Here is a 57,671-nt window from a genome sequence, read left to right as displayed (position 1 = left end):
TGAACTTTAAGGTAGGTAACAGCTTTGTTTTAAATGAGTCGTTAACGCTTACCGAAAATAAATATAAAGAGCTTTTAATACAAGGGTATAGTTGCTTTTCTGGCGATATTAATATGCTAGAAAACGCCACAAATTGGCCAGTTTACGCATGCAAAAGTGTATTTACATCAATACCTTCACTTCATGCACCTGCAGCCTTTTTCTTACAAGCAAATGGCAAAAATAAGTACGCAGTTTTAGGGGCTGAGCTAATTAATTTAGATTGAACACGATTTAAAAGAACAGGCACTGTTAAAAGTGCCTGTTAAATCTCCAAATACCTTAAATTTGTAACCTAAAATAATAGCTGTGCAGGCAAAACACCCTATTAGCTTAATCTAATAATAAAAACCAATATAAAAGATTTAGCTTTATGAGAATTAAAAGCACAAATTAGCTGCAAGAGTTTGCAAAAAATAAAAGTCGAGAGAAATTTAAGATTAACTAGCAAGTAATAACTTACAGCTTGCTAGGTTACTTCGTCGCTTACGCGCAGTTTTACTGCAATAACTTTCGATAGCCCCCACTCGACCTGCAGCTCCACGAAATAAGTTTTCAAATTGAGTTGTTAGTGTTAACCAGCTTTCAGCTTCGAAATTTAGCCTTTCAAGAATAGGAGGTAAATGATGCTCTATATATCCCGGCTTATCAGCGCTGATACAACGCCCAGTTTGCTCTACCAGTAACAAGTATGACTTTAACTCAAAAGGTATACCCTTTGATTTATACTTACTCATGCCACCAATAAAACGAGCTAGTACCTTAGGTTGCTTTGACTCCTTCGCGCTTTCGCATCGCTTTTTGAAACTGGTATAGTCCGATTGTTCCGGCGTGCTCGCAGCTTTAGCACGAACAGGGTTTAAATCAACATAGGCCATGCAGGCTAAAAGCGCTGATTCATCAAGGAGAGCTTGGCTTTTAAAGCGCCCTTCCCAAAAATGCCCTGTACACTCGTCTTCTTTATTTGCACGTCTGGCGATATACTCATTGAGCATTCGCATGAACCAACTAATGCTCGAAAGGAGCGTTCTGTATTCTGCAACCTCTTTATTTAAGAAGACTTGTTGACCATCACTTAACGGCTCACCATGAAGGGCTTTTTGACCTAAAGGCGTCATTTTACTGAGCTTATACCAGCGTAAAAGGATGGCCTTATCCGATAACCTATTTGCTTTTTTATCATCAATATAAAGCACAACATGTGTATGGTTACTCATCACCGCATAAGCACACACATCAATGCAAAATACCTTTGCAAGAGCAAGCAGACGCTGTTCAACCCACACTCGGCGGTGTTCATATGATTTACCTGTGAGTGCGTCTTCTCCACAAAGGTAAGCGCGTCTGACGCAACGAGATACACAATGATAATATTTGGTGTTTGACAAACAGATTTGCCGCTTCCTTGCTAAAGCCATCGTCCACTCCTTGAACTGATAATTTAAAATGCATTAAATGTAATTAAAGTTTAGGCAATATCTTTTTTACTGCAAAAATGAGTTCATGGATAAAAGTGACTGTCTTTGTAAATATTCAAAATAGTTTTAAAGTGACTGTCCTTGTAAAATTTAGGTATTAAAAAAGCGCCTTTGGGCGCTTTTTTGTAGTTAAAGAATTTGATTCTCTTTCCAGACTTGTTCTTTTGCCATGCGCTTTTTACGCTTGTCACATGGGTCGTCGCAGTCGCAAGCTTTGTCGATACCAACAGCGCCTAAGCCACCACAACTACTGGCCATAGATTTCTTTTGCACAATCATTCCGACAGCCATCGCCGCCACAATTAAAATAAGTAGACCAAATGTAAGAAGAAAAAGTGACATTGCTTTGCCCCTATCGTCAGCAATTAAATCGAGCCTAATTAATTAGGCTGCATGTATTATATACCTAAACCACCTCAAGGTGCGAGTTTCAGTTAGAATTAAAAGCGATTTAGGCAAGGCATTGATTGCAAGCAATAGTGGTTCTATTGTTAAAATCAATAACGCGGTATAAATCGCTTTTAAACCAACCGTTTGGGCGCTTCACAGGCGCTTACTCTCATCGTTGTTAGTTCTGGGACTGCCATTGTTGCCAAGTAACGCCTTGATATTAAGCCCTGTGGAACGCTGAATTCTGCATCTTGAGGCGGCTTGGGTATAAACTGCTTCTTGCCCTGCTACAAATATGGTTTAAATGCAGGGCTTGAATAAGTTACTAAACCATTGTCTGACTTACCAATTAAGTACACCGGCAAATCGTGCTCTTCGGCGTATTTCTGCGCCTTTTCCATGCCCATCACTGTAATTGCCGTCGCTAACCCATCTGCAGTCATCGCTGATGGGTGTAAAACAGTAACTGATACCAAATCATGACGGCTCGGCATGCCTGTTACAGGGTCAATTAAGTGGCTATAGGTAACACCATCCATTTCGTAAAAAATTCGGTAATCACCGGATGTCGCAATACCATTAGTACCCGGCTCTATTACTTTATGTACTTTACGCACGCCAGGCTCAGCATCAGGCTGCTCAATAGCTATTTTCCAAGTGATGTTGTTTGGCTTAATACCCGACACACGAAGCTCACCACCAATCTCAACCATATAATTAGTGAAACCATGGCTTTCTATCACTTGTGCTACTTTATCAATGCCGTAACCTTTGGCTGTAGCCGAAAACGAGAGCTCTAAACCATCAATCGTCTTCATAAGACCAGCATCTGTAAGTTCAAGCTTATCAACACCAATTTTGGCAACCATTGCGGCCAAGGCTTCATCGCTTGGGCGTTTAGTCGGCTTTTTATCTGGACCAAAGCCCCACAAGTCAATAAGTGGCCCCATGGTCACATCTAACGTTTTTGTTGATTCACCAAGGCGAATTGATTCAGCTACCACGTTTCTAAAATCAGCGCTTATTGGCATTACCTGCCCTGCTGGTAACTGATTGAACTGGTTAATTTCTGAATCAGGAATGTAAGTCGACATAGATTGATTTACATCTTTAAGCACTTGCTTAATTTCCGGGTGCAAATCAACACCTGCAACCTTTGAAGACTCTGCAAACACCTTAATGTGATAAGTGGTGCCCATTGTCTTACCTTCAAAATAAAGCTCTTCAGCCTTATCTGATTGACCGCAGCCAGCCATGAGTAAAGTCATAGTTAATAGGAAAAAGGCCATCAAGCCTTGGCGATAAAACACTCTATTCATAGCATTCACCTTGTAGATACCACGGAGTTCGGTATAGAAATAAAAAAGCCTCGTAACACTAAGTGCTACGAGGCCTGTATTCTAACCAAAACTAATTGTTTTGTGTATGGTGTTAGCCACCGAAGTCATCTAATAAGATGTTTTCGTCTTCTACACCAAGATCTTTAAGCATGTTGATAACAGCCGCGTTCATCATTGGAGGACCACACATATAGAACTCACAATCTTCTGGCGCTTCATGATCTTTCAAGTAGTTTTCATAAAGTACGTTATGGATGAAGCCTGTGTAACCTTCCCAGTTATCTTCTGGTTGTGGATCAGACAGTGCTGTATGCCATACAAAGTTATCATTTTCTGCTGCTAAGCCGTCGAAATCTTCTACGTAGAACATTTCACGCTTAGAACGCGCACCATACCAGAAGCTCATCTTACGCTTAGACTGTAAACGCTTAAGTTGGTCAAAAATATGTGAACGCATTGGCGCCATACCTGCACCACCACCTACGAATACCATTTCTGCATCAGTGTCTTTCGCGAAGAACTCACCGAATGGACCAGAGATAGTCACTTTATCACCTTCTTTTAATGACCAAATGTACGAAGACATTTTACCACATGGAAGGCTTAGGTCTCTTGGCGGCGGCGTAGCGATACGCACGTTAAGCATGATGATGCCTTCTTCTTCTGGGTAGTTAGCCATTGAGTATGCACGAATTGTTTCGTCGTCTACTTTAGACTCCAGATCGAAGAAACCGAAGTGGTTCCAGTCGCCACGATACTCTTCTGGAATATCGAAATCAGCGTATTTAACGTGGTGAGCTGGTGCTTCAATTTGAATATAACCACCGGCACGGAAAGGTACTGACTCGCCATCAGGAATTTGTAACTTAAGTTCCTTGATGAACGTTGCCTTGTTATCGTTAGAGATAACAGTACAGTCCCACTTCTTAACACCGAAAATTGACTCTTCAAGTTCAATTTCCATGTCGTTCTTAACATTTACCTGACACGCTAAACGGCAGCCTTCACGAGCTTCACCTTTAGAGATGTGATCAAGTTCTGTTGGTAAGATATCACCGCCACCTTCTTTGATGTGTACACGACACTGACCACAAGAGCCACCGCCACCACATGCAGATGAAACGAAGATACCTGAATCAGCTAGCGCGCCTAATAGCTTGCTACCTGCAGATGTTTTAATAGCTTTTTCTGGGTCGCCATTAATTCCGATGATGATATCGCCGCTTGCTACTAATTTAGATTTAGCACCAATGATAACTAAAACTAAAATAACAACGATAGCGATGAAAACACCAACGCCTAAGAAAATCTCATTCATGATTTATCCTCGCTACCTATTAAAGTGAAATACCAGAGAATGACATAAAGCCAAGACCCATAAGACCAACAGTGATGAAAGTAATACCTAAACCACGTAAGCCATCAGGAACGTCTGAGTACTTCATTTTTTCACGGATACCAGCAAGTAAAGTAATTGCTAGTGCCCAGCCCACACCTGAACCGATACCATAAACAACAGACTCGCCGAAGTTATAGTTACGCTCAACCATGAAAGATACCGCACCGAAGATCGCGCAGTTAACTGTGATCAGTGGTAAGAAGATACCTAACGCGTTGTAAAGTGCAGGGAAGAACTTATCTAATGCCATTTCAAGAATTTGTACAAGTGCTGCAATAACACCGATGAAAGTCAAGAAACGTAAGAAGCTAAGGTCTGCTTCTGGGTAGCCAAGCCACTCTAATGCACCTGGTGCAAGAACAGCGTGATAAACCAAGTTATTTACAGGTACTGAGATACCTAGTACCACGATAACTGCCACACCTAGGCCGATTGACGTTGTTACTTTCTTTGATACAGCAAGGAAAGTACACATACCTAGGAAGAAGGCTAAAGCTAAGTTTTCAATGAAAACCGCTTTTACAAATAAACTAATATAATGTTCCACTGCTCGCCCCTTACGCTTTTGCTTCTACTTGGTCTTTCTTGAAGGTACGAAGTACCCAGATGAATAAACCAATAATGAAGAATGCACTCGGTGGTAAAATCAATAGACCCATTGGTTGATACCAACCACCATTTTGTACTAGTGGGATAATATCAACACCGAATAGTGAACCTTTACCGAATAACTCACGGATGAAACCAACAGTTAGTAGAACTACTGAGTAGCCTAAACCGTTACCGATACCGTCTAAGAAAGACATTAACGGTGGTGACTTCATTGCGTATGCTTCAGCACGACCCATTACGATACAGTTTGTAATGATTAGACCAACGAATACTGAAAGCTCTTTAGCAGTTGCATAAGAGAATGCTTGCAGTACTTGGTCAACAACGATTACAAGTGATGCGATGATCGTCATTTGCACGATGATACGTACAGATGATGGGATGTGGTTACGAATTGACGAAATAAACAAGCTAGAAAACGCAGTTACTAGTGTCAATGCGATTGACATGATTAGTGCATTTTTTAAGCTTGATGTTACCGCTAGCGCAGAACAAATACCTAGTACTTGTAATGCGATCGGGTTATTTGCGAATACCGGGCCAAATAGGACCGACTTCATTTCTTTAGTATCAGCCATTATTTCAACGCTCCTTCACGTACTTTCGCAAGGAATGGACCAAAGCCATGCTCGCCAGTCCAGAAGTCAACTGTGTGATCAACACCGTTTGAAGTTAATGTTGCACCAGAAAGACCATCGATTTGATGTTCGTTCTTCGCACCGCTCTTCATGATATTGATTGGTAACTCTTTACCTTGCCATTTAGCAGTCCATTGTGGATTTTGGATTTCACCACCTAGACCTGGCGTTTCGTTGTGCTTGAAGAAGTTGATGTTTTTAACTGTTTCACCATCGCTTTCAAGCGCTAAGAAGCCGTACATTACACCCCAAAGGCCATAACCTTGGATTGGTAGAATGATTGCGTCTGTAGAACCATCAGGTTTCTTCGAAATATATACAGGTGAATTTTTTGTCATACGCTGAATACCAGCGATGTCTTTAATTCCTTCTGCTTTCAACGCAAAGCTACGAGCTTGGTCGAATTTTGTTTTCTCGAAGTCAAATGAGTTAGGATCAGCACCTTCAACAAACTCACCTGTGTTCATGTCTACAACACGTGCTTCAATTTTTGAGTTAAAGGTATCTGATACAGTACCTGATACTTCAATGCCTGCAGCCGCTAAGATATTGCGTTGAATATCTTGTGTTTTGTTAGCTTGCTGTAAAGGACGAAGCTGAACTGAAGCAAACGATACGATGATTGCACACACTAAACATAGTGCAACAACAACGGTTAGCGTTTTGCCGATTGATTCGTTATTACTAGACATTACGTGCCAACCTCCGCTTGATATTAGCTTGCACTACAAAGTGATCGAATAATGGTGCAAATAAGTTAGCAAATAAGATTGCTAGCATCATACCTTCTGGGAATGCCGGGTTAACAACACGGATCATTACAACCATAAAGCCGATTAACGCACCGTAAGCGAACTTACCTTTGTCTGTGAATGATGCAGATACTGGGTCTGTTGCCATGAAGAACATACCAAATGCAAAACCACCAAGAACTAAGTGCCAGTGCCAAGGCATAGCAAATACAGCGTTAGTTTCTGAACCAATTGTATTTAGTAAGAATGCCGTTGCAACCATACCTAGGAATACACCTAGTACGATACGCCATGAAGCGATACGCACATAGATTAGGAATAAACCACCGATTAATAGTGCTAGTGTTGACGTCTCACCCATAGAACCTTGAATGAAACCGTAGAACGCATTCCACCATAGCTCCATGTTGCTGTAATCAAGTGAACCAACCACTGCTTGGCCAAGCATAGTTGCACCAGAGAATGAATCTACTGCTGTCCATACTGTGTCACCTGAAATTTGCGCTGGGTATGCGAAGAATAAGAACGCACGACCGGCAAGAGCAGGGTTAAGGAAGTTACGACCTGTACCACCAAAGATTTCTTTAGCGATTACAACACCAAACGTAATACCTAGTGCAACTTGCCATAAAGGAATCGTTGCAGGCAGGATTAGTGCGAATAATACAGATGTTACAAAGAAACCTTCATTTACTTCGTGCTTACGCACTGAAGCAAATAGCACTTCCCAGAAACCACCCACAGCAAATGTTACTGCGTATATTGGTAGGAAGAAGCAGGCACCGTAAAACATTTTCGCGCCCCAACCAGAATCAGCAGTTAATTCACCACCGAATAATTGGAACAGACCAACTTGCCATGTGTTTGCTAGTTCAAAACCTTGCGCTAAAGCACCAGCGGCCTGATGACCGATGTTGAACATACCAAAGAACATTGCAGGGAACGTCGCCATCCACACTAAAATCATCATACGTTTTAGGTCGATGTTATCGCGAACGTGTGTTTTGCCTTTATTTACATAACCAGGCGTGTAGAAAATAGTCGCTGCAGCTTCGTAAAGCGCATACCATTTTTCGTGTTTACCACCCGGTTCAAAATGCGGCTCAATATCTTCTAGAAATTTCTTTAAACCCATCTCTCTAGCCTTCCTTCTCGATCGTAGTCAAGCAATCGCGTAGGATTGAACCGTACTCGTATTTACCTGGACAAACGAAGGTACATAATGCTAAATCTTCTTCATCAAGCTCTAGCGCACCTAACGAAATAGCACCATCAAGATCACGTGCGATTAAATCACGTAATAATAGTGTAGGTAGGATGTCTAAAGGCATAACACGCTCATAGCTACCAATTGGAACCATGGCACGCTTCGAACCACCTGTTGAAGTCGTCATGTTAAATAGACGGCTAGGAGCTAGGTGAGATAAGAAGGTACGTGTTACTGAGAACTTGTTAGCACCTGGTGCGATCCAACCGAATAGCTCTTTTTCGCGACCTTCAAGTAATACAGATACTTGAACATGATAACGACCTAAGAACGCGTGTGGACCTTGAGAGATAGCGCCTGATAATACAGAACCAGAAATTACACGGTTATCACCGTCTTCTAATTCACCAGCAACTAAATCATCTAAAGATGCACCTAGCTGAGTTTTCACTAAGCGTGGGTTTTTAACACGAGGACCAGCAAGCGAAACGACACGGTCTGTGAAGATTTCACCTGTTAGGAATAAATTACCAAACGCGATTACGTCTTGGTAACCTAAGTGCCAAACCTGCTTGCTAGCAGAAACTGGGTCTAAGTTATGAATGTGTGTACCAACAAGACCTGCCGGATGCTTGCCACCAAACTCATGTACTTCTACTTGAGGGATTGATGAACTAGGCACTTGGCTACCAGCTTGTTTACAAACAAATACTTTGCCGTCAGTTAAACGAGATACCACAGCTAAACCAGCTTCAAATGCTTGAGTGTTCTCAGCAATGATTACTGCAGGATCTGCAGCTAGCGGGTTAGTGTCGATAGCCGTTACAAAGATAGAGCTAGGATTTGCATCCAAAGCAGCTACTCTGCTGAATGGGCGAGCACGTAGTGCTGTCCATTGACCTGACTGAACTAGTACTTCTTTAACTTTTTCACGGTCTAAGCCCGAAAGCTCGTCGGCCTTGAAAGAGTCAAAGGTGATTTGCTCACTGCCATTAACTTCAATAACAACAGATTGCAGCACACGTTTAGCACCACGATTGATTTCTTTAACTACCCCAGAAGCTGGTGCAGTAAATAAGACGCCTGGGTTCTTTTTGTCTTCAAAAAGTACCTGGCCTTTTTTGACTTGGTCATCCACGCGAACATGCATGGTTGGACGCATACCAATATATTCTTCACCTAGCACAGCTACACGTTTGACGGCAGAACCATCGTGAATAACTTGCTGAGGTGCGCCCTCTATCGGTAAATCCAGACCTTTTTTTATGTTGATCATACGCACTTGCATTACATTAACGGAAAGAAACTGAAAAATCGTACCAACCACGTCGCCATTTGATATGCTCAAGTTAAACTCTAAGTATCAAAGAATAGCCTGTTTAACACCCCAAACAAGCAACGCAGTAAACTCCTCACATATATTGCCCGAATTTTAACATCAATCAGGGTGACTATGCGAGAGCAAATATGAAATTTATACGACAGATACGGTTATTTAGACTACAAAAACCTTTTGAATAAAATTCAATATAGACCAAAGTGCTATTGATGATGTTTTATTTTCATCCAGAAACAAAAAAGTCGCTTAAAAAAGCGACTTTACAAAATCAAGTTTGTTCAGCGATTAATCGATCAGCTGTGAAATCGCAACATCAGGATTCACATCTTGCTCGTAATCTACACTGTCGATACCAAAACCGAATAAACGTAAAAACTCATTATGGTAACCCACGTAATCCGTTAATTCGTCAATTGTATCTGTATCCACTGTATCCCAAACATGTTGTACACGAGCTTGAACATCATCTTCTAACTCTTTGTAGTTTTGGAATAAATGACCACCTTCGTCAAAACGTGGTATTTCACCGTAAAGGTTTTCAGTAAATAGTGAATGAATTTGCTCAATAGTACCTTCGTAAGTACCGTCTGCTTTCATTACTTTGAATAAAGCAGAGATATATAAAGGCATAATTGGAATTGCCGAGCTTGCTTGTGTCACAACCGCATTTAATGAAGAAACATACGCTTCGCCATTTAAGCCTTTTGTTGACTCTTTGATTGCTTGAGTTGCACGGTCAAGATCTTCTTTCGCTTTACCAATTGTCGCATGACCATAAATTGGCCACGTTAACTCTTTACCGATATAAGTGTAAGCAGTCGTTTTGAAGTTATCAGCAAGTACCTCCGCTTCTTTTAATGCGTCAATCCACATTTCCCAATCTTCACCGCCCATTACTTTAATTGTATTGTCGATGTCTTCTTGGCTTGCTGCTTCAACGGTTACTTCATCAATCACACGCTTTGAAGTGTTTAGGTTCTTCGTAGTGATATCTGAGCCAATAGGCTTAAGCGTAGATGAGTAAGTCTCACCTGTATTTGGATCAGTACGACGAGGTGAAGCAAGGCTGTAAATAACTAAATCAATTTTACCTAGATCAGCTTTGATAGTATCAATTGCTTTTTGCTTAATTTCGTTAGAAAACGCGTCGCCATTGATATTTTTAGACCATAAACCTGCTTCTTCAGCGGCTGCTTGGAATGCTGCTGTGTTGTACCAACCTGCAGAACCCGTTTTGCGTTCGCTACCTTCTTTTTCAAAGAAAATACCTAACGTTTTAGCACCGCCACCAAATGCAGCCGTGATACGTGATGCTAGGCCGTAACCTGTAGACGCACCTATCACTAATACATTCTTAGGTGCATTGCTCAGTGGTCCTTGCGCTTTCACATAATTAATTTGTTCTTGTACGTGCTCAGCACACCCTACTGGATGCGCGTTAGTGCAGATAAATCCACGAATTTTCGGCTTAATGACCATTGATCATCCTATATCTATCACAATAAAAATTAGCGCTAGTTTAAAGGCTAATAGTTAAAATACAGGTCTGATCAGTAAAACTTTTCAGACCCACGTAAATTTTTCGAGCTTAAAACACCCAAGTAACCAGCAGTCTAGAGTGACTGTCCTTCTAACTTTAGGTGACTGTCCTTCTAACTTTGAGTGACTGTCCTGCTAACTTTGAGTGACTGTCCTGCTAACTTTGAGTGACTGTCTTTCTAACTTTGAGTGACTGTCCTGCTAATTTAGTCGAACTTTGAGCCGCCTAAGCACTTTGGTGATTCAGGTGCCTGTCCATGTTGTTCACTGAACTCTTCGGGAGTAAATGTGTGAATCGCTAATGCATGAATGTGATTTGCTAATTCATCTTTTAATAGCTCATTAATTTGACGGTGACGGGCAAGTAAACGTTTACCTGCAAATTCTTCACTCACAACCACCACTTTAAAATGCGACTCAGTTCCACGACTATGCATATGGCTTTCATTGACAACATTCAGGTGTTTACATTCGATACCCGCAGCAAGCTTTTGCTCAATTTGTTGTTGCATTGACATGTGTCATAGACCTTTCATAAGAAAATAATTGCCAGCTACTATATCAAGGGCATGGCTCAATTTGCCAATGATTTTATATAATTGAACGAAAGGTAAGATTAATTCGAGGGTGTTTGAGTCTTTGCTGCTTCGGCAAACTATGCTGGTAATCGCGTTGGCTAAAACCATTCATGATTAAACAGCTACCACTTTGCAGCACAATGCTATGTTGTTCATTTTTATATTTGTGCTTTATTTTAAATACACGTTCGGCCCCTAGTGATACAGACGCGATTGTTGGTTGCTCACCAAGTTCTTTCTCATCGTCACTATGCCAGCCCATACAATCATGACCATCTCGATACAAATTAACTAAAAGCGCATTAAATGGTATCTGCAAAGTTCTTGATAAGCGTACACGCATAGCATCAAGTACCTCTGGCCAAGGCTCAACGATTAATTTTGAACCCGAGTAACCATAATTTACGCTCTGATCAGCAATAAAGCATTGCAAACGCGGGATCACATGGCTTTTTCCGTACACTTTTATAGCCGGTTGCTGCCAATTGAGCTGCTGCTGAAGAAAGTAAAATAATTCGAGGCTTTTTTGCGCACTCAATGTATTGGCTTGGTAAGAAAACCCATCAGGTAGATGATTAGGGTTGGCGTTTGGCTGTTGCATGTTAGAATTTACCTATACATTAATACTTTCGTAAAATCATGATGACCACCCAAGCACAGCTCGGTGATAACACCTATACCCTAGAACGCTTTCCGTTAGATCAAAAAAATCGCAGTCTTCAAGCATGGGACTCTGGCGATGAATATCTTGTCAATTATGTACAAGAGCACTACCCAGATGCAAATTCAATCCTGATACTCAATGACAGTTTTGGCGCCTTATCCTGTGCCTTTAATACGTTAACAGTTTATTCAGTTAACGACTCGTATATTGGTCATCAAGCTACCCGCTATAATTTACAAACCAATGAGTTATCAACAGATTCTTTAACGCAACTGGACTCATTAGCAGCATTACCTAATCAGGTTGACTTAGTGATATTAAAAGTGCCACGCAATTTAGGCTATCTTCAGCATCAACTTGCCGCAATCAGTGCAGCTTTACCTGCTGACATTGATGTTATTGCAGCTGGAAAAACGAAAGACATTCATAACTCAACTATAAAGACTTTTAGTCAGTATATCGGTGAAACATCAACCAGCTTAGCGGTTAAAAAGTCCCGTTTAATTATCAGTAAAACCAGTGGTCTTAATAAAGTAGCCCCCTTTCCTGTTAACTGGCCACTTGAAGGCAGTGAATTTGAAATTCAAAATCATGCCAATGTATTTTCTCGGGACTCATTAGATATCGGCGCGCGCTTTTTCTTTAACTATTTGCCACAAACAAGTAAAGCCCGCAGCATCATTGATTTAGGCTGTGGTAATGGTGTTGTTGGGTTAATGACTCTCAAACGTTGCCCTAAAGCCCATGTAACCTTCGTTGATGAGTCCTATATGGCCGTTGAATCAGCCAAATTGAACATAACTCACAATTTACCTGATCAATTAGACCTGTGTGAGTTTGTTCAAAACGACTGTTTAACCGATTTTCAACCTAACAGTGTTGACCTTGTTTTATGTAACCCACCATTCCACCAAGCGCAAGCGGTCACCGATCATATCGCTTGGCAAATGTTCAAACAGGCAAAACAAACATTAAAGCACGGTGGTGAATTAAGAATTATTGGTAATCGTCATCTAGACTATCATGAAAAGTTAAAACGCATGTTCGGCAATTGTAAGCTATTAGGATCTAATAAAAAGTTTGTCGTACTAAGTGCTACAAAGAATAACTAATGGAGCTAACTAAATGAAAAAAATACTTCCTTTGTGCTTGCTAGCCGCCCTATCTGCGTGTAGCAATCAGCCAAATCAGTTAATTTTGAACCCCGTTTATCAAGGCGGGAAAATTTCAACTATTAACAGTAATGTTAGCACCAGCGTAATTGACTTACGTGGTGACAATGTGACCCTTAAAATCATTGGTTCAGACAAAGTTAAAACGCTTGCAAGCCCTGGAATAGCTGATTCTGTGAAAAGTGCCTTAGACAGTGCTCTAAGCCGTAATGGTGCAAACATTTCAAACTTAGCAACTACACGTTTTGAATTAGATATTCATAAATTGCAAGCAACTGTCACCGAAAAGATGATGACGCACAGTAGTGCTGCAAATGTGGAGTTTGGTTTAAGAGTGATTAAAAGTACAAGTAACTTTAGTAAGATATACCGCGGCAACGCAAATCTTGAAGGACCACTCAGTCATGACCGTGCAAAAATAGAAGGTCAACTTAATAAGTTGACTGAACAGGTTATAACACGCATTGTATCTGACCCAGAATTAATCGCCTATTTAGAAGGTTAACCATGAAACGCATTTTATTACTTAGTTTTTTATTGTTTTTTGCTCACAGTTCATTCGCAGCGACTGAAGGTAAGTTTATTCAAAAAGACAATATGTTTCCGCGCGTAGAAATTGTTACTACGCTTGGCAGTATTGTGGTCGAAATGGATCGTTCACGGGCACCAATTACAGTAAATAACTTTCTAACTTACGTTGCCGATGGTAGCTATCAAGGTAGTGTATTTCACCGTGTTGAACGTGATGAAGACAACGAACGTGATTTTGTAATTCAAGGCGGTGGTTACGATAAAGACTACGATGGTCTGTACGAAGGTGACCCTATTTTCAATGAAAGTGGCAACGGGTTAAAAAACGATATGTATAGTATCGCAATGGCATATCAAGACCGTAAACCACACTCAGGTACGCGTCAATTCTTCTTTAATATGGACGACAACGACCATCTTAATCCAGGTCGTGATTGGGGCTTTGCTGTATTTGGTATGGTCATGGATGGCTACGAAACTCTAGACAAAATCATGCGTGTCGAAACTGCTTTCAATGAAAAAATTGGTTACAGCTTTGTACCCAAAGATCCTGTTGTTATCTTAAACGTAAAAGTGCTTGACGCTAATCAATAATAAATAGGGGCGCACGCCCCTTAAACTGGCAACACTATGACAAAAACCCTTTCTTTTTCAGAGTATTTCTCATACTTCAAAGATAAACGTTTAATTAATATTTTTATTTTTGGTATTAGCAGCGGCTTTCCGTGGGTATTGATTGGCTCTGTCATGTCGGCCTGGCTAAAAGATGAAGGCCTAAGCCGCAGCATGATTGGGTTGTTTGGCATCGTGTTTGGTGCATATAGCATTAACTTTTTATGGTCACCGCTCGTTGACCGTGTAAAGTTACCTTTTTTATTTAACTGGCTAGGCCAGCGCCGTAGCTGGATTTTACTCTGTCAGTCAGTCATTTTTATTGGTACCTTTTCGCTTGCAGGGCTCGATATCAAAGCCAACCTTTGGTTTGCTGCCGCACTGTGTTTAGTGATTGCAATAGCATCTGCAACTCAAGACATTGCTATTGATGCATTTCGTATCGACACTTTGGCAGAAAATGAGAGCCATAAAGCCACCGCAGCGGCAGCAATGGCAACCTCAGGTTGGTGGAGCGGCTATGCTCTATTAGGCGCCCTACCGTTTTATATGGCCGACATCCCTTCACTTGATTGGCCACAAGTTTACTTTTTCCTATCTGTCGTGATGCTGCTATTAATGAGCAGCGTATTTTGGGCGAAAGAACCAGAATCAAATCGCGATGCAGTTCAAGCAGAGCTTGAGCAAACCTATCAACAAAAGCTGGCTGGTAGTACGCAAACTCGCTTTGCTAAAGTTATTGCATGGCTTGCTGTAACCGTTTTTGATCCTTTTAGAACCTTCTTCGCCCGTAACGGGGTAAAAACAGCATTGGCTTTATTAGCTTTTATTTTCTTATTTAAAATCGGCGAGGCCTTCTTAGGGCGAATGTCTATCGTGTTTTATAAAGAAGTGGGCTTCTCGAATAGCGATATTGCTACCTTCTCAAAAGTAGGTACGGCAGTACTTACTATCGCTTTCACCTTTCTAGGTAGTTTGTTTAACCAACGATATGGCATTGTTAAAGGCTTATTTATTAGTGGTATTGCGATGGCAGCCTCAAATCTCGCCTTCGCTTGGATTGCTATAGCAGGCCCTAAATTGAGCCTTTACGCGTTTGCAATCATTATTGATGGTTTTACACAGGCTTGGTCTCTCGTTGCCATGGTGGCGTTTATATCTATGCTTTGCGACCGAGCATTTAGTGCCACTCACTATGCGCTACTTGCTTCATTAGGTAATTTAGGTAGAACTTTGCTTTCAAGTTATAGCGGCGTGGTCATTGATGACTGGTTAGGAGGAAATTGGGCGATGTTCTTTGTAGTGACAGCACTTATGGTTTTACCTTCATTAATTTTCTTATTTTTAATTAGGCATAAGCTTTATGCACTAGAAAACAACTATCATCAAAGGGATTTAACAAGTTAGATACGAAAGTAATTTTAGAGGAGAGATAAATGGTGAAATTTTAATAGCGCCTCCCTGCACTATTTGTATTACTTTAGTAGTGTTATTTCACCACAAAGCACTAAAAAATTATGCGTCTTTTAGCAAATTAAGACCTTCGTACGGGTCAACTTCTAAAGCATCACAATAACGTATGAATTCAATAACATCTAGTCGACGTTCTTGGTTTTCAATTTTACCGATAAAAGAATGCGGCGTACCTAAAACCTGCGCAAGGCTACGCATTGTGTGACCTTTCTCGTGGCGTTTAGTTTTAAGCCATTTCGTTAATTTCGAGTTTTCTTCAGAAGAAACTGTTTTACCCATCATAAAATACATCTCCTACTAGATGATTTAAATTAATAAACTTAAGAGTGAAATTTGCCCGTCTCACTCTTGGATACATTATATACTAATAATTTTCACTTTGAATTATTAATTATACAAATGTCCACCTTTCAGGTATGGACCTTATTAGTATACATGTCTTAGTGTAGCTAAAATTAAAGCATGTGCTCTATAGTTAACTGGTTAACTGTACCAAAAAATTGATCAATTGGAAGTCAAACAAGATGAAAGTATCGCTTTAAATTCTGCATATTTATGCTTAAAGTGTACGTAAATACTGAAAAAGGCTAAGAAATGTTTCGTATATTATTTTTGTTGCCAATTGTACTGTGTGTAGCATGGTACCTATTTTTAAAACACAATCGAGTACCAATTAAGCAAGGTAAAAATGGCTTTGTATACATTTTGGTCGCATCAGCGTTAGTTTTAGGCTTCTTTTTACTGATGATTAAAGTGACCCAACACTAGGGTCACTCATTTTTAATTAATCGGTAACGAATTTACCTATTACTATCTACGACGATCTCGCAGCATTAACAAACACGGTGTAAGCACAAGTGTCAACACCGTGGCAAATGTTAAGCCACCAGCGACAGCCGTTGCCAATTGCACCCACCATTGAGTAGATGGCGCACCAAAATCAATGTGACGGTTAAATAAATCAATATTCACTTGGAGTACCATTGGCATCAATCCCAAAATGGTGGTAACAGTCGTTAGCAATACCGGACGCAAACGCTGTGCACCGGTTCGCAAAATCGCATCTTTGGCAGCCAGACCTTGGCTTCGTAAAACATTATAGGTATCAATCAATACTATATTGTTATTAACCACAATACCTGCAAGCGAAATAACCCCAATACCTGACATCACAATACCAAACGGTTGCTGTAATACGATTAAACCTAAGAACACACCCACAGTTGAAAATAGCACAGCACTTAAAATCAAAAATGCTTGATAAAAGCTATTAAATTGCGTCACCAAAATGATACCCATCACAAATAGGGCAACCACAAAAGCCTGCTCAAGAAAGGCTTCTGATTCATCTTGATCTTCAGTTTCACCACGCACTTTAATTTTCACGCGAGGGTCTAATCCTTGCTCTTCTAATTGCGCTTGTAAGCGCGGCAATGCCTTGGCAAGTTGTTCACCTGGCTTCATGTCTGCATTAACGGTAACAACGCGCTGAGAATCAACACGACGGATAGTATCGACTTTAGGCGCTGCTTGACGCTCAACAAAGTGACTAATTGGCACTTGCCCGTGCATGGTTTTTACACGTAACGTTTCAAGACGTCCTAAATCACGTTTGTCATGGGGGAAACGTACGCGAATATCAATCTCGTCATCCACATCATCTGGACGGTATTCCCCTAATTTCAAGCCATTGGTAATAAGCTGAACATTTGCCCCTAACATACTGGCATCGGCACCAAAACGAGCGGCATCAGAACGATTCAATTTAAGTTGCCACTCAATGCCCGGCTTTGAAGCACTGTCATCAACATTTCGAAACGCGCCATCATTCTCGATAGCTTGCCTTACTCGTTTAGCTTCACTGTTAAGCACATCAACAAACCGAGAGCTCAGCTCAATGCTTAACGCTTTACCACCTCCTGGGCCGTTTTCATCTTTACGAAGTTCAATTTCTACACCGGCATAACTTGCCGTGATTTCGTTAACTTGGCTGATAATATCTTCTGCGGGCGGACGCTCATCCCAATCTTTTAGATTCATTCTAAACGTGCCTACTTGATCTTTACCACCAGTACGGGCATACAGAGTTTTTATACCTTCCACTTTTAGGATGCGCGATTCAATATCTTTCATGATCACGTCTTTTTCAAAGATGGATAAGTCACTGTAAGAACGTACTTTGATATTGACGCCATTTGGCTCAACATCAGGAAAGAACTCAACGCCAAGCTTAGAAATAGCAAAGGCAAAGAACACCATAATGGAAAACACAATTGCAGCAGCAAGGCTCCACCAAGGACGCTCTGTTGCATAATCAAGTACTCGAATATAACGCCCAAGCATTCCTTTAATTTGTGTTAAATCGCCAGACTCTGCTAACTCTAAATCATGTTTTTGCTGCTCAGAAAGCGGCCTTGATTTACCTATTAGTCCACCAATAGTTGGTACAAACACCAGTGCCATAAGTAATGACGCAGACAAGGTAGCAATAAGTGTAATCGGCAAGTATTTCATAAACTCGCCCATCATTCCCGGCCAAAATATCAGCGGGGCAAAGGCCGCTAATGTTGTTGCCGTAGAGGCGATAATTGGCCATGCCATTCGTTCTGCAGCCAGTTTATATGCAACCTTGCGCTGTTTGCCTTCACTCATTGCTCTGTCTGCAAACTCACTAACAACAATTGCGCCATCCACCAGCATACCGACAGCCATGATGAGCGCAAAGAGCACCACGATATTCACCGTTAAACCAAACACAGAGATCACTAAAATCCCCGTTAAGAATGAACCGGGAATGGCAATACCCACTAAAAATGCCGTGCGCGCACCAAGTACCGCCACAATAACGATAACCACCAATAATACGGCAGACAGCACATTATTTTGCAGATCAGAAAGCATCATCTTTACGTCTTTTGACATGTCGCCGGTGTAATCAACGCGTATATGATCAGGCCATATTTTCTTGGCCTCATTGACCACTTGCTTCACTTGTTCGACCGTATCAATAATATTTTCACCAGCACGTTTTTTTACTTCCAGCGAAACCGCATGGCGGCCATTAATACGTGCGATTGAGGTTGGGTCTTTATACGCTCGACGAATTTTTGCTACGTCCATAAAACGTACCACCCTATCGCCAACGACTTTCACGGGTTGCTCCATGACATCCTGAATCGTCTCAAATACCGACGGGATTTTTACAGCAAAGCGTCCTTTACCAGTATCAAGTGTACCGGCAGCAACTAAGCGGTTGTTATTTGATAGCAGTTGAATGATGTCACTCGGTTCAAGACCATAAGAAATCATCGCCAGTGGATCGACCTCAATTTCGACCATGTCCTCGCGATCACCACCTACATCAACTTCTAATACGCTAGAAATGCTTTCTAGTTCATCTTTAAGATTACGAGCAAGGGTTAACAAACCTCGTTCTGGCGCATCACCGGACAAAGTTAATGTAATAGTCGGTTGCTCGTCTTCCATCAAAATTTCATGAACTTCTGGTTCTTCTGATTCAGAAGGCAGTTTCGCCTTAGCTAAGCTGACTTTATCTCGTACATCCGCTAAGGCTTCTTTGGGATCCATACCCGCGATAAATTCAAGGGTCACAGAGGCATGCCCTTCACTTGCCACCGCTGACATTTCTTTTACGCCTTCAATCGAGCGGAGCTCAATCTCCATTGGCCTAACTAATAGCCGCTCAGCATCTTCAGGGGAAATACCGTCATGAATAATCGACACATAAATAAAAGGAATGGTGACATCAGGATTCGCTTCTTTAGGGATGGTTTGATATGTCACCCAGCCCGAGATCAGCAACAAGATGAAAATAGATAAAACTGTACGCGTGTGAGTCAACGACGCTTCGATTAAGTTTTTCATACTTAGTTGCTCGTAGCTTCAGTAAACACGGGCTCAACTTTATCACCGGCACGCACAAAACCTTGACCAAGGGTAATGACATTTGCTTGTTCGCCTAAACCCCAAAGCCAAACCCCCTGCTCGGTACTTTTAGCCAGATTCACCGATTTAAACTCAACAATATTATCGTCATTCACGACTTTTACGCCGATATTACCTTGCTCATCAAGGGCCATAAAAGCTGGGCTTAATAACATTGCAGGCTCAGTTGGCAACTCAATATTAAGCTGAGTCGAAAAACCTGCTTTATATTTCATTCCTGGGTTTTCAAACGCTGCTTCAATACGAAATGTATTCGTGCTGTCATCAGCAACAGATGCAATATAACGAATACGACCAGGATAGGTTTTGTCATTTAAAACATGAGCAAAAGTAGCTTGCCCGACTTCTAAGCCTTGCACTTCTTTTTGGGTTGCATCGGCTCTAACAATTAACGGGTCTAAATCAGCGAGCTGTAAAATAGGGTCGCCTATGCCAACATAATCACCAATTTCGACTAAACGTTTGTTAATAACGCCATCAAAAGCAGCGCGTACTTCAGTGCGCTCTAGTTTTAATTCAAGGCTAACTAAGGTTGCTTTAGCCTGTTGCAACATAGCTTGCGCTTGCATGGTTAATACTTTGTTCTGTAAACCTTGCTGATTTAGCTTAAGGGCGCCTTCGTATTCAGTTTGATACTGTGCCACTAAGGCTTCTGCTGATGTAATTTGGGCGGCTAAATCAGACTTATCGAGGCGTAAAATAACCTGTTCTTGTTTTACAAACTGACCTTCTTCAACCAAGATTTCGAGTACTTGTCCTGCTTGCCTAGCGCTAATATTTGCGATTTTGTCAGGCTCTGATTTACCGTAAAAGGTCAGGTTTTTATTTATTTTCTTAGCAACTAATGACATCACCTGCACTTTAGGCAAGCGCTCTTGGGCTTGTTCTTTACTTTGCTGCGCGTTTTGATCTGCTTTGCTATCGCCGGATAGCATCCACAATATAATCACCAAAACAATGGCGATAGCTAAAATATAGGGTTTCTTTTCTATTGTTGTAGTTATATTTGGCAACGCAAAATTCCTTCTAATAATGCGTAAAATTTAGCAGAGGCAGGATATTATGAGAAGTTAAAGCAATAAAAAAGCCACATCAAGTGGCTTTCATAAATAATTAAACGCTGAAGCTGGCTCCGCAACCACAGGTTGTAGTTGCGTTCGGGTTATTCACAAAAAAGCGAGCCCCTTCAAGGCCTTCTGTGTAATCAACGGTACCATCAACTAGGTATTGAATACTCATAGGGTCAACAACTAGCGTTACACCATTTTTAACAATTTCTAAATCGCCAGGGTTAGCTTTTTCATCAAAAGTAAAACCATATTGGAAACCTGAGCAACCACCACCTGTAACGTATACACGTAGCTTTAGATCAGGATTTTCTTCTTCCTCGATTAACTGTTTAACGCGAACAGCTGCTGCATCGCTGAACTTGATTGGCAACTCATCTGACATACCAAAACCCTCAAAACCTATAATGGTCGCAATTATCTAATACCCGAGTATTTTAATCAAGTATCGCCTCCCATTGAAAATATTTTAGTATAGGATTGGCTAACATATTCGCATTGAACTAACATTTAATTGTAGTACTTTTTACCCATGTAAAAGTTATGCGATGAGGGACCATCACAGTGATAGATCATTTAAAGCTGCATTTCATTAGTCCAAGCTTAACTAGCTCGCAAACAATCCCTGCGCAGTACGATAGTTTACTCGTTTGCTTATCCGTACTTACTGCGGTCTTTGCTTCTTACATTTCATTTTTACTATCAGCAAAAATTAAAAGCTCTCAATTAAGAAATGAAAGCCTTGTATGGACTTTGTTAGCATCGTGCTTTTTAGGTATTGGTATCTGGGGTATGCATTTTGTAGGTATGCTCGCCTATAAACTTCCTATCGCTGTTGAATACAACATCACGGTCACTTTGATCTCTATTTTGCCAAGCGTTTTTGCAAGTTATATTGTTCTTTCCCCCACTATTGGGCGTGGCAAAGGGCTAGTTTTTCGAAGTGTACTTATGGGGGCTGGTATTGGTTGTATGCACTTTATTGGCATGATGGCAATGATGATGCCAGCCCACATGGCCTATGAACCTTGGTTATTTTCATTATCGATTTTAGTCGCAATTGTTCTTTCTGGCATTGCACTATGGATTAATGATTTTAGAAATGAGCGTGAGGTAAACCAAACACGTATAAACATTCTCGTTGCAGTCATTATGGGGAGTGCTATTTCAAGCATGCACTACATTGGTATGATTTCAATGACTGTATTTGAGACTGATTATACCATTTATACATCTGGCCATGATAACGCTGCGCTTGCAAAATTAATTATATCCGTCTTATTAGCCCTAAGTCTGTTCGTATTAGGGATTGTCGAACTTAGAGCACGAAGTTTACTATCAGCCAAACTTGAAGCCGTGCTGAATACAGTTCAAGATGTCGTTATTAGCTTTAATAATGTAGGAGTAATTGAATTCGCTAACCCAGCAGTTCTTCCTGTTTTTGGCTATGAACCAACCCACCTAATCGGTAAACATATCCACACTTTAATCCCAAAACAATCATCGCAGTTAGATGAGATATTCTGCGACCCACAGCAAAAAAAAGAAAACGTGAGTACAAATAAGAGCCGCCTATTAAAGGGGTTACGTAAAGATAAATGCTACTTTCCTATCACTCTCACAATTAGCTCCATTGGCAAAAAAGAAGCGGGCTCTTACGTTGCAACTATTAAAGACCTAAGCGACATTCAAAACCAAGAAGCGTTTACACAAACAATTTTCGATAACTTACCTATTATGCTGTTCGTAAAAGAGGCCGAGCATCTAACATTTAGCCATGTCAATAAAGCAGGTGAGCAACTTTTAGGTAAAACTAAAGAGCAACTCATTGGCTTAAATGACTTTGATATTTTTAGCGATGAGGACGCCGTGAATTTTATTCAAACTGATAGGGATGTACTAAAAAGTAACGAAACACTTTTTGTAACTGAGAAGCCTATGACCATAAATGGTCGAACGCATTATCTTCGAACCAGAAAGCTCGCAATTAGAGACGCTCAAGGAAAAGCTCGCTACTTACTGGATGTATCTGAAGATGTTACTGAATTAAAACAAGCAAAAACAGATCTTGAGAACTTACATCAACGGATGTCAATGGCTGCAGATGCAGCACACATTGGAATTTGGGAGTGGAACTTTGAAACCAATGAATTAATCTGGGATGACTGGATGCATACCTTGTTCGAAATTCCAAAAACATCTTTTAAAGGCAATTACTCAACATGGGCGAGCACCTTACACCCAGATGATTATGAGGACGTTACAAATAAGCTCAAGCTTTCGATACTAAACAATGAAGAATTTCATGCTGAGTTTCGTATCGTTTTATCTTCTGGCAGAACTCGCTATATCAATGCCGACGGAAGAATCTACGGAAAACGGATGATCGGCGTCAATTTTGATATTACCAAGCGGGTTTTGGCTGAGCAACAGATACGAATGTTGGCACAAACAGATCATCTTACCGGTCTTGCAAATAGAAGCGCTTTAAGTAAGTTTATTAATCATGAGTTTGACCGTGTTGAACGCACAGGTGGTAAGGTTGGTTGTTTATACTTTGACCTTGACAAATTTAAGCCCATCAATGACACCCATGGTCATTTAGTTGGTGATTTCGTGCTTGTTGAAATTGCTAAACGGTTACTTGAAACAGCCCGAAAAACAGATTGTGTTGCACGCATTGGGGGTGATGAATTTGTCATCGTCATTACTGATATAGAAAATCAAAATCAGATTGAGCGAGCTCTAACACGTTTTATTAACTCAATATCAACGCCAATTGCATCTGAGGTGGGTTATTTAAATGTAGGCGCAAGTGTTGGTTATGCTTTATATCCTGATGATGCAAAATCACTTGATGACTTATTAAATAAAGCTGATGAGCGCATGTACAAGCAAAAACATAACTCTCCTATGACAGTGATAAGTATGCAACCATAACCTTGGCTCAGTCATTAAATATTATAATCAGCTCGATTTTCCCAAAAAGAAGATAAAAATATAAAATGCCAACGACTTAGTGAGTTTGATTTGGTAAACTGCGGCTCAAAAGTGCTGTGAGGAAATATGCGTGTGGCTTGAGAGACTAAGACGTCGACTAGCAAAGCCTAAAACATCTGTGCAATTGTGCTTACTTGGTGTGAGTGCAGGGTTAATTGCGGCAGTGCTGATCATATTCTTTCGCCTTACGATCATGTTTTTCCAGAGCTTATTCTTAGAAAAGCCTGATGACTTTTCTACGCTTCCTACTCTTGAACGTGTTTTATTACCAGTCGGCGCAGCCTTATTAATTGCCCTTTTTGCAGCTTCAACTGGATTTAAACATTATCGACTTGGTATTCCATTTGTCATTCATCGAATAAAAAAATACTACGGTCATATGCCACTCTATAACACGGTTAACCAATTTGTTGGTGGTGCTTTAGCCTTGATCAGTGGTTTTTCGGTGGGCCGAGAAGGCCCGTCGGTACATATGGGTGCAACAGGTGCCAGTTTACTGGCCGATAAACTACACCTTCCACACAATGCAATGCGTACCCTCACCGGTTGTGGCGTTGCAGCCGGAATTGCAGCCTCATTTAACACCCCACTTGCAGCCGTTATCTTTGTTATGGAGGTGGTGCTTAGGGAATATAAAGTGCATATTTTTGTGCCCATTATGCTCGCTGCGGTTACTGGTGCTTTAGCCACTCAGTTTGTATTTGGTGATGCTTCAGAGCTTGCGCTTATCACCATGAACCCATTGAGTGGCTGGCATTACCCATTTTTAATCATATTTGGTATGGCACTAGGGGCTGTTGCCTATGCGTTTAACCAAAACTTGATGCTTATAATCCGCACTTTTAAACCGCTTAGCATGTTTCCTCGCCTATTACTGGCAGGGTTAATTGCAGGGTTAATTGCTTATATGGTTCCTCATGCAATGGGTTCAGGTATGAGCGCCATCACTATTGCTATTGAATCACCAGATGATGTGCAGTTTTTAACAACCATCTTGATTGCCAAATTACTCGCCACCTTATTTGCCATTGGTTTAGGTATTCCAGGTGGGATCATCGGCCCTGTTATTGGGCTTGGGGTATTAATGGGCACCTTAATGGCCTTCTTTGCGCAGTTTATTAGCCCAGGAGTAGATATCACAGGTACCTACAGCATGCTTGGCATGGCAGGGTTATTGGCCGCTACATTACACGCACCACTTGCTGCACTCACTACGGTTATGGAGTTAACCTCAAGCCCCGAGATCATTGTGCCAGCCATGTTGGTGATCTCAACGGCTTATGTCACAGCATTACAGTTTTTTGGTAACCGCTCTATTTTTATGCAGCAACTTGACTTCCAAGGGCTTGAGTATCAAATATCGCCTGCCACAGAAGCATTACAAAAAGTAGGCGTTATGGATGAAATGGATGAGCAGTTCAAACTGCTTTACAGTGACGACAAACAACAAATTAAAGAATCGCTCGATGCCCTTGATAGCCAAACCCCGCTGATTGTTCATGATGAAGAGAATGGCTATCGTCTTGCTGAATATGATTTAAGTTTGATGTCTGACCAAGAAAGTAACATCAAATATGTCAGCCTTGCCGGCCTTAGTAGCCAAGCAACATTAGCCGATGCTTTTGACTTACTAAAAGATAAACGCAGCGGTGCGGTGTATATTTACAACCTACTTGATAACCAACAGATTATGGGCCTTTTGCGTTGGGACCAAATCAGACATATTCTTACCATACGCAATAGTTTGTTATAACAATTAAAATGGATGCTTAAATGACTGCGCTATTAGTTTATAAAACCTTCCACGTATTTTTTATGATTGCTTGGTTTGCCGGTATTTTTTACCTGCCACGTCTTTTTGTTTACCACGCAATGAGTGAAGAAAAAGCCTGTAACTCAATGCTGAAAGTAATGGAACGCCGCTTACTGTTTTTTGTGACGCCGTTTGCCGTTTTAACATTGGTATTTGGCTTACTGACCATTTTTGAATATGGTCGTGATTGGTTTAGATACAGCATGTGGCTGCACTACAAACTGGTGTTAGTAATTATCCTTTATATTTATCATGGCTATTGCTTTAAATTACTGGCTGACTTTAAGCATGATCGCAATACTCGTAGCGATCGCTTTTACCGTATTTTTAATGAAATTCCGGTACTCATCCTTTTAGCTATAGTGGCACTGGCAATTATTAAACCTAACTTATAATTTGCTGCTGTGAACGTTAAAAATTTGCTATAGTACTGCGCAAATTTATGCGGCCTCCCATACCGAGTGCCAGCGCCCTATAAATATGATTAGGAACAAACCCCATGCTAAGTTTCCAAGGTGAAAATATCCTGTCGGTCAATCAGCTTGATCGAGATTGTATTGAACGTATTTTTGCAGTTGCTAAGAAAATGGAGCCTTATGCTAAAAAGCAAAAGCGCACCAATGTTTTAGAGGGCGCAATTTTAGCGAACTTGTTCTTTGAACCAAGCACGCGTACTCGCGTAAGTTTTGGTACAGCATTTAACTTACTAGGTGGTTTGGTTCGTGAAACAACAGGTATGCAAAGCTCGGCGCTTGCAAAAGGTGAATCTTTGTATGATACCGCTCGCGTTATCTCAGCGTATGCAGATGCAGTCGCAATGCGCCACCCTGACGCAGGATCTGTTGCTGAGTTTGCCACTGGGTGTGACGTGCCAGTGATTAATGGCGGTGACGGCCCAAATGAGCACCCAACACAAGCCCTACTGGACTTACTAACAATTGAGCGTGAACTAGGTCGCTTCAACCAAAGCATCGACGGTATGCACATTGCCCTAGTAGGTGATTTAAAATATGGCCGTACTGTGCACTCTTTATCTAAATTACTTTGTCATTATAAAGACGTTAAGTTCTCTATGGTGGCACCTGATGGCTTACAAATGCCAGACTACATTTTAGATGCTGTAGATAACGCAGGTCATAAAATTCAAGTAGTCGATAAGATGGAAGGCAACTTGGCGGCCGATATTGTGTATCAAACCCGTATCCAAGAAGAACGCTTCCCTTCACAAGAAGAAGCTAACAAATACCGTGGTGGTTTCCGTATCAGCCAAGCAATTTACAACGCACACTGTAAGCCAAACTCAGTATTGATGCACCCACTCCCTCGTGACAGCCGTTTAGAGGCAAACGAGCTAGATAACGATTTAAATAGCAACGACAACCTAGCAATTTTCCGCCAAGTGCAAAATGGCGTGTTAATTCGCATGGCGTTGTTTGCTCTAACCTTAGATGTTGCCGACAAAGTTGAGCAATATGAAGTCGACGTGCCTTGGTTTAGCCGTAAACGTAATAGCTAACTTGCTTCGTTTTGGGCTCTTTGAGCCCTCGCAAACCAACTCATTTAACGTGACAACCCAATAGGACTATTCATGACAATTAGCCAAGATCTTTTTAATCGCGCGCAAGAATCAATCCCAGGCGGTGTTAACTCACCAGTTCGTGCCTTCAATGGCGTTGGCGGTACTCCTTTATTCATCACTAAAGCTGAAGGCCCTTTTACCTTTGATGCTGATGGTAACCGTTATATCGATTACGTTGGTTCATGGGGACCCATGATCATGGGCCATAACCACCCAGCTATTAAGCAAGCGGTATTAGAAGCCGTAGAAAATGGCTTAAGCTATGGTGCGCCAACCGAAACTGAAATCTTAATGGCCGAAAAAGTAAAAGAGCTAGTACCATCAATCGAAAAAGTACGTATGGTAAGCTCAGGTACTGAGGCAACAATGAGTGCAATTCGCTTAGCACGTGGTTTCACTGGCCGTGACAAAATCTTAAAGTTTGAAGGCTGTTACCACGGTCATGCAGACTCACTACTAGTAAAAGCAGGCTCAGGCGCACTGACTATGGGTGTACCAAACTCACCAGGTATTCCTGAAGACTTTGCTAAGCACACATTAACTGTGTCGTTTAATAACCTTGATGAAGTAAAAGCAATTTTCGCAAAATATGCTGACGACATCGCTTGTATCATCGTTGAGCCAGTTGCTGGCAACATGAACTGTATTCCACCTGTACCAGGCTTCTTAGAAGGTCTGCGTGAGGTGTGTGATGAATACAAATCTGTGCTTATTTTTGATGAAGTAATGACAGGTTTCCGTGTTGCTTTAGGTGGCGCACAAGCTTACTACAACATCAAACCAGACCTAACCTGTTTAGGTAAAGTGATCGGTGGCGGTATGCCTGTGGGTGCATTTGGCGGTAAGAAAGAAATCATGGATTACATCGCACCTGTTGGTCCAGTTTATCAAGCGGGCACATTATCAGGTAACCCAATTGCCATGGCTGCCGGTTTAAAATCTTTAGAACTTTTAAGTGCTGACGGCCTGCACGACGAGCTTGAAGCAAAGAGCAAAGCAATTTGTGAAGGCTTTGAAGCCGCTGCGAAAAAAGCAGGTATTGCACTTACAACAAACTACGCAGGTGGTATGTACGGTTTCTTCTTTACTGATAAAGAAAAAGTAACTAGCTACCAACAAGCGACTGAGTGTGATTTAGAACGCTTCAAAAAGTTCTTCCACTTAATGCTAGAAGAAGGTGTTTATCTCGCTCCTTCGGCGTTTGAAGCAGGCTTTGTGTGCGCTGAACACTCTGAAAAAGAGATCAACGACACCATTGCAGCCGCAGAGCGCGCATTCGCGAAGCTGTAAAAAGCTATTATTTTGAAAAAGCCCTCACATGAAAGTGTGAGGGCTTTTTTTATTTGAATGAAAATATCTTATTTTTCGGTCTATTCTTTTTATACTAGTATTGTTTAGCGAGAAAACTGTGAATAGACTCATAACACCTGCTGTTAATTTAATGGCACAACTTAAGTACAAACATAAAATTACTTTATTGTTTAGTTTATTAGTTTTTCCTCTGTGTCTGAGCTTATTTTTTCTAATAAGTCTGTTAAATGAAAATATCCAAGTTTCAAAACAACAATACAAAGGCATCAGTAGTTACCGCTTGCTGTTATCGTATCTTGTCGATAACAAGCAACAAGCCATGCTGAATTCCGCCCAAACTTTAGGTTATGCTCACAATGCATCGAGTGAAGAAAACATACTTGAAACAGTATCAATTGAGTCGCAATTAGCTGTTAGTCAAAACCTCACTATTAATTACTTAAATCGTACTTTAGTCACCCATTTGCCTAACTTGATTTACCATCTTAATAGCACCTACCAAAGTGCTGAAAAAGTATTAAATCAAGGTAAGTTTACGCCAGAAAGCTTTATTGCTTTATCAAACCAAATTAAAGCGATGCCCCAGTTATCTGGGCAATTTAAAGATGCGTTATCCATCGCCTTCCAACAAGACAATAAAATAAAAGAGCAACTATCTCCTAGTGCTGAAACATTACTAGAAAACATATCTCAGTTTTCGCAACAAGTTAACCAAAGGCTGTTGGAGCCTGATACGATAGAATTAAGCAAAGCACAATTTTTGAGCCTTAAAGCGAATTTAAACCAAAGTATAGATGAGTACATTGCTGACACTGAGCCTGCCCTTACGAGTATCATTAGTTATAAGCTAAACAATGAACAATTCATTTTGTACCTTGTTATCGCTGCGGCTCTATTATCTTTAATAATAGCCAGTTACTTGATGCTTGGATTTTATCGTTTAGTAGTTGATACCCTGAAGCTTTTTTCAGAAACCGCTAACAGTGCCGCGCAAGGTAATATCTCTGCGCGTTTAAAGTTAACAGGTAAAGATGAGTTAACCTCAATAGGAAAAGAGTTTAATCATGTATTGGCATCATTTTCTTTGATGGTAAATGAAGTCAAGCACACTACGAACAGTGTCATAACAACCACAGATACAGTGACGAGTCACTCTGAAAAAACCAGTCAAGATGTACAAGTTCAGCAACAAAGTGTGTCAACTATTAGCCAAGCTTTATCAGAAATGAGCCAAGCTGCCGAACATGTTGAGGTGTCTGCCTCTCAAGCCGTTGATTTAGCTTCATCTGCAGCCAAAAAAGTACAAAAAGGTGCTGATGAAAGCGCACATTTAGCCACGCACATGAGTCATTTACAACAAGAGTTCAACGAGGGTCTTGCTGCCTTAGAGTTACTTGCTAAAGACAGCCAAGCGATTAGTAGCGTGAGTAATGGTATAAATGAAATTGCCGAGCAAACCAACCTACTAGCTTTGAATGCTGCGATTGAAGCAGCTAGAGCTGGTGAACAAGGCCGAGGCTTTGCGGTTGTTGCAGATGAAGTAAGAACCCTTGCAAAACGCACTCAACAACAAACACATGAGATCCACCAAATTATTAATTCACTTCAATCCGCAACAAAGCTAACACAAGATAAAATGCAAGCAAGCGTAGAGAAGATGGAACAAGGTTCACAAAGTGCAGAGCACACTAAAAATAATTTATTAGCTGTCGCAGCATCAATGTCTGATATTGGCATGCAAGGAAAGCAAATAGCAGTTCAAGTCAGTCAGCAAGGCACTGCAATTCAAAACGCTTTACACCACGCTGAAGATGTCAGTGAACTTGCCAGAGACACAGAGAAAAGTGCACTTATGGCAATGAATAGCGTACAAAATTTAGCTCAACTGTGTGTTGAGCTAAATGATTCAATGGCCAAGTTTAGCGCTGACAATTAGGTCTAGGCTCAAACTCGCTTGCACGTATGGGTAGCTGCACCACTTTGCCGCAACCCGGAGGCGCTTGCAGACCGGTTTCTTCATTAATAAAGGCCCAACGGATTGATGCAGGACGAGTATCCGCTATGGCTTCAGGGTTGAGTGGTTTAAGGTAGCGAATGTAGGCCTCTAGTGCGCCAACACTGCCTGTCAGACCCGTGCTCTTATTATCGTCGCGACCAATCCATGCAACAGTAACGGTGTTTTGATCAAAACCAGCAAACCAGCTATCGCGTAAATCATTACTAGTGCCTGTTTTACCTGCAAGCTGAATTGATGGGAAGTGAGCATTTAGGCGTTTAGCCGTGCCATCTTTAGTCACGCGCTTCATTGCATACTTCGTCATGTAAATTGATGCATCATCAAAGCGTTTTTGTGAGCTGACATCATGCTTGTAAAGCACTTTACCTACTGAGTCTGTAAGGGCTGAGATAGACGTTAATTCACGGTACTGACCATCAGCAGCAAGCGTTGTATAAAGCTGCGCTACTTCAAAACTTGAAAGCTCAAGTGCACCTAAAAGTAACGACGGATATTGATCAATACGCCCTTCAACACCTAAACGCTTCAGGGTATCTGCTACTTTATCAACTCCAACATCAAGGCCCGTATTAACGGCGGGAATGTTTATACTGTTACTAAATGCTTTGTAGAGTGGCATTGCCCCTCTAAACTGTTTATCAAAGTTCTCTGGTTGCCACACTTTCCCCTGCTCATTAGTCACTTGCAGCGGTGAGTCATCCACCAATGTGGCAACATTAAACTGACCACTTTCAAATGCCGATAAATAAACTGCAGGCTTAACTAATGAGCCAATATTACGTTTGGTATCAAGCACACGGTTAAAACCAAAATAACGTACGTCACGGCCTGCAACTAGCGCCGACACTCCACCTTTTTCGACATTAACAGAAATCATCGCTGCCTCAAGCTCTTCTGTTTTAGGGCGTCTTTCTAGATAAGGTAGACTTGCCTCAACAGACTCTTCCATGGCCGTTTGCTTTTGTAAGTCAAAATAGGTGAATACACGCACCCCAGCATCTAACACCTGCTGATCAGGTAGTAGGCGCTTTAATTCTCGGTTAACTAATTCTAAGTAACCCGGATACGACTTTTGCAAGCTGTCTTTCATTGGTGCAATATCAATAGGGCGCTTTAATGCTGCGCGGTACTCACGGGTATCAATTAGCTTGTTTTCAACCATTAAGCGCAGCACTAAATCACGGCGCTCCATTGCGCGCTCACTATAACGGCGCGGATTATAGTACGATGGCCCTTTTACCATAGCGACTAATAGCGCGATTTGGTCGTATTCAAGCTCATCCACAGGCTTTGAAAAATAAAACTCAGCGGCAAGGCCCATACCATGCACGCCTTGATTATAAGACTGACCTAAATACACCTCATTCAGGTAGGCTTCTAATATTTCATCTTTGCTGTAGCGGTAATCTAATATCAAGGCAATAAGCGCTTCATTAAACTTACGCACCAGTGAACGCTCACGGGTAAGGTATATATTCTTTGCTAATTGCTGGGTTAAAGTACTGCCCCCTTGCACTGTACGTCCGGCTTTAATATTGCTGTATAAAGCGCGCATAATTGACCACACAGATACGCCATGGTGTTGATAGAAATTGCGATCTTCAACCACCAGCAAGGTATCTTTTAGCATCGGCGGAAATTTATCTAGCGGCACAAACTCGCGATCTTGTTTTGAATCATTACCAATGCGAGCTATTTGAACCGGCTCTAATCGAGCATTGTTTAAACGGCGGCCAAACTTATCTTTGATAGTTGCTAATTTCTGCCCTGAAAAACGCAGCTCAATAACGTGTGCATCTTCAAGGCCATCATAAAACTCAAACTCGCGACGGTACACTTTAATACTGTTTGCTGATTTAACATACTGACCTGTACGGCTTAGTTTATTCACAGATGAGTAATTTAAACGGTTTAACTCCCAAATAACCTCTTGCTGAGACAAATACTGCCCGGGATAAAAGCTCATTGCGCGGGCATATACTTGTGCAGGTAACTGCCATTTATTGCCTTCAAATTGGCGAGTGATTTTTGCATCTAAATAAATTAGATACAGCACCATGGCAACTATTACTGCGAGTGAAAGCTTCCAAAAAATTGACCAAAGTTTTCTAAATAAACTTGTTTTAGCAGGCACTTGAGATGTGCGTGAGCGCTTAGTAGTAGTTTTTTTTGATGCCGCCTTCGGTTTGCTAGACGACTTTTTTGCAGGAGTTTTTTTATCAGCCATTGAGTTCGCTATTGGTCAGTTAATTTTACAGGATTAAGCCCTAAACAGCGCAATATTAACACCTGTAAAATTAACAGTCACTTAAACTCGACTAGCGTGTACACAACCAAAGAGAGTGGATCACTGCAGGTATAAAAAAGATAAAACATAAAATAATGTTAATTACTAAGTCTTTACCAGCACCCGCTTTCAAAAATACCGCTACAGGCGGTAAAAACAGCGAAATAATTATAAGCAAGAGTTTGTTATCCATCGTTTTTCCTTATTAATTCGGAATTAAAAGCATAGTCAAAAAACGACTATTTCGCCTATCAGAAAAGACTTATTTAAACGCAAAAAAGCCCTACCTAAGTAGAGCTTCGATTTGAACACACAATGATATTTTTATGTGCGTGCTATTGCACGCACTAAGATTAGTTACTGCGAACTGAAACAAACTCAGGGTAAGCATCAATACCACAGTCATGTTGATCCATACCGTTTAGTTCTTCTTCTTCGGTAACACGGATACCCATGGTATTTTTCAGGATTGCCCATACGATTGATGACGCGATGAATACAAATCCTAAGATACATACTAAGCCAATTAATTGATTAACAAAGGTTGCATCAGAGTTTGAAAGTGGCACTAGCATAATACCTAATGCACCACACACACCGTGTACAGAGATAGCACCTACAGGGTCGTCGATTTTCGCTTTATCAAGTGCAACGATGCTAAATACAACCAGTGAGCCACCTAATAGACCAAGTAAACAAGCAAGTAATGGTGTTGGTGATGCTGGCTCAGCAGTAATAGTTACTAGACCTGCTAATGCACCATTTAGAACCATTGTTAAGTCAGCTTTACCCCATAACACTTTACATACAAATAGTGCTGCGATTGCGCCACACGCTGCTGCTGCGTTAGTGTTTAAAAAGATTTTGCCAACTGCTGTTGCGTTTTCAGCATCAGAAACAAGTAGTTGCGAACCACCGTTGAAGCCGAACCAACCCATCCAAAGAATTAATGTACCCAATGTTGCTAACGGTAAGTTAGAACCAGGAATTGGGTAGATTTCACCATTTTTACCGTATTTACCTTTACGCGCACCTAAGAAAAGCACACCTGCTAGCGCTGCCGCAGCACCTGCACCGTGAACGATTGCAGAACCAGCGAAGTCAACAAAGCCCATTTCTGATAAAAAGCCCGCGCCCCAAGTCCAGTAACCTTCGATTGGGTAGATGAAACCGGTTAAAATAACAGTAAAAATTAAGAATGCCCATAACTTCATACGCTCAGCAACCGCGCCAGATACGATTGACATAGCTGTTGCTACAAACACAACTTGGAAGAAGAAATCAGACTCTAAAGAGTGATCAGCATCAGCAGCTTGCGTGCCGATTAATGCGCCAAATGAAGGGATGAAACCACCTTCTGCGTTATCAACATACATGATGTTGTAACCCACTAATAAAAACATAGTGCAAGCAATAGAAAATAGTGCAACGTTTTTAGTTAGAATTTCTGTAGTATTTTTTGCACGAACTAAACCTGCTTCAAGCATAGCGAAACCAGCCGCCATCCACATTACTAAAACACCCGACATCAAAAAGTAAAAAGTGTCGAGTGAGAACTTCAACTCTACGATAGTGTTTTCCATAATTCCCCCTTAAATTGCTTCTTCATCAAGTTCGCCCGTACGGATACGAACGATTTGGTCTAAGTCGTAAACAAAAATTTTGCCGTCACCAATTTTGCCTGTTGAAGCAATTTTTGTGATGGTTTCAACAACGCGTTGACAATTTTCGCTACGAGTTGCAATTTCAAGTTTGATCTTTGGAATAAAATCGACTTGGTATTCAGCTCCACGATATAGCTCAGTATGACCACGTTGACGGCCAAAGCCTTTAACGTCGACAACTGTCATCCCCTCAATGCCTAAATCAGCCAATGCTTCACGCACATCATCAAGTTTGAATGGCTTTATTATTGCACTAATCATTTTCATAGTGGCCCCCTTCGGACGCTTATTGTTATCCTGTTGACTTATACAATCCAACCTTTATGCCACTATTTTTTATTTAATCCTTTCAACAAGTTAAAAACAAAACTGCGTTTTTGAACAAAAAAAATGCACCCTAATGGTGCATTTTTTTAACAATTAACCTGCGCTGGTGCAATTAACACAACTATAGTTGAACTAAGCAATTTCGCGATTGCTGCTTGGCTTGATAAAGGGCTTTATCTGCGGTGCGCATTGCAGCTGTGAGGGATACTTTATGGAATTTTGTTATACCAATACTCATCGTTAGTGAGTAAGGTTCACCATTAATTGAAAAGGCGTGCTCAGCTAACTGTTCACGAAACGTATTTAGCTTAGGCTGAGCCTTTTCGAGATCCATATTGTTTAATACTACAGCGAACTCTTCACCACCAATACGAGCAACTGTAAAATCATCAAACTTTCTTTTCAAAAATGAAGCTACTTGCTTTAATGCCTGATCACCCGCCTCGTGACCAAACTGATCATTGATATTCTTAAAAAAGTCGATATCAAGCAGGGCAAGCACGTTATCTTGCTCTACATTTTTTAATACTCTTTCAGCATATTGATAAAAATAACGTCGATTATGCAAACCAGTTAGATGATCGCGGTATGCACTTTCTTTTATATCGGCTATTAATGACAACTGCTCCATAGTTTGCATCACACGGCAATGAAACTCTTCGTTCATAAATGGCTTAGTTAAAAAGTCATTAGCTCCATATTTTATGAACCGCGCAGATAAACCATGCTTACCCGCACCTGATAGGCCAATTATTGCTAGGTCATCGCGGCCACGAAAGTTACGTACCGCTTTAACAAGCTCAAAGCCGTCCATTGTTGGCATCGCATAATCCGTTAGCAATAACTTAATTTCTGGGTCGTCTTTAAGCATTTGTAGTGCTTGCTCACCATCTTGCGCATCACTTACTTTGAAAAGCTGCTTTTCAAGCATTTGCTTCATCAAAGTACGACTTAACACCGAATCATCAGCCACTAACGCTTTACAACCATGATTTCTAAGCAATTGCGCAACAAGTTTAATCGCGTAGTGATATGAATCACGGTTGTCTTTAACTACGTAATCAACCACACCTAGTTCTAACATTTGCTGACGAATGTATTCATCAATTTTAGATGTTAGCACCACGGTAGGAATATCTTTTGAGAGGGTATATCTGGCCACTTCGCCGTTCATCGCATCAGGTAATGTTAAATCAACCAAAGCTAATGTGTAGTCATGCTTAGCGATATAGTTTACGCCCTCTTTTAAGGACCACGCAAAGTCAACAGCTACATCAAGGTAGTGAGCTGCTAAATGCCGTAACACTTGCTGTACTACTTTACTGTCTTCTACAACTAACACTCTTTGCATTGCAACTTCTCTTTCTTAAGCTCGTGTATATACCCAAACCACCTCAAGGTGCGAGTTTCAGTTGGAATTAAAAGCGATTTAAACAAGGCATTGATTGCAAGTAATAGTGGTTCTATTGTTAAAATCAATAACGCAGTATAAATCGCTTTTAAACCAACCCGTTGGGCGTTTCACAGGCACTTACTCTCATCGTTGTTACTTTTTAAAAGGGACTGCCATTGTTGCAAAGTAACGCCTTGATATTAAGCACCTGTGAAACGCTGAATTCTGCATCTTGAGGTGGTTTGGGTATACCATTTATAAACTTGCTCAATATACGCCATTTTTTAATCTAGCTAAATATTTAACCAAGCTATCTTTACTAAAAAGTGCACTTTTTTGTAACTCACCCTGCATTTCTTCTTTTATTTAACAGCTAATATTGGTGACTAGTCTCATTAGTTTGTCATCGAGTTGGCTTTACTTTTTAATAGCTGCAATTCGAATAATAAGGAATCAACATGAAACTTGTTAGTTTTATTGGCTTGTCAGTGACAGCATTAACACTGGCCTTCAGTACTCCAAGCTTTGCTGATAATGGACGTCGTATTGACATTGACAGTAAAGTGGTGACAGAACACAAAGCCCGCATTAATGGTGAGCGCTTTTCATATACCGCAACCACAGGCACACAACCAGTTTGGAATGAGCAAGGCGATGCGGTTGCAACGCTACAATATACTTATTATACCCGCGACAAAGTAGACGATAGAACAAAACGCCCATTAGTCTTTTCGTTCAATGGTGGCCCAGGTTCTGCGTCAGTATGGATGCACCTTGCCTATACTGGACCGCGTGTATTAAAAATTGATGACGAAGGCTACCCTGTTCAACCTTATGGCGTAAAAGATAATCCTTACTCAATTTTAGACGTGGCTGATATTGTTTATATCAACCCTGTTAACACCGGTTATTCACGTGTTCTTGAAAACGAAAAAGGTGAGCTACCAAGTAAATCAGATCAACAAAAAATGTTCTTTGGTGTTAACGCTGACATCAAATACTTAGCAGAGTGGCTAAATACCTTTGTTTCTCGCAACGAGCGCTGGCGCTCTCCTAAATTTTTAATTGGTGAGAGCTATGGTACGACTCGTGTATCTGGCCTTGCTCACGAATTACAAAATCGCCAATGGATGTACATCAACGGTGTTATTTTAGTATCACCAACTGAGATTGGTATTAAGCGCGAAGGCCCTGTAGAAGCTGCTAACCGCCTACCTTACTTTGCTGCAACCGCTTGGTACCACAAAGCACTTAGCGCAGACTTACAAGCAAAAGACTTAGACGAGTTACTCCCTGAAGTTGAACAGTTCACCGTGAATAAGTTCTTACCTGCAATTGCTAAAGGTGGTTTCTTACCTGCTGATGAAAAGCGTGCCATTATCAAGCAAGCGGCAAAATACGCAGGTTTATCTGAAAAGTTTGTTGAGCAAAATAACCTTGATATCCCAAATAACTTCTTCTGGAAAGAGCTATTGCGCGAGCGCGGCCAAACTGTAGGCCGTTTAGATTCTCGCTATTTAGGTATCGACAAACGTGATGCAGGTGAGTCACCTGATTACTGGGCTGAGCTTACTTCATGGTTACACTCATTCACGCCAGCGATTAACTATTACCTACGTGAAGAGCTTAACTACAAAACCGATATCAAATATAACCTATTTGGTAATGTTCACCCTTGGGATCGCTCAGGCAACAACACAGGTGAAAACTTACGTTTAGCAATGGCACAAAACCCATACTTAAACGTGATGATTCAATCTGGCTACTACGACGGTGCAACAAACTACTTTGATGCTAAATACACAATGTGGCAGTTAGATCCAAGCGGCAAAATGAAAGAGCGCTTAAGCTTTAAAGGCTATCGCAGTGGTCACATGATGTATTTACGCCATGCTGATCTTGAGTCATCAAATAACGACTTACGTGATTTCATCCTTAAATCACTACCAGCCGAAGGCAAAGCAGCAAAATACTAAACAGCGTATTTGCAAGTCCATAATAGAAAAAGCCCGTTTTATACGGGCTTTTGTTTTTCCACTAATCTTTTTGGGTATATACTCAAGTCATTGATTTAAGGATTTGGATAATCAGCAAATGGCAGAAAAATTTCGCGTAATGTTTGCAGGGCTCGAAGCCGGTGTCGACCAAGCACAAGCAACAGAACAACTCGCTGCAAAACTAAAAACAACAACAGACAAAGTTGCAACCCTGTTTGAGCATAAGCCATTATTTGCACCAAGCGAGCAAGATAAAGCACTAAAACAAGCAAAATTACTCGCAAGTGTTGGCATTAAAGCCAAGCTCCAACCGATAAACCAAGCAGCCACCAGCAACCAATCAAGCAATACAGATGCACAGACCAAAGAGCGTGAAGAACGTATTTTTGATGCCCTCGATTACATCACCAGTAGCCTTATTCGCCTAGAAGAAAAACTTGATGACTTAGAGCAACGCTTACCTGAGCTTGAGAATAATAGCGTTGCTGATAGTGACGATAGCTGGCAAGAAGATGACTTGCTACTTGAAGACGAATTAACAGAGCCCGTTAAAAAACGCTCAAACACCCTACTCTATTCGCTTATTGCCATGGTCATTGTGCTATTGATCATTTTGGGTGTAGTGGAGCTTTTTCCTGAACTTTTCTCATTTTTAGAAAGTTAACACTAATATTGACATGAGCAACACACGAGCAGAAATCAGACAATCTATTCGAAAAAAGCGCAATTCACTGACTGTTGAACAACAAAAAAATGCAGCTATTGCGCTAAAAGTGAATTTTACTCAACACTTAAAATCACTAAAAACACCTAAAAATGCCCATATCGGCATTTATTTTAGCAATGATGGAGAATTAGACACCTCATTGTTAATTAAAGAATTATGGAAGAAAGAGCAGCATTTATATCTGCCTATAATCCACCCTTTCAATGGCACAACATTATACTTTCAGAGGTATGAAGAAAATTCACCCATGACTGCAAACCGCTATGGTATCTTGGAGCCCAAGTTAAATTGCAGTCAAATATGTCCTTTAGATAAGCTTGATATTTTACTTATGCCATTAGTGGCATTTGATGATCAAGGTAACCGTTTAGGAATGGGCGGTGGGTTTTATGACAAAACGTTGGCTCGGTATTACCAAGAAAACTGGCAAAAACCGATTTTGATAGGCCTTGCCCATCAATGTCAGCATGTTTCAGCATTGCCAATTGAATCGTGGGATGTACCGTTAAAACACATTATAACCCCAGAGAAAATCTACCAATGGTAAGCAAACTGTTTGTATACTATAGGCCCTCTCTGACAGCTAACTGAGCACATAATTATGACGCAAGATGAATTAAAAAAAGCCGCTGCCTGGGCAGCCCTAGAGTTTGTAAATGAAAATACCATTGTTGGTGTAGGTACAGGCTCTACAGTGAATCACTTTATTGATGCACTTGATACAATAAAAGACACCATTACTGGTGCGGTTTCAAGCTCTGAGGCTTCTACTGAAAAGTTAAAAGCACTGGGTATTGAAGTATTCGAACTAAACGATGTATCAAGCCTTGATGTGTATGTTGATGGCGCAGACGAAATCAACCCACACAATGAGATGATCAAAGGCGGTGGTGCAGCCCTGACACGCGAGAAAATCGTTTCAGCGGTAGCAAAACAATTTGTTTGTATTGTTGATGAATCTAAAGAAGTTACAACATTAGGCGCATTTCCACTACCGGTTGAAGTGATTCCAATGGCACGCAGCTATGTAGCGCGTGAACTAGTAAAACTAGGCGGTGACCCCGTTTACCGTGAAGGTGTTGTAACAGATAACGGTAACGTCATTTTAGACGTGCACAATTTAGATATCAGCAACGCCAAAGAATTAGAACTAACAATCAACCAGATTGTTGGTGTAGTAACAAACGGCTTATTTGCCCATCGCGGTGCAGATAAAGTCATTATCGGCACCAAAAACGGGCCGCAAATAAAGTAAATAGGAATGAGGATATGAGTAAGGTATCGTTAGCAAAAGACAAAATTAAAATTCTCTTGCTGGAAGGCGTGCACCAAAGTGCTGTAGAAACGCTTAAGCGTAATGGCTACAGTAATATTGATTACGTAAAAACATCCTTACCTGAAGACGAGCTCATTGAGCGCATTAAAGATGTGCACTTTGTAGGCCTTCGTTCTCGCACTCATATTAATGAAGCGGTATTAGAAGCAGCTGAAAAGCTAGTCGCAATCGGCTGCTTCTGTATCGGTACTAACCAAGTTGACCTGCAAGGTGCTCGTGAGCGTGGTATTGCGGTATTTAACGCACCATTCTCAAACACCCGCTCTGTTGCAGAATTAGTGCTTGGTGAAATCTTATTATTACTTCGTGGTATTCCAGAACGTAATGCCCTAGCGCACCGCGGAGGTTGGTTAAAATCAGCCAACGGCTCATTTGAAGCACGTGGTAAAACCTTAGGTATTATTGGTTACGGCCACATTGGTACACAGCTAGGTATCATGGCTGAAAATATCGGCATGAACGTTGAGTTTTACGATATCGAAGACAAGCTAACACTGGGTAATGCAACGCAAGTTCATAACCTAACTCAGTTACTACAACGTGCTGACGTTATTAGCTTACACGTACCAGAAACACCACAAACGAAGAACCTAATTGGTATGGCAGAGCTTGAAGTAATGAAGCAAGGCGCCATCTTGATCAATGCTTCTCGCGGTACTGTTGTTGATATCGATGCGCTAGCAGAATCACTTCGTGATAAAAAGCTGAGCGGCGCAGCAATCGACGTGTTCCCTGTAGAACCAAAATCAAATGATGAAGAGTTCGTATCACCGCTACGCGAGTTCGATAACGTGATTTTGACTCCGCATATTGGTGGTTCAACACAAGAAGCACAAGAAAATATCGGTATTGAAGTAGCGGGCAAACTTGCTAAGTACTCAGATAATGGTTCAACCATTACGGCGGTTAACTTCCCTGAAGTATCACTGCCTGAACTTGCAAACCGCAGCCGCTTATTACACGTACACCACAACCGCCCAGGTGTTCTAACGCAAATTAACCAAGCGTTTGCACAGCACGGCATTAATATCGCAGCCCAGTACTTACAAACTGATGAATCAATTGGTTACGTAGTAATTGATGTAGATACAGACCAATCAGAAGTAGCTCTTAAAGAGCTAAGTGCTGTTGAAGGGACTATCAGAGCACGTATCCTTCACTAATCATTGGTATACCGAATAAATAAAAAAGCGCAACCAGTTAAACTGCTTGCGCTTTTTTTGTAGGACAAAACTTTAAGGTAGGTTGGTTTGAGCGCAGCGAAACCCAACACGGGAACCCAGCTTTAAACCGTAAATTTCAAGCTCTAAGCCATAAATAGCTTACTGTAGGCGTGAAATTTATTTTGCGCGATGGCTTATTTCTTATAAATAACACACAAGAAATTTCAGGTGAACAGCCAAAGTAGCAGCAAGCTTGTGATTATTCTCATTACGCTACTGCAAAACTAATAGGGTGTACCTTGGTTAGGTTAACATTTTGTTTAGCTTGCCAAAGATCGTAATTATCTTGCATCGATAGCCAACTTTCAGGGCTTCTACCCAAAGCCTTAGATAATCTTAATGCCATTTCAGGAGTAATTGAGCTCTGCCCCTTAAGGACTCTGTTAAGAGTTGAAGGTGAGACATCCAATTGTTTCGCGACAAATCTACAGCTGTAACCGAAAGGCTCCATATATACATCGGAAATAAATTCACCCGGATGCGGTGGATTATGCATAGTCATTAGTGATAATCCTCGTAGTTTAATATGTAGGCGTTACCATCTTTAAATTCAAATGTTACTCGCCAATTACCATTTACAGTTATTGACCAAACACCATCACGATTGCCTTTTAATGGATGCAACTTAAACCCAGGTAAATCGATATCTTCAATAATCGAAGCGGTATCTATAGCGGCTAGTTGCAATCTCAAACGACGCTCGTGTTTGGCTTGAATCCCTACTTTGCTTCCAGTCTCGAAGAACTTTTTCAAGCCTTTATGTTTGAATGTCTTGATCATTGCTAAAGTGTAGCGTGCTGCGCAACAGGTGTCTACTTTAATTATAATCCCCTCGCTTAGGGAATAACCGTAGACTAAAATTTGAAGCGGAGCAAAAACCAACACGGGACCCCAGCTTTAAACCGGAAATTTTAAGCTCTAAGTCAAAAATGGCTCACCGAAGGCGTGAAATTTATTTCGCGCGAATTTACACTCCCAAAGTCCTTTGTTTTATTTCTCAGATATCGACATAATGCACCACTATGCTCAAATCACCATTGGAAGGTTTATTTTGAAAAAACTGATATATGCTTTACTACTTATTACACCTCTGTTTTGCACATCCACTGAACTACCAAGTGAATTTGAAAATAATTTAATCTACTTAACTCCAAAGCTCAGTGATGGCACAACCGTGAAATTTTTCACCGATACTGGTGGTGGTTGGAATGCTATTTCAAAAGAACTCAGTGAAAAATATCAAAGGAAGATTGAAAATAGAGAAACGGAAGACGGTGTCATTAAAGTTACTGATATGCCGCAATTTGATAAAAGTGCTTGGATACCCATCGCAGGGCTGAACAATTGGTGGGCAGGTCAATTACAAGTAGTGCCAAGAAGAGAAATAAGTTCATCTAATGAGTTGGATGGCACCTTAGGCGGCAGATGGCATGCTGAAAAAATCATCGATTTTAACTACCTAGATAAAAGCATCACTATTTTATCTAAACTACCTGAAACTGATAACTTTTCTGAAGTACCTTTAGGTTTCCAAAAGAATGAATTAGGTAATTATACGTTAGGTTTTCCGAGCATTAATATATCGGTAGATGGTGTAACGATTCCAATGTTATTCGATACTGGCGCTTCTGCTTGGCCTTCAAATGAAGCTCTTGAGCAACTTAATTTATCCGGTGAAAAAGTCGCAACCTCTTTTATCACTGCGTCCATATTTGACAATTGGGTGAGATCTCACCCTGAATGGACGGTGATAGAAAAAGCATGTTTGTTATCTAAACAATCAATGATCAGAGTGCCAGAGCTAAAAATAGCAAATAAAGTGGTGGGCCCTGTTTGGTTTACTCGAAGAGAAGATAATAATTTTCATCAATTTATGTCTTCTATGATGGATAAACAAATTGATGGTGCGCTAGGGGGTTCTGCGCTTAAATACTTGAGAGTTATAGTCGACTACCCTAATGAACGAGCTTGGGTTAAAAATGATTTGAAATGAAGGTTAAAAGGCCATGCTCGTTCAAAGATTAGCTTGAATGTCTTGCCTACCTAATACTCTCATAATTTCTATATTGCCACCTTGAATGCGATAATAAATGCTATCAACACCACAAACAGCTCGCCGATAACCCTGCCTAATTTCATCGACTGCAGGTGCTAAATAAGGTTGCTTTGCCAATTGCTCAAAACGATCAAAAAACTTACAAAAATAAGCATCAGCCTGATTTTCACCATATTGCTCTAAACCACGAAACCAAATTCGCTTCAAATCAGCTTCGGCTTGAATATTAAGTTTATAACTTCCCATCCTTACTCGCTTCTTCCTTGAAACTAGCTAACATTTGATTTGGTGATTTATCTGAGAGTCCACTTTTCTCTGCTTCAATCAATTTCATACGAATAGCTTCAATTTCAGAAGCTCGCATTTGCTCTTTTCTAATCAAATCTCGAAGTAACTCACTGTCACTCGCATAATTTCCAGAAGCGAGCTGTGCTTGCATCCATTTTTCTTGTTGGGCAGTCACAGTGATACTTTTTTTTACCATCGTCATAATTTACTCATCTTAAACAGATCAAATCCAGATATAATCCTACTTTGTACTACTACAATCAAGCTTAGCTTATTGGTGCTAGTAATCAACTATACCTTTAACTTAATCCCCCACCTCAAACACACTTCCCTGTGTAAATCTCGCCGATGAGTCAGTAAATTTTACTCATCGGTTTGCTGTGCCTCAGCGCCTTTATCTTGCTGTTTTTCGCTTATCATGGCATTTAATTTCTCGCCGCCTTTGATGCCAAAATCTAACGTGCGGATTGGGAATGGGATGGTCATGTCAGCTTCGCTTAGAGCGTTTCTAACAGCCACAACAGCCTTGTGGCGAACGGTCATAAAATCCGCTTCGCCGGGGTATTTAATCCAAAACCAAACTAGTAAGTTAACGCTGCTATCACCAAAGCTTTCGGCGTAAACGGCGGTTTCTTCTTGTTTAATCACAAAATCAAACTCATTGATTTTTTTAACAATCACCTCAGCGGCTTGCTCGGGGTCATCGGCATACGAAATACCTACTGGTACCTCGATACGACGCACACCTAAGGTACTGTAGTTACTGAGTATATTTCTAAATAGAATCTTGTTAGGCACTAAGATAAGTTGCCCATAAAAGTTCTCAATGAGAGTGTTTCTAAGGTTAATCGCCTTAACGGTACCAAACACGCTTTCGGTGCGGATTACATCCCCTGTTTTGAATGGTTTGCGAATACCCATGGCAATACCCGCTATAAGGTTCTCTGTCATGTCCTGAAAGGCAAAACCAATAGCGAGGCCTACGATACCCGCACCAGCTAGTAATGAGGTGACCGTGCCTCTGAGGCCCAAGAAATCAAGGGCTACAAATAAGCCTACACATAATACGATGACTTTTACTATCGATGACATTAAGTCTGCTATTTGTGAAGACTCTAACGAACGGCGTAATAGCTTTCTAAGCATTGAACCAACGATACGTGCCAGCAGTGAAAACACGATAGTAATGATTACTGCAACAATAAAGTTAGGGATATGGCTTATGATGATATCAACCCAGCCACCGAGCTTTTCTTCTATAAGTTTTTCGGCTTCACCGACGGTTGGTATTTTTAACATGCGACTACCTGATACATTAAGAAACATAACTGCTGTTTTGCAAAATAAGCGCCAGTTTCATACAAGCACAAAAAAGCCGTGCTTAGCACGGCTGTTTTAATTCATTTTACTAAAAGTTTAGTTCTGCTCTTCCCGTAAGAAAACAGGCTCTAATTCTTTTGCTGTAGCATCGCTGCTAAAGTAATAACCTGCAACGGTGAAATCTTTTAAATCACTTAATTGGGTGATTTTATTTTCAATGATGTAACGTGCCATCATGCCGCGGGCTTTTTTCGCATAAAAGCTGATCACTTTATATTGGCCGTTTTTACAGTCTTTAAAATGTGGGGTGATGATTTGTGCATTTAATGCTTTTTTATCAACCGCTTTAAAATACTCATTCGAAGCAAGGTTTACCAAGTATTTGCTATCTTGCTCAGCAAGCACTGTATTTAGCTTTTCGGCGATAACACTGCCCCAAAACTCATATAAGTTTTTACCGCGTGGGTTTTCTAACTTAGTACCCATTTCAAGGCGGTAAGCTTGCATTAAATCTAATGGTTTAAGCACACCATAAAGACCAGACAAAATACGTAAGTGCGACTGTGCGTAATCAAGATCAGCATCGCTTAGAGTTTGCGCATCTAAGCCACCGTATACATCACCATTAAAGGCTAGCACGGCTTGTTTTGCATTGTCTTGCGTAAATGGCTGTGACCACTCGGCGAAACGTGCCGCATTCAAACCAGCTAGTTTATCGCTGATTTTCATTAGGCTACCAATTTGCGCTGGTGTTAAATCACGGCAAACTGACATTAACTCTTCGCTGTGCTCGAGTAATTCAGGTTGAGTGAATTTATCGGTCGTGGCTGGTGTTTCGTAATCTAAATTTTTTGCAGGTGAAATAACAGTGATCATACTTAGCTATTGACTTGTAATTTGTTTGATGTCAATTTCAACATTAATTGAATCAAAATGCACGTTTTGTTTCGTCCTGCCTTTATCCGCTGTTCTTTTCATACATAATGTTCTAGTTTTCTGTATTAAGGACATTTGACCTATTAAACACTGTCATAGTGTTGCAGCATAAAGGCCGCTATAATGGATTTTCTTTTAACTTGCTTGGAATGAGGAAAGCAAATGACTTCAGCACTACAAAGGCTTAAACAGCATTCATCTATTGTTGCAGATACAGGTGATATCGAAGCTATCAAAAAGCACCAACCAGAAGATGCAACAACAAACCCATCTCTACTTTTAAAAGCCAGTGAAATTGAAGCGTATAAGCCTTATTTAGATAAAGCGTGGCAATATGCCAAAGAAACCGAGCAAGATGCAGCTAAACAACTTGAGTTAGCATGTGATTACTTTGCTGTATTAATTGGTAAAGAAATTAGCGAAATAGTACCTGGTTATATCTCTACAGAAGTAGACGCACGTTTATCATTTGATACCCAAGCGACTATCGACAAAGCACATACGTTACTGAGCCTTTACGAAAAAGAAGGCGTTAGCAAAGATAAAATCCTAATCAAAGTTGCATCAACTTGGGAAGGCATCAAAGCTGCAGAACAGCTTGAAAAAGAAGGCACTAAGTGTAACTTAACGCTGTTATTCTCTGAAGCACAAGCTCGCGCATGTGCCGATGCGAATGTATTTTTAATTTCACCATTCGTTGGCCGTATCTTAGACTGGCACGTTGCTAACGGCATGGAAAAACCAACAGATCCGCTAAACGATCCAGGTGTGCAATCTGTACGTAGCATTTACGAATTTTACAAACGCCACGATTATAAAACGGTTGTTATGGGCGCAAGCTTCCGTAACACAGGCGAGATCATCGCACTTACTGGCTGTGATAAGTTAACGATTAGCCCTGCTCTTTTAGAAGAGTTAGGCCAATTAACGGATGCACAAGAGTACCTACTAGAGAGCGACTTTACTGTTGAAGAAAAACCAGCACCACTAACTGAAGGCCAGTTCCGCTGGTTACATAACCAAGATGCTATGGCAACAGAAAAACTTGCTGAGGGTATTCGTTCTTTTGCTCAAGCACAGCTTGAATTAGAAGCACGCTTTAAAGCAATGTAATTTAAATTACAGTATTTTTTAAAACGCCACCGCTAGGTGGCGTTTTTGTTTCTAAAAAACCACCTTCTTTGATCTATTCATCTATCAATCACAGTTCTGTAACAGTATTGTCACTTTTTTATTCTATTTTTGAGCAGCCTGTGGTATAGGTATTTCCGAGGTTCAAAAAATCAATAGGAGAAGTTCATGGATAGCCTAGACGATATTTTAGAAATATTAGAAGGTCCTAGTACAACAAAAAAGACCTCTACAAAAAATAAAAAGAGAAAATGGCGCGAAATCGAAGCGTTGAAAGACAAGCATAGACTTCGCAAAGAACTACAGGAGTTAGACTATTTCACAGACAGCGTTGAGCTTGATGAATTAGACTTTTAATTAAAGGCCCGCAAGGGCCTTTTGCATTTACGACAACGACCAATTTACTGGTGCTTTATTTTGATCAGTAAGCAGCTGGTTTGTCTTTGAAAAATGCTGACAACCAAAAAAGCCACGATGTGCAGAAAGCGGTGATGGATGCGGGCCTTGGATCACATGATGACGCGAGGTATCAATGTGTTTACCTTTTTTCTGAGCATGTGCGCCCCATAACACAAACACCACACCGTCACAGTGATGGTTGATAAGCGCAATTACTGCATCAGTAAATTTTTCCCAGCCAAGATGCTTATGAGAATGAGCTTGCCCTTGCTCAACCGTTAATACCGTGTTGAGTAAGAACACGCCTTGTTCGGCCCAGCTTTGCAAATAGCCATGATGAGGTATCTCAAAACCTTCTATATCAGTAGCCAACTCTTTGTACATATTTTTCAAAGACGGTGGTAACTTTTTAACTTCAGGCAGTACCGAAAAGCACAAACCATGCGCTTGCCCTTCTCCGTGGTAAGGATCTTGCCCTAGAATAACCACCTTAACTTCATTCAAAGGGGTAGCATCAAAAGCGGAGAATACCTGTTCATCTTTGGGATAAACTGTAACGCCTGCTGCGCGTCTATCGGCCACATATTGCAGGGTTTCTTGCATGTAGGGCTTAGCAAGCTCAGTATCTAGAAATGTTTGCCAATCAATCATTTTGAAGCCTGTATTTGCTGACGAGAAACGTCTATTTTACCACACATGTCGGTCAAACCATCAAGCATACGGATTGTAAAACGGTGTAATAAGTCTGCGTTTACACTAATAAACTGGTTATGTTGCACTGCTGGCAATTCAGGCCATTGTCGCCAATCAATTTTAGGCTGAGGCTTTTTCGATTTTTCATCTGGAATAATCACGACCTCTGGATTGGCAACCAATACATTTTCAATACTAATGCGCGGGTAGTCTGTATCACTATTAGCAAACACATTATCCGCATGACAAATAGTTAATAGCTGATTGATCCAAGTATTTCCGCCAACTGTCATCATTGGCTCAGGCCATAATTGATAAAACACCGACACTTTCGGTTTGCCTTCTTGCGCTCTGCGAATAGCATTGAGTTTAGTTTCAAACTGTTTGGCTACTTTATTTGCCTTGGTTTGCAAATGCGTAAGCCTGCCTAGTTTACGTAGTTCATCTGCCACATTATCAACCTGATTTGGATTGCTGTACGCTACCGGAATACCTAACTTTTCAATGTAAGCGAGATCTTCAGCTTTGTTACCCGTTTTCCAAGCCAGAACTAGGTCTGGTTTTAACGACAACAGTTTTTCCATGTTAATCCCGTAATAGCCACCTACCCGTTCGATATCATTCGCTTGCTGAGGAAAGTCTGCATAGTCAACAGTACCCACAATGCGCTCTCCAGCACCAATCGCAAACAGGTTTTCAACGATATGTGGGGCTAAGGCAACAATACGTTGAGGCTCTTTTATTTCATTAGCCTGAGCCAATGTTGGTAAATAAAATAAAACACTTACGAGTGCAAACTTAATGGTTCTCATGTTAATAATCGAACCCTTTTTGTGCTTTTATTCCTGCATCAAAAGCGTGTTTTACGTTTCTGACTTCACTGACTGTATCAGCTAAGTCGGTTAGTTTACGGTGCGCACCACGACCTGTAATAATCACTGATTGCATAGCAGGGCGAGAGCTAACGGCTTCTAGCACTTCGTCTAAATCAATATAGCCGTAGGTGATCATATAGGTTATTTCGTCTAGCATAACGAGGTTAATCGACTCATCTTTCAGCATTCTTTTTGCTTCTTGCCATGTCACTTGCGCAGCAGCAGTATCTGACTCTTTATTTTGTGTTTCCCAAGTAAAACCGGTGTTCATAATAACAAATTCAACCCCTGCTTTTTCGAGTAGATTACGTTCACCGCACTCCCAAGTGCCTTTAATAAACTGACACACAGCGGCTTTCATTCCGTGACCTACCGCACGTGCAACAGTACCAAACCCAGAAGTCGATTTCCCCTTACCGTTGCCAGTTATAACCTGAAAAATACCTTGCTCTTTTTGTGCAGCAGCAATCCGTTCGTCGACTTTTTCTTTTACTTTTTGCTGGCGTTGTTGGTGCTTATCTTGATTCTGTTCGCTCATTGTTGTTCCTTATATCTCTAAATTGAAGTTCTCATAAATATTGATGATTTGTTCAATATCGAGATTCTCTGCTACTACACTAGCTAAACGGCTTAACTGCTGTTCACGGTTTAAGTTAATATCAATTGGCTTAATTTGGCTATATGGTGCAAGCCAAGTTATTAGCTCAGATACGCCCTCAGGGGTATCGAACAAGCCATGTAAGTAAGTACCTGCTACTTGGTTATCATCACTAATAAAACCATCTACTTTGAATCCACTTGGGTGATCATTAAAGCTCAAAAATGGCTTTTCAAGTGCCGGCCCTTGACTAATCCCGGCGTGAATTTCATAACCAGATATTGCTTTATCGCTATTGTTTAAATGAAGAGTACCAGAGACTTGGCTTAGTACTTTTTGTTGCCCTAATTGCGTTTCAAAGTCAGCAAGCCCAAGCCCTGCTGCGCTGCCTAAATTAGATTCCACAGCATGTGGATCAGTAAGGTAGTTGCCTAGCATCTGCAGCCCACCACATACTCCCAGCACTTTACCGCCATAGCGTAGATGACGTGTTATTTGTTTATGCCAGCCTTCATTTTTTAAAAACGCTAAATCACCGAGTACATTTTTACTGCCCGGAATAATAATCAGATCAACACTTGGAATAGCTTGGGTATGACGTACATACTGTAAATCAATTTCTGGTTGTAATCGCAGTGCATCGAAGTCTGTGTGATTACTAATATGAGGAAGTAGCAACACGGCTATGCGTAATTGCGGTTTATCTACCTGATTAGTTATAGCAACGGAATCTTCTGCATCGAGTGCTAAGTCATGTAAATAAGGTAACACCCCAAGCACTGGCTTATTGGTGTATTGCTCTAACCAATCAAGGCCTCCTTGCAATAACGCAATATCACCACGAAAACGGTTAATCACAAAGCCTTTAACGCGCGCTTGCTCCGACTCAGACAACAAGGCTAACGTTCCGACTAAATGAGCAAACACGCCGCCTTTATCGATATCGGCAATGATGATCACCGGGCAATCAACCGCCTCAGCGTAACCCATATTGGCAATGTCGTTTTCGCGCAGGTTAATTTCTGCGGGGCTCCCTGCACCTTCAACAACCAGTAATTCAAAACGTTCACTTAAACGCTGCTGCGAAGTAAGAACTGCATCCATCGCCACTTTTTTGTAGTCGTGATAACTGCCCGCTTCCATATTCGACAGCGCTTTGCCATGGACGATTACCTGCGCTCCGGTATCGCTATTAGGTTTTAATAAGATAGGGTTAAAATCGACTTCTGCGGGGACTTTTGCCGCTACCGCTTGCAAAGCTTGTGCGCGACCTATTTCGCCACCATCTTCGGTTACGGCGCTATTTAACGCCATATTTTGTGGCTTAAAAGGCGCAACCTTAATGCCTCGATTAGCAAAGATCCGGCAAAGTGCTGCTACAAGAGTACTTTTACCTGCATCTGAGGTCGTGCCTTGCACCATTAATGTTTTCATCATTGTTCTCTTTTTAAGGTTTGCGCAAGACCTGCAATCACAAACTCAACACGTGCAACTTGCTGTGCTAAGGCTTGATGCAACCAACCTGAATGATCAACAAACTGACGGCTTAATTCACCGAGCGGCACAATACCATGACCCACTTCATTACTGACAAAAATCACCTCACCTGGCAATTGCGATAGCACATCGAGTAAGGCCGCTTTTTGCTCAAGCCAAAATGCTTCACCCTGCAGGCATAGGCAATTACTCAACCACAGCGTTAAACAGTCCACTAAAATACAGTTTTCAGCATGGCTATATTGTTGTAGTGCTTTAGCCAAATACAAAGGCTCTTCAACAAGCTGCCAATGCTTAGCACGCTCTGCTTGATGCCTATTAATTCTGGCTGTCATTTCTTCATCACCCGCATTGGCTGTGGCAATATAGATAAGCGGCTTGTTTGAATCTGTTGCCAGCTGCTCAGCAAAACGGCTTTTACCGCTGCGAGCACCGCCTAAAATTAAAGTATGTTGTTGGCTCATAATAAACTCACCAAGCAAAGGTAAGTAACAAGCTCAGATACTTGCTGGGCTGCCCCTAAGCAATCGCCGGTGTAGCCAGATAACTGTTTTTCAAACCAGCGCTTTAATAGTAAGCGAGTAACACAAAGCACACTGATGAGTATTAATAATTGCCCTAAAGAAAAGCCAAAAAACAACCATGCAATTGCTAACACCGCACCGCCAGTTGCTAGCAGTATTTGATAACTCTGCGTGCTTAAATGCATCGCAATGGGTTTTACTTTAGATGTGGCGTCCTGACTTACATAGTCCATGTCTGCAATTAAACTTGTTGCTACAACCCGACTTAAGCTTTGCCCTAAAACAAGTGCAATAATCACAGTACTGGTTACTTCACTAAGTGCGACGAGTGTTTGGTACTTAATTAATAAGGCCATCACAAGCGCCGCAGCACCATAGGTACCTAAGCGACTATCTTTCATAATGCTCAGCTTATCTGCTACTTGCCAACCACCACCAAAGCCATCCCAGACATCTGCAAGGCCATCTTCATGGAATGCCCCTGTGATTATCAAGCTAAACGCCATAACTAACGCGACTGCAATGGCTGCAGGGAATAACCAACTTAGCAGTAAAAAGATCAGCGCTAAAAGTACACCTAATATTACACCGACCAATGCAAAATAGCGGCTGGCCTGATTGAGTGCCTGACTCGATACTGCAAAGTTTAATTTAACGGGTATCCGCGTTAAAAAACTAAGCGCCAGTAAAAATAGTTGAAGCTGACTTGGGGTAGAGTCAGAAGTGTGTTGTTCAGCGCTCATATCAGACAACTTGCTCAACATTGGCATCGGCAAAACTTGCCATGTCATTATAAAACGCCAAAGATGCTTGCAGTAAAGGTAAAGCAAGCGCAGCCCCGGTGCCCTCTCCTAAACGTAAATCAAGCTGCAATAAAGGTGCTGCATGCAAGGCATTGAGCATTGCTTTGTGCCCTTGCTCATCAGAGGCATGAGCAAATAACATATAATCGCGAGCGTTTGCATTAATGCGAGTTGCAACAAGCGCTGCTGCAGTGCAAATAAAGCCATCCACGATCACCGCTATACTAAGCTCGGCAGCAGCTAAAATGGCACCGGTGATCTGTACAATTTCAAAACCGCCTAATGCCGCAAGCGTCATTAATGGGTCGTCAAAATGAGCTTGGTGTAATTGAAGGGCTTGCTCAACAACTTTAATTTTTTTAGCTATAACCTCGTCGCTCACACCTGTGCCTTTACCAACACATTGGCTGGCAGGTAACGACAACAAGGCAGCCATTAATGCCGCAGCACTTGTGGTATTGCCAATACCCATCTCACCAAAGGCGATGGTATTACAACCTTGCTCATAGAGTGAATGAACTCGCTGTTTGGCTAATTCAAACCCTTTTTCAACCTGGCTAAGTGACATGGCCATTTCAGTATTCAGTGGTGCAGTGATTTCACCTAAACGCTGGTTATGCACACTTTTATCGTGTGAAGTACTGAGTGTTCCGGCGTCAACAACTTCTAGCTGCCAGCCAAGCTGACGGCAAAACACGTTGATCGCTGCGCCTCCTGCTGCAAAGTTTGCCACCATTTGTGATGTAACGCTGCTAGGAGCAATTGACACACCTTGGCTTGCCACACCATGATCGCCCGCAAATACAATTAGAGAAGGGTTTGAAATAACCGGTTTAAAGGCAACTAGCGCCTGCTCACTATCAAGCTGCTTTGAAAAAATAAGGGTTAATTGTTTGGCACAACTTTCAAGCTGACCCAAAGCGCCTAGCGGCTTTGTTTTAAGGTCTATTTTTTGTTGAATACCAGCTGAAAATTGCTGATTAATAGGCATGATATTAAACATTCGCTACCTGCTCTGTTTGCGAAAATAAAGTAAGAATAAAAAGAACACGCTACCAATAGCGGCAGTGATCACACCTACAGGTAGTTCTTGGTTATTCAATAGGGTTCGGCATAACACATCTACCCACACCATAAAAATACCTCCGACCAAGGAGGTCATAACTAAGTTATGGCTGCTGCCTTGCGGTGAAAAGTAGCGCACAATATGTGGGATCATCAGGCCGACAAAACCAATGCCTCCACACATAGCAACAAGCACCGCTGTGATCAATGAACTTAGCAGTAGCATCATGATCCGAAAGCGTTGCACATGAATCCCCAAAGTCGCAGCACTTTCATCACCAAGCAGCATTGCATTAAGCTGACGACGAAATGCAATCATCAGCGTCATGCAGGCAATAATAACGGTAAATGGCAGCCAAAGAGTGTCCCACTGTGCACGAGAAAAACTGCCCATCGTCCAAAACAAAATGGCGGTTATAGCTTGAGGATCGCTAAAATAAAGCAGCAGACTAGTCAGAGCGCTAAATAAGAAAGATAAAGCAACACCAGCGAGTAACATGGCTTCAACTTGGCCAACATGGCGACGCCCTGCAATAGCAATAAGCAACAGCATAGAAAGTAAGCTTCCGGCAAATGCTGCAACTGACATACTAAAGCCAAAACTCACACCGGTTAGGGCTATAAAGCACACCACACCGAATGAAGCCCCAGAAGAAATACCAAACAAATAAGGGTCAGCAAGCGGGTTTCGGGTTACGGTCTGTAAAATTAATCCTGCAAGAGCCAGCCCAGAACCTGCTAAAAATGCCAGCATTGTTCTGGGCATACGTAACTGCCAAATAATACGCTGCACAAATTCATCGCTACCTTGGCTAAACAAACCATTAAAAACATCACTCAGTGACGTATTTGCAGCACCAAAGCTCAATGCTAAAAAACAACTAATAAGCCCTACGACAACACAGATACTTAAACGCATTGCATCAGTCATGTTGATGCTCCTGTGTCTGATAGCCATAAAAATAAGTGATGTGCGGAATAAACTTATCAGTGCTTGATTGAGGGTGAGCAGATACCGCTGCGCAGACGCCAAATACATCGCTCAACAACTGCTCAGTAAGCACCGCTTTTGGTTGCCCCTGACAAACCAAACGCCCTTCATCAATCACCAATAATTCATCACATAAACTCGCTGCGAGATTTAAATCATGGAAAGAAGCAAGCACTGTCACATCGAGGGACTTTGCTAACTCCATTATTTGAATTTGGTATTTAACATCGAGGTGGCTGGTAGGCTCATCCATGATGAGCAACTTAGGTTGTTGTACGATTGAGCGCGCAATGAGCGCTCTTTGCTTTTCGCCACCAGAGAGCGAATCAAATGCTTGTTCACTGTGATGAGATAAACCAACCTGCTCAATCGCTTGAAAAATACGCTGCTTATCATTGGCAGACGTGCCGCTGAAAAGTCGCTTATGAGGTGTTAAGCCTAAACTCACCACATCGAACAGAGACAAATTAAACTGCGATGGAGACTCTTGTAAAACCACAGCAACCTGCTTTGCAAATTCATCAGCACTGATTTGCCAGATATCTTGACCGCTTAGCAAAACAACCCCTTGCTGAGGTTTCAAGTAACGATAAAGACAACGTAGCAGACTTGATTTACCAGCCCCATTAGGGCCAAGTAGACCGATAAACTGCCCTGCTTTTAACTCAAGGTTAATTGATTCAAGTATGGTTTTATTCGCAGTACCCCAACTTAAATCAGACACTGATATTAATGGTGCAGCGCTATGGCTATTTTGTTGCAAGCTTATTCTCTCTTGACGAGCAATCGCAACGCACAAGAAAGCACTGGTAAGTACCAGGAAATGACTTGAGTTGACCCGCTCGATGATTAATTGTTAGTGCTAAGTATCTGGCTGACCATTACTTCGATGGATTACAGTTGCGGGAACAGCTGGAGAATCTCACTCCATTCCATAGCATATGAGTATTATGGCGGGCTAAGTAAATAATTCAATGAATATCGCTCTAGATGGCTAAAAAACAATTTTAGGCCAAGCTTGTCCTTGTTCATCTATATATACATCAAGTGTAATAAGCCCTGCATAAGGAAGATGAAAAACATTTAAATGCGTGGCAGATTGTTTTGGCATCTGACAAACAATAGCGAGAATTTGTTTGATCACTCCAGCATGACTAATTACCAATGACTGTTCATGCTTAGATTCACATAGTGATTGTAAAAATGTTTGCCACCATGCCTCTACCCGGGCGTAAAAGTCTGCCATAGATTCACCATTTGGTACTTTTACTTGCCATGGGTGCTGCCAAAAATCACCAATATGAGGCTTACTTGTTTGCTGCCAAAGCTGTTGGTAATCTTGGCCATCCCAATCACCAAAATTAAACTCTTTCAGCGCGTTATAATACTGTACATGCAGTGAGTGCTGATTTGCTAAATAATCAGCGTGGACTGAGCAACGCTTTAGTGGTGAGCTATATATGGCATTTAAATTTATGAGCTCAGCAGAGGCTTGGCGCATTTGCTTATGACCAAGCTCTGATAAATCGACATCGATTTGCCCAGAAAGAATTCCAGGCGTAGCTATTTCGCCATGGCGAAGAAAGTAAACTCGTGAAGTAAATGCGTCCATAATGTTCCTCAGTAAACCATTAATGAACGTTAACGCGTTTTAAATACTCTGTCGACTTATGCTAAGGCTGTTATGCTCAGAGAGTTAAGCTAAACGCATTAAACGAACATCAAAATGCAGCACTGCATTTGCGCCAATTTTGCCACCGTTACCTTTTTTACCCCAAGCAAGCTCTGGAGGGATCACAAATTCATAACGAGAGCCAATATTCATTAATAGCAAACCTTCTCTTAACCCCTCTATAGCTTCGGATAAAGCAAAAACCTCAGGCATACCCGCTCTATAACTGTCGGCAATCACATTGCCATCAGCAAGCATAATACGTTGATTTATAACCACTGTATCGAACTCTGTTACACGCTCTCCTTCAACATCATCAATCACTTTATACATTAAACCCGACGGACATAGATGTGTATCTGGATGCGATGAGAACTTAGCAATAAATGCTTCACTATTTTTACGATTTAAACCTGAAGAACCTTTTGACTTGGTCGTTTTCTTACGAGACACAGCAAACCTTAATTGTATTACAAATATAAAACACTTTATTGCATAACAAGGTAGGGGAAGCAAGTTTGCGAGAGTAAAGTTGTAAGTTAGAAAGGGGAAAGATACGAGTTAGAAAGAGTAAAGTTTGAGGATCTGGCGTAGGTTGGGTAGATCGCAGCGAAACCCAACACAGAGCTATCAGCTTTCAGCCGTCAGCTATCAGCCGCGCGGTGTGGGTATTTGGGGCAGAGTCTCTTTAAGTAATAAAATCTTGTAGGAGGCACTTCAGTGCCGAAATAATAAAACAAAAATATTCATTGCTGAAGCCATTCTTACGCCAGACTTGACCTTGAAATTTAAACTTTACCCTTGCTAACTTACAACTCGCTAACTCATGTTGGGTTTCGCTTCGCTCTTCCCAACCTACCTGGAGAATGAATAGGGTGAATGCTGAGGGAGTCTCGGTACTAAACAACCACACAGTTCAACTGACATCTAACCTCTGATATCTCTGTGTTTCAGCTGACGTCTGACGGCTGAAAGCTGATAGCTAAAACGAAAAAAGCCCGACTCTTTCGAATCGGGCTTTCTTTAATTTGGAGCCTGGCGATGTCCTACTTTCACATGGCAAATGCCACACTATCATCGGCGCTGTTTCGTTTCACTACTGAGTTCGGCATGGGGTCAGGTGGGTCCAAAACGCTATTGTCACCAAGAAAATTCTTTTCAATTTTCTTATTATTTTTAATTTAAAGTCTTGCGACTGAATTTGGAGCCTGGATATGACCAAGTGCCCACAGCGGTAGAGAGACACATAGCAGCTGCTATGATAAACCTAACACTTTAATTTGGAGCCTGGCGATGTCCTACTTTCACATGGCAAATGCCACACTATCATCGGCGCTGTTTCGTTTCACTACT

At 41.3% G+C, this 57,671-nt stretch carries 58 protein-coding genes, 1 rRNA gene and 1 riboswitch (1 of these 60 running past the window's edge); of the genes, 20 read left to right on the top strand and 39 right to left on the bottom strand.

The genetic code is table 11. The features are described from left to right. Nucleotides 1–266: the end of a M14 family zinc carboxypeptidase gene (locus tag ISP07_RS10585; protein WP_209327599.1), read on the top strand. The gene continues 1,090 nt to the left of window position 1, outside the view; 266 of the gene's 1,356 nt are visible here — the last part of the coding sequence; its start codon lies beyond the left edge, outside the window; the stop codon is at nt 264–266. A gap of 213 nt (nt 267–479) precedes the next feature. Here ISP07_RS10585 and ISP07_RS10580 read toward each other — a convergent pair whose 3' ends face one another. The 12 genes from ISP07_RS10580 to ISP07_RS10525 all read right to left on the bottom strand — a co-directional run bounded on the left by ISP07_RS10580 (nt 480) and on the right by ISP07_RS10525 (nt 11,912). Further along, entirely contained in the window at nt 480–1,457 is a 978-nt protein-coding gene (locus tag ISP07_RS10580; RefSeq protein ID WP_209327598.1) for a transposase, read from the bottom strand. 189 nt (nt 1,458–1,646) lie between these two features. Beyond that, a complete protein-coding gene (nqrM, locus tag ISP07_RS10575; protein ID WP_055020649.1) occupies nt 1,647–1,859 on the bottom strand; it encodes a (Na+)-NQR maturation NqrM in 213 nt (70 codons plus the stop codon). A gap of 335 nt (nt 1,860–2,194) precedes the next feature. After that, a complete protein-coding gene (locus ISP07_RS10570; protein WP_138618069.1) occupies nt 2,195–3,226 on the bottom strand; it encodes an FAD:protein FMN transferase in 1,032 nt (343 codons plus the stop codon). 112 nt (nt 3,227–3,338) lie between these two features. Beyond that, complete coding sequence (gene nqrF / locus ISP07_RS10565) at nt 3,339–4,565, bottom strand: NADH:ubiquinone reductase (Na(+)-transporting) subunit F (RefSeq protein WP_130052183.1); 1,227 nt, start codon at nt 4,563–4,565, stop codon at nt 3,339–3,341. Between the two features lie 19 nt (nt 4,566–4,584). Continuing rightward, the gene (gene nqrE / locus ISP07_RS10560; protein WP_016708692.1) at nt 4,585–5,193 is read right to left on the bottom strand and encodes an NADH:ubiquinone reductase (Na(+)-transporting) subunit E; all 609 of its coding nucleotides are present in this window, start codon (nt 5,191–5,193) and stop codon (nt 4,585–4,587) included. A 10-nt stretch (nt 5,194–5,203) separates the two neighbouring features. Next, on the bottom strand, nt 5,204–5,836 hold the full coding sequence (locus ISP07_RS10555; protein WP_054554281.1) for an NADH:ubiquinone reductase (Na(+)-transporting) subunit D: 633 nt from the start codon (nt 5,834–5,836) through the stop codon (nt 5,204–5,206). After that, nucleotides 5,836–6,588 carry a Na(+)-translocating NADH-quinone reductase subunit C gene (locus ISP07_RS10550; protein ID WP_054562304.1) on the bottom strand — a complete coding sequence of 251 codons (753 nt, stop codon included), beginning with the start codon at nt 6,586–6,588 and terminating at the stop codon, nt 5,836–5,838. The genes ISP07_RS10555 and ISP07_RS10550 overlap by 1 nt, the downstream gene beginning before the upstream one ends. After that, a complete protein-coding gene (locus ISP07_RS10545) occupies nt 6,581–7,783 on the bottom strand; it encodes an NADH:ubiquinone reductase (Na(+)-transporting) subunit B (protein WP_054554279.1) in 1,203 nt (400 codons plus the stop codon). Before ISP07_RS10545 ends, ISP07_RS10550 begins: the two co-directional genes overlap by 8 nt. Before the next feature lie 4 nt (nt 7,784–7,787). Next, nucleotides 7,788–9,131 (bottom strand): Na(+)-translocating NADH-quinone reductase subunit A, encoded by a 1,344-nt coding sequence (locus ISP07_RS10540; protein WP_054562348.1) that lies wholly within the window; start codon nt 9,129–9,131, stop codon nt 7,788–7,790. 348 nt (nt 9,132–9,479) lie between these two features. Then, nucleotides 9,480–10,673 carry an enoyl-ACP reductase FabV gene (gene fabV / locus ISP07_RS10535; RefSeq protein ID WP_209327597.1) on the bottom strand — a complete coding sequence of 398 codons (1,194 nt, stop codon included), beginning with the start codon at nt 10,671–10,673 and terminating at the stop codon, nt 9,480–9,482. 266 nt (nt 10,674–10,939) lie between these two features. Beyond that, complete coding sequence (locus ISP07_RS10530; protein ID WP_054554277.1) at nt 10,940–11,251, bottom strand: BolA family protein; 312 nt, start codon at nt 11,249–11,251, stop codon at nt 10,940–10,942. 73 nt (nt 11,252–11,324) lie between these two features. After that, nucleotides 11,325–11,912: an alpha-ketoglutarate-dependent dioxygenase AlkB family protein gene (locus ISP07_RS10525; protein WP_209327596.1), complete on the bottom strand. Its 588-nt coding sequence runs from the start codon at nt 11,910–11,912 to the stop codon at nt 11,325–11,327. Between the two features lie 41 nt (nt 11,913–11,953). Here ISP07_RS10525 and ISP07_RS10520 point away from each other — a divergent pair, with 41 nt between their 5' ends. The 4 genes from ISP07_RS10520 to ISP07_RS10505 are packed head-to-tail and all read left to right on the top strand — an operon-like array spanning nt 11,954 to nt 15,697. Continuing rightward, the gene (locus ISP07_RS10520) at nt 11,954–13,087 is read left to right on the top strand and encodes a methyltransferase (protein WP_209327648.1); all 1,134 of its coding nucleotides are present in this window, start codon (nt 11,954–11,956) and stop codon (nt 13,085–13,087) included. Nucleotides 13,088–13,100: 13 nt separating this feature from the next. Next, nucleotides 13,101–13,652, top strand: coding sequence for a YajG family lipoprotein (locus ISP07_RS10515; protein WP_054554274.1), 552 nt, complete (start codon nt 13,101–13,103; stop codon nt 13,650–13,652). Between the two features lie 2 nt (nt 13,653–13,654). Next, nucleotides 13,655–14,272, top strand: a complete 618-nt coding sequence (locus tag ISP07_RS10510) for a peptidylprolyl isomerase (protein WP_054554273.1) — start codon at nt 13,655–13,657, stop codon at nt 14,270–14,272. Between the two features lie 36 nt (nt 14,273–14,308). Next, nucleotides 14,309–15,697, top strand: a complete 1,389-nt coding sequence (locus ISP07_RS10505) for an AmpG family muropeptide MFS transporter (RefSeq protein WP_209327595.1) — start codon at nt 14,309–14,311, stop codon at nt 15,695–15,697. A gap of 108 nt (nt 15,698–15,805) precedes the next feature. Here ISP07_RS10505 and ISP07_RS10500 read toward each other — a convergent pair whose 3' ends face one another. Continuing rightward, nucleotides 15,806–16,045, bottom strand: coding sequence for a helix-turn-helix domain-containing protein (locus tag ISP07_RS10500; RefSeq protein WP_054554271.1), 240 nt, complete (start codon nt 16,043–16,045; stop codon nt 15,806–15,808). A gap of 312 nt (nt 16,046–16,357) precedes the next feature. Here ISP07_RS10500 and ISP07_RS10495 point away from each other — a divergent pair, with 312 nt between their 5' ends. Beyond that, nucleotides 16,358–16,531 carry a hypothetical protein gene (locus ISP07_RS10495; protein WP_171043836.1) on the top strand — a complete coding sequence of 58 codons (174 nt, stop codon included), beginning with the start codon at nt 16,358–16,360 and terminating at the stop codon, nt 16,529–16,531. 42 nt (nt 16,532–16,573) lie between these two features. Here the strand turns inward: ISP07_RS10495 and ISP07_RS10490 are convergent, their stop codons facing one another. The 3 genes from ISP07_RS10490 to erpA all read right to left on the bottom strand — a co-directional run bounded on the left by ISP07_RS10490 (nt 16,574) and on the right by erpA (nt 21,181). Then, nucleotides 16,574–19,648, bottom strand: coding sequence for an efflux RND transporter permease subunit (locus tag ISP07_RS10490; protein WP_138601771.1), 3,075 nt, complete (start codon nt 19,646–19,648; stop codon nt 16,574–16,576). Between the two features lie 2 nt (nt 19,649–19,650). Continuing rightward, entirely contained in the window at nt 19,651–20,742 is a 1,092-nt protein-coding gene (locus ISP07_RS10485; RefSeq protein ID WP_054554269.1) for an efflux RND transporter periplasmic adaptor subunit, read from the bottom strand. Nucleotides 20,743–20,842: 100 nt separating this feature from the next. Then, a complete protein-coding gene (gene erpA, locus ISP07_RS10480) occupies nt 20,843–21,181 on the bottom strand; it encodes an iron-sulfur cluster insertion protein ErpA (RefSeq protein WP_036966451.1) in 339 nt (112 codons plus the stop codon). Between the two features lie 179 nt (nt 21,182–21,360). Here erpA and ISP07_RS10475 point away from each other — a divergent pair, with 179 nt between their 5' ends. From ISP07_RS10475 to ISP07_RS20700, 6 genes are all read left to right on the top strand, one after another. Continuing rightward, nucleotides 21,361–23,736 carry a diguanylate cyclase domain-containing protein gene (locus ISP07_RS10475; protein ID WP_138618079.1) on the top strand — a complete coding sequence of 792 codons (2,376 nt, stop codon included), beginning with the start codon at nt 21,361–21,363 and terminating at the stop codon, nt 23,734–23,736. 130 nt (nt 23,737–23,866) lie between these two features. After that, on the top strand, nt 23,867–25,549 hold the full coding sequence (locus tag ISP07_RS10470; RefSeq protein WP_138601775.1) for a chloride channel protein: 1,683 nt from the start codon (nt 23,867–23,869) through the stop codon (nt 25,547–25,549). A 20-nt stretch (nt 25,550–25,569) separates the two neighbouring features. Beyond that, the gene (locus tag ISP07_RS10465; RefSeq protein WP_209327594.1) at nt 25,570–26,004 is read left to right on the top strand and encodes a CopD family protein; all 435 of its coding nucleotides are present in this window, start codon (nt 25,570–25,572) and stop codon (nt 26,002–26,004) included. A gap of 104 nt (nt 26,005–26,108) precedes the next feature. Beyond that, entirely contained in the window at nt 26,109–27,125 is a 1,017-nt protein-coding gene (locus ISP07_RS10460; RefSeq protein WP_054554265.1) for an aspartate carbamoyltransferase, read from the top strand. Between the two features lie 72 nt (nt 27,126–27,197). Continuing rightward, on the top strand, nt 27,198–28,478 hold the full coding sequence (gene hemL, locus ISP07_RS10455) for a glutamate-1-semialdehyde 2,1-aminomutase (protein WP_138601779.1): 1,281 nt from the start codon (nt 27,198–27,200) through the stop codon (nt 28,476–28,478). 118 nt (nt 28,479–28,596) lie between these two features. Then, nucleotides 28,597–30,435, top strand: a complete 1,839-nt coding sequence (locus ISP07_RS20700; protein WP_209327593.1) for a methyl-accepting chemotaxis protein — start codon at nt 28,597–28,599, stop codon at nt 30,433–30,435. Here ISP07_RS20700 and mrcB read toward each other — a convergent pair. The 5 genes from mrcB to ISP07_RS10425 form a co-directional block, all read right to left on the bottom strand. Beyond that, complete coding sequence (gene mrcB / locus ISP07_RS10445; protein WP_209327592.1) at nt 30,419–32,743, bottom strand: penicillin-binding protein 1B; 2,325 nt, start codon at nt 32,741–32,743, stop codon at nt 30,419–30,421. The genes ISP07_RS20700 and mrcB overlap by 17 nt on opposite strands. 91 nt (nt 32,744–32,834) lie before the next feature. Next, nucleotides 32,835–32,996: a YqaE/Pmp3 family membrane protein gene (locus tag ISP07_RS10440; protein WP_082401591.1), complete on the bottom strand. Its 162-nt coding sequence runs from the start codon at nt 32,994–32,996 to the stop codon at nt 32,835–32,837. A gap of 160 nt (nt 32,997–33,156) precedes the next feature. Continuing rightward, the gene (locus ISP07_RS10435) at nt 33,157–34,386 is read right to left on the bottom strand and encodes an ammonium transporter (RefSeq protein WP_054554261.1); all 1,230 of its coding nucleotides are present in this window, start codon (nt 34,384–34,386) and stop codon (nt 33,157–33,159) included. Between the two features lie 9 nt (nt 34,387–34,395). Continuing rightward, nucleotides 34,396–34,734 carry a P-II family nitrogen regulator gene (locus ISP07_RS10430; RefSeq protein WP_054554260.1) on the bottom strand — a complete coding sequence of 113 codons (339 nt, stop codon included), beginning with the start codon at nt 34,732–34,734 and terminating at the stop codon, nt 34,396–34,398. 181 nt (nt 34,735–34,915) lie between these two features. Next, a complete protein-coding gene (locus ISP07_RS10425; protein ID WP_054554259.1) occupies nt 34,916–36,145 on the bottom strand; it encodes a diguanylate cyclase domain-containing protein in 1,230 nt (409 codons plus the stop codon). 500 nt (nt 36,146–36,645) lie between these two features. On the opposite strand from ISP07_RS10425, the gene ISP07_RS10420 reads away from it, so the two are divergent. The 5 genes from ISP07_RS10420 (at nt 36,646) to serA (ending at nt 41,410) form a co-directional block, all read left to right on the top strand. Continuing rightward, nucleotides 36,646–38,163: a S10 family peptidase gene (locus ISP07_RS10420; RefSeq protein ID WP_209327591.1), complete on the top strand. Its 1,518-nt coding sequence runs from the start codon at nt 36,646–36,648 to the stop codon at nt 38,161–38,163. A 118-nt stretch (nt 38,164–38,281) separates the two neighbouring features. Next, on the top strand, nt 38,282–38,848 hold the full coding sequence (locus ISP07_RS10415) for a hypothetical protein (protein WP_054554257.1): 567 nt from the start codon (nt 38,282–38,284) through the stop codon (nt 38,846–38,848). 13 nt (nt 38,849–38,861) lie between these two features. Beyond that, nucleotides 38,862–39,458: a 5-formyltetrahydrofolate cyclo-ligase gene (locus ISP07_RS10410; RefSeq protein WP_209327590.1), complete on the top strand. Its 597-nt coding sequence runs from the start codon at nt 38,862–38,864 to the stop codon at nt 39,456–39,458. Between the two features lie 54 nt (nt 39,459–39,512). Next, on the top strand, nt 39,513–40,166 hold the full coding sequence (rpiA, locus tag ISP07_RS10405) for a ribose-5-phosphate isomerase RpiA (protein WP_187490954.1): 654 nt from the start codon (nt 39,513–39,515) through the stop codon (nt 40,164–40,166). Nucleotides 40,167–40,180: 14 nt separating this feature from the next. Continuing rightward, nucleotides 40,181–41,410, top strand: a complete 1,230-nt coding sequence (serA, locus tag ISP07_RS10400) for a phosphoglycerate dehydrogenase (RefSeq protein ID WP_054554254.1) — start codon at nt 40,181–40,183, stop codon at nt 41,408–41,410. A 268-nt stretch (nt 41,411–41,678) separates the two neighbouring features. Here serA and ISP07_RS10395 read toward each other — a convergent pair whose 3' ends face one another. Next, nucleotides 41,679–41,972, bottom strand: a complete 294-nt coding sequence (locus ISP07_RS10395; RefSeq protein WP_138618087.1) for a HigA family addiction module antitoxin — start codon at nt 41,970–41,972, stop codon at nt 41,679–41,681. Continuing rightward, a complete protein-coding gene (locus tag ISP07_RS10390; protein ID WP_209327589.1) occupies nt 41,972–42,250 on the bottom strand; it encodes a type II toxin-antitoxin system RelE/ParE family toxin in 279 nt (92 codons plus the stop codon). The genes ISP07_RS10395 and ISP07_RS10390 overlap by 1 nt, the downstream gene beginning before the upstream one ends. Before the next feature lie 271 nt (nt 42,251–42,521). On the opposite strand from ISP07_RS10390, the gene ISP07_RS10385 reads away from it, so the two are divergent. Continuing rightward, on the top strand, nt 42,522–43,463 hold the full coding sequence (locus ISP07_RS10385) for a hypothetical protein (RefSeq protein ID WP_228290590.1): 942 nt from the start codon (nt 42,522–42,524) through the stop codon (nt 43,461–43,463). A gap of 21 nt (nt 43,464–43,484) precedes the next feature. Here ISP07_RS10385 and ISP07_RS10380 read toward each other — a convergent pair whose 3' ends face one another. The 4 genes from ISP07_RS10380 to yaaA form a co-directional block, all read right to left on the bottom strand. Next, nucleotides 43,485–43,772, bottom strand: coding sequence for a type II toxin-antitoxin system RelE/ParE family toxin (locus ISP07_RS10380; protein ID WP_209327588.1), 288 nt, complete (start codon nt 43,770–43,772; stop codon nt 43,485–43,487). Further along, nucleotides 43,759–44,016 carry a ribbon-helix-helix domain-containing protein gene (locus tag ISP07_RS10375; protein WP_138601793.1) on the bottom strand — a complete coding sequence of 86 codons (258 nt, stop codon included), beginning with the start codon at nt 44,014–44,016 and terminating at the stop codon, nt 43,759–43,761. The genes ISP07_RS10380 and ISP07_RS10375 overlap by 14 nt, the downstream gene beginning before the upstream one ends. Before the next feature lie 161 nt (nt 44,017–44,177). Beyond that, complete coding sequence (locus tag ISP07_RS10370; RefSeq protein WP_209327587.1) at nt 44,178–45,113, bottom strand: mechanosensitive ion channel family protein; 936 nt, start codon at nt 45,111–45,113, stop codon at nt 44,178–44,180. Nucleotides 45,114–45,230: 117 nt separating this feature from the next. Then, a complete protein-coding gene (gene yaaA, locus ISP07_RS10365; RefSeq protein ID WP_062566697.1) occupies nt 45,231–46,010 on the bottom strand; it encodes a peroxide stress protein YaaA in 780 nt (259 codons plus the stop codon). Between the two features lie 222 nt (nt 46,011–46,232). Between yaaA and tal the strand changes: the two genes are divergently transcribed. Then, nucleotides 46,233–47,183: a transaldolase gene (tal, locus tag ISP07_RS10360; RefSeq protein WP_054554248.1), complete on the top strand. Its 951-nt coding sequence runs from the start codon at nt 46,233–46,235 to the stop codon at nt 47,181–47,183. Between the two features lie 186 nt (nt 47,184–47,369). Beyond that, a complete protein-coding gene (locus ISP07_RS10355) occupies nt 47,370–47,558 on the top strand; it encodes a DUF3545 family protein (RefSeq protein WP_054554247.1) in 189 nt (62 codons plus the stop codon). Between the two features lie 27 nt (nt 47,559–47,585). Here the strand turns inward: ISP07_RS10355 and ung are convergent, their stop codons facing one another. From ung to rrf, 12 genes are all read right to left on the bottom strand, one after another. Next, nucleotides 47,586–48,251 (bottom strand): uracil-DNA glycosylase, encoded by a 666-nt coding sequence (gene ung / locus ISP07_RS10350; RefSeq protein WP_209327586.1) that lies wholly within the window; start codon nt 48,249–48,251, stop codon nt 47,586–47,588. After that, nucleotides 48,248–49,105: a cobalamin-binding protein gene (locus tag ISP07_RS10345; protein ID WP_209327585.1), complete on the bottom strand. Its 858-nt coding sequence runs from the start codon at nt 49,103–49,105 to the stop codon at nt 48,248–48,250. Before ISP07_RS10345 ends, ung begins: the two co-directional genes overlap by 4 nt. A 1-nt stretch (nt 49,106) precedes the next feature. Further along, complete coding sequence (cobO, locus tag ISP07_RS10340) at nt 49,107–49,706, bottom strand: cob(I)yrinic acid a,c-diamide adenosyltransferase (protein WP_135923708.1); 600 nt, start codon at nt 49,704–49,706, stop codon at nt 49,107–49,109. A 9-nt stretch (nt 49,707–49,715) separates the two neighbouring features. Next, complete coding sequence (locus ISP07_RS10335) at nt 49,716–51,200, bottom strand: cobyric acid synthase (RefSeq protein ID WP_209327646.1); 1,485 nt, start codon at nt 51,198–51,200, stop codon at nt 49,716–49,718. Next, a complete protein-coding gene (gene cobU, locus ISP07_RS10330) occupies nt 51,200–51,727 on the bottom strand; it encodes a bifunctional adenosylcobinamide kinase/adenosylcobinamide-phosphate guanylyltransferase (RefSeq protein ID WP_138601803.1) in 528 nt (175 codons plus the stop codon). The genes ISP07_RS10335 and cobU overlap by 1 nt, the downstream gene beginning before the upstream one ends. Continuing rightward, nucleotides 51,724–52,578: an adenosylcobinamide-GDP ribazoletransferase gene (locus ISP07_RS10325; RefSeq protein ID WP_228290589.1), complete on the bottom strand. Its 855-nt coding sequence runs from the start codon at nt 52,576–52,578 to the stop codon at nt 51,724–51,726. The genes cobU and ISP07_RS10325 overlap by 4 nt, the downstream gene beginning before the upstream one ends. Then, nucleotides 52,532–53,593, bottom strand: coding sequence for a nicotinate-nucleotide--dimethylbenzimidazole phosphoribosyltransferase (gene cobT / locus ISP07_RS10320; protein ID WP_138601805.1), 1,062 nt, complete (start codon nt 53,591–53,593; stop codon nt 52,532–52,534). Before cobT ends, ISP07_RS10325 begins: the two co-directional genes overlap by 47 nt. Nucleotides 53,594–53,596: 3 nt before the next feature. Further along, entirely contained in the window at nt 53,597–54,586 is a 990-nt protein-coding gene (locus ISP07_RS10315) for a FecCD family ABC transporter permease (protein ID WP_228290588.1), read from the bottom strand. Further along, nucleotides 54,579–55,409 (bottom strand): ABC transporter ATP-binding protein, encoded by an 831-nt coding sequence (locus tag ISP07_RS10310; protein WP_209327583.1) that lies wholly within the window; start codon nt 55,407–55,409, stop codon nt 54,579–54,581. Before ISP07_RS10310 ends, ISP07_RS10315 begins: the two co-directional genes overlap by 8 nt. Before the next feature lie 80 nt (nt 55,410–55,489). Then, nucleotides 55,490–55,628: riboswitch (cobalamin riboswitch) on the bottom strand. A gap of 12 nt (nt 55,629–55,640) precedes the next feature. Beyond that, complete coding sequence (locus tag ISP07_RS10305) at nt 55,641–56,258, bottom strand: histidine phosphatase family protein (protein ID WP_209327582.1); 618 nt, start codon at nt 56,256–56,258, stop codon at nt 55,641–55,643. Between the two features lie 84 nt (nt 56,259–56,342). Continuing rightward, nucleotides 56,343–56,771 (bottom strand): FKBP-type peptidyl-prolyl cis-trans isomerase, encoded by a 429-nt coding sequence (locus ISP07_RS10300; protein WP_209327581.1) that lies wholly within the window; start codon nt 56,769–56,771, stop codon nt 56,343–56,345. A 580-nt stretch (nt 56,772–57,351) separates the two neighbouring features. Continuing rightward, a 5S ribosomal RNA gene (gene rrf, locus ISP07_RS10295) occupies nt 57,352–57,466 on the bottom strand. Nucleotides 57,467–57,671 lie beyond the last annotated feature (205 nt).

The organism is Pseudoalteromonas sp. PA2MD11, assembly GCF_017808125.1.
GTDB lineage: Bacteria > Pseudomonadota > Gammaproteobacteria > Enterobacterales > Alteromonadaceae > Pseudoalteromonas > Pseudoalteromonas simplex.
Note: the sequence above shows the minus strand (reverse complement) of the source record. Positions and strands in the feature narration are given on the sequence as shown.

What these genes read in the sequence shown, in the direction of transcription:
- ISP07_RS10510 (WP_054554273.1), top strand. Translation starts at nt 13,655, where the DNA reads ATGAAACGCATTTTATTACTTAGTTTTTTATTGTTTTTTGCTCACAGT.
- ISP07_RS10530 (WP_054554277.1), bottom strand. Translation starts at nt 11,251, where the DNA reads ATGTCAATGCAACAACAAATTGAGCAAAAGCTTGCTGCGGGTATCGAA.
- ISP07_RS10500 (WP_054554271.1), bottom strand. Translation starts at nt 16,045, where the DNA reads ATGATGGGTAAAACAGTTTCTTCTGAAGAAAACTCGAAATTAACGAAA.
- ISP07_RS10415 (WP_054554257.1), top strand. Translation starts at nt 38,282, where the DNA reads ATGGCAGAAAAATTTCGCGTAATGTTTGCAGGGCTCGAAGCCGGTGTC.
- cobO (WP_135923708.1), bottom strand. Translation starts at nt 49,706, where the DNA reads ATGAGCGAACAGAATCAAGATAAGCACCAACAACGCCAGCAAAAAGTA.
- ISP07_RS10335 (WP_209327646.1), bottom strand. Translation starts at nt 51,200, where the DNA reads ATGAAAACATTAATGGTGCAAGGCACGACCTCAGATGCAGGTAAAAGT.
- rpiA (WP_187490954.1), top strand. Translation starts at nt 39,513, where the DNA reads ATGACGCAAGATGAATTAAAAAAAGCCGCTGCCTGGGCAGCCCTAGAG.
- ISP07_RS10425 (WP_054554259.1), bottom strand. Translation starts at nt 36,145, where the DNA reads ATGCAAAGAGTGTTAGTTGTAGAAGACAGTAAAGTAGTACAGCAAGTG.
- ISP07_RS10370 (WP_209327587.1), bottom strand. Translation starts at nt 45,113, where the DNA reads ATGTTAAAAATACCAACCGTCGGTGAAGCCGAAAAACTTATAGAAGAA.
- ISP07_RS10395 (WP_138618087.1), bottom strand. Translation starts at nt 41,972, where the DNA reads ATGACTATGCATAATCCACCGCATCCGGGTGAATTTATTTCCGATGTA.
- mrcB (WP_209327592.1), bottom strand. Translation starts at nt 32,743, where the DNA reads ATGGCTGATAAAAAAACTCCTGCAAAAAAGTCGTCTAGCAAACCGAAG.
- ISP07_RS10525 (WP_209327596.1), bottom strand. Translation starts at nt 11,912, where the DNA reads ATGCAACAGCCAAACGCCAACCCTAATCATCTACCTGATGGGTTTTCT.
- ISP07_RS10325 (WP_228290589.1), bottom strand. Translation starts at nt 52,578, where the DNA reads ATGACATGGCAAGTTTTGCCGATGCCAATGTTGAGCAAGTTGTCTGAT.
- ISP07_RS10490 (WP_138601771.1), bottom strand. Translation starts at nt 19,648, where the DNA reads ATGAAAAACTTAATCGAAGCGTCGTTGACTCACACGCGTACAGTTTTA.
- ISP07_RS10545 (WP_054554279.1), bottom strand. Translation starts at nt 7,783, where the DNA reads ATGGGTTTAAAGAAATTTCTAGAAGATATTGAGCCGCATTTTGAACCG.
- ISP07_RS10375 (WP_138601793.1), bottom strand. Translation starts at nt 44,016, where the DNA reads ATGACGATGGTAAAAAAAAGTATCACTGTGACTGCCCAACAAGAAAAA.
- ISP07_RS10570 (WP_138618069.1), bottom strand. Translation starts at nt 3,226, where the DNA reads ATGAATAGAGTGTTTTATCGCCAAGGCTTGATGGCCTTTTTCCTATTA.
- ISP07_RS10505 (WP_209327595.1), top strand. Translation starts at nt 14,309, where the DNA reads ATGACAAAAACCCTTTCTTTTTCAGAGTATTTCTCATACTTCAAAGAT.
- ISP07_RS10355 (WP_054554247.1), top strand. Translation starts at nt 47,370, where the DNA reads ATGGATAGCCTAGACGATATTTTAGAAATATTAGAAGGTCCTAGTACA.
- tal (WP_054554248.1), top strand. Translation starts at nt 46,233, where the DNA reads ATGACTTCAGCACTACAAAGGCTTAAACAGCATTCATCTATTGTTGCA.
- ISP07_RS10430 (WP_054554260.1), bottom strand. Translation starts at nt 34,734, where the DNA reads ATGAAAATGATTAGTGCAATAATAAAGCCATTCAAACTTGATGATGTG.
- hemL (WP_138601779.1), top strand. Translation starts at nt 27,198, where the DNA reads ATGACAATTAGCCAAGATCTTTTTAATCGCGCGCAAGAATCAATCCCA.
- ISP07_RS10515 (WP_054554274.1), top strand. Translation starts at nt 13,101, where the DNA reads ATGAAAAAAATACTTCCTTTGTGCTTGCTAGCCGCCCTATCTGCGTGT.
- yaaA (WP_062566697.1), bottom strand. Translation starts at nt 46,010, where the DNA reads ATGATCACTGTTATTTCACCTGCAAAAAATTTAGATTACGAAACACCA.
- ISP07_RS10345 (WP_209327585.1), bottom strand. Translation starts at nt 49,105, where the DNA reads ATGAGAACCATTAAGTTTGCACTCGTAAGTGTTTTATTTTATTTACCA.
- ISP07_RS10380 (WP_209327588.1), bottom strand. Translation starts at nt 43,772, where the DNA reads ATGGGAAGTTATAAACTTAATATTCAAGCCGAAGCTGATTTGAAGCGA.
- nqrM (WP_055020649.1), bottom strand. Translation starts at nt 1,859, where the DNA reads ATGTCACTTTTTCTTCTTACATTTGGTCTACTTATTTTAATTGTGGCG.
- cobT (WP_138601805.1), bottom strand. Translation starts at nt 53,593, where the DNA reads ATGTTTAATATCATGCCTATTAATCAGCAATTTTCAGCTGGTATTCAA.
- ISP07_RS10460 (WP_054554265.1), top strand. Translation starts at nt 26,109, where the DNA reads ATGCTAAGTTTCCAAGGTGAAAATATCCTGTCGGTCAATCAGCTTGAT.
- erpA (WP_036966451.1), bottom strand. Translation starts at nt 21,181, where the DNA reads ATGTCAGATGAGTTGCCAATCAAGTTCAGCGATGCAGCAGCTGTTCGC.
- ISP07_RS10580 (WP_209327598.1), bottom strand. Translation starts at nt 1,457, where the DNA reads ATGGCTTTAGCAAGGAAGCGGCAAATCTGTTTGTCAAACACCAAATAT.
- ISP07_RS10305 (WP_209327582.1), bottom strand. Translation starts at nt 56,258, where the DNA reads ATGGACGCATTTACTTCACGAGTTTACTTTCTTCGCCATGGCGAAATA.
- serA (WP_054554254.1), top strand. Translation starts at nt 40,181, where the DNA reads ATGAGTAAGGTATCGTTAGCAAAAGACAAAATTAAAATTCTCTTGCTG.
- ISP07_RS10465 (WP_209327594.1), top strand. Translation starts at nt 25,570, where the DNA reads ATGACTGCGCTATTAGTTTATAAAACCTTCCACGTATTTTTTATGATT.
- ISP07_RS10390 (WP_209327589.1), bottom strand. Translation starts at nt 42,250, where the DNA reads ATGATCAAGACATTCAAACATAAAGGCTTGAAAAAGTTCTTCGAGACT.
- ISP07_RS10520 (WP_209327648.1), top strand. Translation starts at nt 11,954, where the DNA reads ATGACCACCCAAGCACAGCTCGGTGATAACACCTATACCCTAGAACGC.
- fabV (WP_209327597.1), bottom strand. Translation starts at nt 10,673, where the DNA reads ATGGTCATTAAGCCGAAAATTCGTGGATTTATCTGCACTAACGCGCAT.
- ISP07_RS10495 (WP_171043836.1), top strand. Translation starts at nt 16,358, where the DNA reads ATGTTTCGTATATTATTTTTGTTGCCAATTGTACTGTGTGTAGCATGG.
- ISP07_RS10540 (WP_054562348.1), bottom strand. Translation starts at nt 9,131, where the DNA reads ATGATCAACATAAAAAAAGGTCTGGATTTACCGATAGAGGGCGCACCT.
- nqrF (WP_130052183.1), bottom strand. Translation starts at nt 4,565, where the DNA reads ATGAATGAGATTTTCTTAGGCGTTGGTGTTTTCATCGCTATCGTTGTT.
- ISP07_RS10440 (WP_082401591.1), bottom strand. Translation starts at nt 32,996, where the DNA reads ATGGATAACAAACTCTTGCTTATAATTATTTCGCTGTTTTTACCGCCT.
- ISP07_RS10555 (WP_054554281.1), bottom strand. Translation starts at nt 5,836, where the DNA reads ATGGCTGATACTAAAGAAATGAAGTCGGTCCTATTTGGCCCGGTATTC.
- ung (WP_209327586.1), bottom strand. Translation starts at nt 48,251, where the DNA reads ATGATTGATTGGCAAACATTTCTAGATACTGAGCTTGCTAAGCCCTAC.
- ISP07_RS10410 (WP_209327590.1), top strand. Translation starts at nt 38,862, where the DNA reads ATGAGCAACACACGAGCAGAAATCAGACAATCTATTCGAAAAAAGCGC.
- cobU (WP_138601803.1), bottom strand. Translation starts at nt 51,727, where the DNA reads ATGAGCCAACAACATACTTTAATTTTAGGCGGTGCTCGCAGCGGTAAA.
- ISP07_RS10420 (WP_209327591.1), top strand. Translation starts at nt 36,646, where the DNA reads ATGAAACTTGTTAGTTTTATTGGCTTGTCAGTGACAGCATTAACACTG.
- ISP07_RS10315 (WP_228290588.1), bottom strand. Translation starts at nt 54,586, where the DNA reads ATGACTGATGCAATGCGTTTAAGTATCTGTGTTGTCGTAGGGCTTATT.
- ISP07_RS10550 (WP_054562304.1), bottom strand. Translation starts at nt 6,588, where the DNA reads ATGTCTAGTAATAACGAATCAATCGGCAAAACGCTAACCGTTGTTGTT.
- ISP07_RS10435 (WP_054554261.1), bottom strand. Translation starts at nt 34,386, where the DNA reads ATGGAAAACACTATCGTAGAGTTGAAGTTCTCACTCGACACTTTTTAC.